34 protein-coding genes and 1 pseudogene (1 of these 35 running past the window's edge) are annotated in these 57,671 nt (G+C 41.1%); 15 read left to right on the forward strand and 20 right to left on the reverse strand.

Annotated elements, in window-relative coordinates:
- On the reverse strand, window positions 1-436 hold a 436-nt coding region (locus BSHG_RS14495), incomplete at its 3' end, for a carboxypeptidase-like regulatory domain-containing protein (RefSeq protein ID WP_008658426.1).
- 453 nt (window positions 437-889) lie between these two features.
- Here BSHG_RS14495 and BSHG_RS14490 point away from each other — a divergent pair.
- The 13 genes and pseudogenes from BSHG_RS14490 to BSHG_RS14430 all read left to right on the forward strand — a co-directional run bounded on the left by BSHG_RS14490 (window position 890) and on the right by BSHG_RS14430 (window position 28,249).
- The gene (locus tag BSHG_RS14490) at window positions 890-2,071 is read left to right on the forward strand and encodes a Tsr0667 family tyrosine-type DNA invertase (RefSeq protein WP_008658427.1); all 1,182 of its coding nucleotides are present in this window, start codon (window positions 890-892) and stop codon (window positions 2,069-2,071) included.
- Between the two features lie 596 nt (window positions 2,072-2,667).
- Window positions 2,668-5,526: pseudogene (locus BSHG_RS14485) on the forward strand (SusC/RagA family TonB-linked outer membrane protein); the annotation flags it as partial.
- Window positions 5,527-5,547: 21 nt separating this feature from the next.
- Complete coding sequence (locus BSHG_RS14480) at window positions 5,548-7,050, forward strand: RagB/SusD family nutrient uptake outer membrane protein (protein ID WP_008658429.1); 1,503 nt, start codon at window positions 5,548-5,550, stop codon at window positions 7,048-7,050.
- Between the two features lie 495 nt (window positions 7,051-7,545).
- Window positions 7,546-10,365, forward strand: coding sequence for a SusC/RagA family TonB-linked outer membrane protein (locus BSHG_RS14475; protein WP_005801480.1), 2,820 nt, complete (start codon window positions 7,546-7,548; stop codon window positions 10,363-10,365).
- Between the two features lie 32 nt (window positions 10,366-10,397).
- The gene (locus BSHG_RS14470) at window positions 10,398-11,897 is read left to right on the forward strand and encodes a RagB/SusD family nutrient uptake outer membrane protein (protein WP_008658433.1); all 1,500 of its coding nucleotides are present in this window, start codon (window positions 10,398-10,400) and stop codon (window positions 11,895-11,897) included.
- A gap of 540 nt (window positions 11,898-12,437) precedes the next feature.
- Window positions 12,438-15,362: a SusC/RagA family TonB-linked outer membrane protein gene (locus BSHG_RS14465; protein ID WP_005813409.1), complete on the forward strand. Its 2,925-nt coding sequence runs from the start codon at window positions 12,438-12,440 to the stop codon at window positions 15,360-15,362.
- 34 nt (window positions 15,363-15,396) lie between these two features.
- Window positions 15,397-16,791, forward strand: a complete 1,395-nt coding sequence (locus BSHG_RS14460; RefSeq protein ID WP_005813408.1) for a RagB/SusD family nutrient uptake outer membrane protein — start codon at window positions 15,397-15,399, stop codon at window positions 16,789-16,791.
- Window positions 16,792-16,907: 116 nt separating this feature from the next.
- Window positions 16,908-18,161, forward strand: a complete 1,254-nt coding sequence (gene hflX / locus BSHG_RS14455; protein WP_005796343.1) for a GTPase HflX — start codon at window positions 16,908-16,910, stop codon at window positions 18,159-18,161.
- A gap of 24 nt (window positions 18,162-18,185) precedes the next feature.
- Complete coding sequence (locus BSHG_RS14450; RefSeq protein WP_008658440.1) at window positions 18,186-20,177, forward strand: DUF4954 family protein; 1,992 nt, start codon at window positions 18,186-18,188, stop codon at window positions 20,175-20,177.
- Between the two features lie 29 nt (window positions 20,178-20,206).
- Window positions 20,207-22,720, forward strand: a complete 2,514-nt coding sequence (locus BSHG_RS14445; RefSeq protein ID WP_008658442.1) for a M1 family metallopeptidase — start codon at window positions 20,207-20,209, stop codon at window positions 22,718-22,720.
- A gap of 423 nt (window positions 22,721-23,143) precedes the next feature.
- Window positions 23,144-24,790 carry a fumarate hydratase gene (locus tag BSHG_RS14440; RefSeq protein WP_005813403.1) on the forward strand — a complete coding sequence of 549 codons (1,647 nt, stop codon included), beginning with the start codon at window positions 23,144-23,146 and terminating at the stop codon, window positions 24,788-24,790.
- 132 nt (window positions 24,791-24,922) lie between these two features.
- A complete protein-coding gene (locus BSHG_RS14435) occupies window positions 24,923-26,068 on the forward strand; it encodes an acyltransferase (RefSeq protein WP_005784696.1) in 1,146 nt (381 codons plus the stop codon).
- 24 nt (window positions 26,069-26,092) lie between these two features.
- Window positions 26,093-28,249, forward strand: coding sequence for an alpha-N-acetylglucosaminidase (locus BSHG_RS14430; protein ID WP_008658446.1), 2,157 nt, complete (start codon window positions 26,093-26,095; stop codon window positions 28,247-28,249).
- 92 nt (window positions 28,250-28,341) lie between these two features.
- Here the strand turns inward: BSHG_RS14430 and BSHG_RS14425 are convergent, their stop codons facing one another.
- The 10 genes from BSHG_RS14425 to BSHG_RS14380 all read right to left on the reverse strand — a co-directional run bounded on the left by BSHG_RS14425 (window position 28,342) and on the right by BSHG_RS14380 (window position 44,019).
- Complete coding sequence (locus BSHG_RS14425) at window positions 28,342-30,009, reverse strand: amino acid permease (RefSeq protein ID WP_008658448.1); 1,668 nt, start codon at window positions 30,007-30,009, stop codon at window positions 28,342-28,344.
- A 527-nt stretch (window positions 30,010-30,536) separates the two neighbouring features.
- Window positions 30,537-31,862: a TolC family protein gene (locus BSHG_RS14420; protein WP_005784703.1), complete on the reverse strand. Its 1,326-nt coding sequence runs from the start codon at window positions 31,860-31,862 to the stop codon at window positions 30,537-30,539.
- On the reverse strand, window positions 31,859-34,894 hold the full coding sequence (locus BSHG_RS14415; RefSeq protein ID WP_008658450.1) for an efflux RND transporter permease subunit: 3,036 nt from the start codon (window positions 34,892-34,894) through the stop codon (window positions 31,859-31,861). Before BSHG_RS14415 ends, BSHG_RS14420 begins: the two co-directional genes overlap by 4 nt.
- Window positions 34,895-34,908: 14 nt before the next feature.
- The gene (locus BSHG_RS14410) at window positions 34,909-35,991 is read right to left on the reverse strand and encodes an efflux RND transporter periplasmic adaptor subunit (protein ID WP_005784707.1); all 1,083 of its coding nucleotides are present in this window, start codon (window positions 35,989-35,991) and stop codon (window positions 34,909-34,911) included.
- Between the two features lie 103 nt (window positions 35,992-36,094).
- Window positions 36,095-37,408 (reverse strand): HlyD family secretion protein, encoded by a 1,314-nt coding sequence (locus tag BSHG_RS14405; RefSeq protein ID WP_008658452.1) that lies wholly within the window; start codon window positions 37,406-37,408, stop codon window positions 36,095-36,097.
- 11 nt (window positions 37,409-37,419) lie between these two features.
- Window positions 37,420-39,591: a peptidase domain-containing ABC transporter gene (locus tag BSHG_RS14400; protein WP_005810559.1), complete on the reverse strand. Its 2,172-nt coding sequence runs from the start codon at window positions 39,589-39,591 to the stop codon at window positions 37,420-37,422.
- 244 nt (window positions 39,592-39,835) lie between these two features.
- Window positions 39,836-40,555: a CPBP family intramembrane glutamic endopeptidase gene (locus BSHG_RS14395; protein ID WP_005810558.1), complete on the reverse strand. Its 720-nt coding sequence runs from the start codon at window positions 40,553-40,555 to the stop codon at window positions 39,836-39,838.
- Window positions 40,556-40,633: 78 nt separating this feature from the next.
- Complete coding sequence (locus BSHG_RS14390; RefSeq protein WP_005810557.1) at window positions 40,634-40,978, reverse strand: hypothetical protein; 345 nt, start codon at window positions 40,976-40,978, stop codon at window positions 40,634-40,636.
- Window positions 40,979-41,206: 228 nt separating this feature from the next.
- Window positions 41,207-42,769: a glycosyltransferase family 2 protein gene (locus BSHG_RS14385; RefSeq protein ID WP_008658455.1), complete on the reverse strand. Its 1,563-nt coding sequence runs from the start codon at window positions 42,767-42,769 to the stop codon at window positions 41,207-41,209.
- Window positions 42,766-44,019: a hypothetical protein gene (locus BSHG_RS14380; RefSeq protein WP_008658457.1), complete on the reverse strand. Its 1,254-nt coding sequence runs from the start codon at window positions 44,017-44,019 to the stop codon at window positions 42,766-42,768. Before BSHG_RS14380 ends, BSHG_RS14385 begins: the two co-directional genes overlap by 4 nt.
- A gap of 748 nt (window positions 44,020-44,767) precedes the next feature.
- On the opposite strand from BSHG_RS14380, the gene BSHG_RS23230 reads away from it, so the two are divergent.
- Complete coding sequence (locus tag BSHG_RS23230) at window positions 44,768-44,956, forward strand: hypothetical protein (protein ID WP_008658459.1); 189 nt, start codon at window positions 44,768-44,770, stop codon at window positions 44,954-44,956.
- 33 nt (window positions 44,957-44,989) lie between these two features.
- Here the strand turns inward: BSHG_RS23230 and rsgA are convergent, their stop codons facing one another.
- From rsgA to grpE, 7 genes are all read right to left on the reverse strand, one after another.
- Window positions 44,990-45,922, reverse strand: coding sequence for a ribosome small subunit-dependent GTPase A (rsgA, locus tag BSHG_RS14370; RefSeq protein ID WP_005796320.1), 933 nt, complete (start codon window positions 45,920-45,922; stop codon window positions 44,990-44,992).
- Window positions 45,923-46,017: 95 nt separating this feature from the next.
- A complete protein-coding gene (gene frr, locus BSHG_RS14365) occupies window positions 46,018-46,578 on the reverse strand; it encodes a ribosome recycling factor (RefSeq protein ID WP_005775374.1) in 561 nt (186 codons plus the stop codon).
- Between the two features lie 126 nt (window positions 46,579-46,704).
- The gene (locus BSHG_RS14360; RefSeq protein ID WP_014298229.1) at window positions 46,705-47,763 is read right to left on the reverse strand and encodes an SH3 domain-containing protein; all 1,059 of its coding nucleotides are present in this window, start codon (window positions 47,761-47,763) and stop codon (window positions 46,705-46,707) included.
- An 11-nt stretch (window positions 47,764-47,774) separates the two neighbouring features.
- On the reverse strand, window positions 47,775-48,326 hold the full coding sequence (locus BSHG_RS0220185) for a L,D-transpeptidase (RefSeq protein ID WP_005801468.1): 552 nt from the start codon (window positions 48,324-48,326) through the stop codon (window positions 47,775-47,777).
- Between the two features lie 10 nt (window positions 48,327-48,336).
- Entirely contained in the window at window positions 48,337-51,132 is a 2,796-nt protein-coding gene (locus tag BSHG_RS14355; RefSeq protein WP_008658462.1) for an SH3 domain-containing protein, read from the reverse strand.
- A gap of 27 nt (window positions 51,133-51,159) precedes the next feature.
- The gene (locus BSHG_RS14350; RefSeq protein ID WP_005775379.1) at window positions 51,160-52,749 is read right to left on the reverse strand and encodes an Hsp70 family protein; all 1,590 of its coding nucleotides are present in this window, start codon (window positions 52,747-52,749) and stop codon (window positions 51,160-51,162) included.
- Window positions 52,750-52,788: 39 nt separating this feature from the next.
- The gene (grpE, locus tag BSHG_RS14345) at window positions 52,789-53,637 is read right to left on the reverse strand and encodes a nucleotide exchange factor GrpE (protein ID WP_008658465.1); all 849 of its coding nucleotides are present in this window, start codon (window positions 53,635-53,637) and stop codon (window positions 52,789-52,791) included.
- A gap of 1,056 nt (window positions 53,638-54,693) precedes the next feature.
- On the opposite strand from grpE, the gene BSHG_RS14340 reads away from it, so the two are divergent.
- Window positions 54,694-55,854 (forward strand): 6-bladed beta-propeller, encoded by a 1,161-nt coding sequence (locus BSHG_RS14340; RefSeq protein ID WP_008658467.1) that lies wholly within the window; start codon window positions 54,694-54,696, stop codon window positions 55,852-55,854.
- Window positions 55,855-56,100: 246 nt separating this feature from the next.
- Here the strand turns inward: BSHG_RS14340 and pyrH are convergent, their stop codons facing one another.
- Complete coding sequence (pyrH, locus tag BSHG_RS14335) at window positions 56,101-56,811, reverse strand: UMP kinase (RefSeq protein ID WP_005784714.1); 711 nt, start codon at window positions 56,809-56,811, stop codon at window positions 56,101-56,103.
- Between the two features lie 48 nt (window positions 56,812-56,859).
- Window positions 56,860-57,671: the 3' portion of an MATE family efflux transporter gene (locus tag BSHG_RS14330; RefSeq protein ID WP_008658470.1), read on the reverse strand. It continues 502 nt past the right edge of the window; 812 of the gene's 1,314 nt are visible here — the last part of the coding sequence; its start codon lies off the right edge, out of view; its stop codon occupies window positions 56,860-56,862.

Here is a 57,671-nt window from a genome sequence, read left to right on the forward strand (position 1 = left end):
CCGAACCCGCAAGTTTATCCTGTACACTCAAAGAAGGAACGTCTTGAAGTTTTTCCGTTGTAATACTCGATGCTGCTCCCGTGAAAGATGACTTTTTAAAGTTACCATATCCTGTTACAACTACTTCGTCTAATACTTCAGTATCAGGCTTCAGCGTAATCTTCACAACAGGCTTAATTGCTACTTCAACAGTCTGCATACCAATATATGAAATCTGCAAAGTCTTTGCAGAACTTGGTATACCAGATAATGTAAATTTACCATCTACATCAGTAATAACACCTACAGTGGTGCCTTTAGCCAATACAGAGGCTCCAACAACTGGTTGCCCGTCTTCTTCAGAAATAACAACACCTGTTACCTTCTGAGTTTGGGCAGTTACTAGACCTATACCCATAAAAAGGCAAGTCAATAACAGCATTAATTTTCTTTTCATAAATTCTCTCTTAAAGTTTAACTTTACATTAATTGTTTCTTTACTCTAACAAAATGCAAATATATTAAGAAATATGAAACGGACAATCATTTTTATAAAAAAACCTTGCAAATATAACAAATCGTTATCTAAAAGCTCGATTTTATGTCTAATAACATAGAATTCCGCCTTAAAAAACGTAAACGGAGTTTATATTGCTAACATGTTGCAGGCACTATTCATATATATTTTTGCATATTTTTGTGTGTTTAAGCCTTAATAAGAGCTAAAATAATGCTTGTTTTTCTGTTAAGGAAGTTTTTATAAATATAAATTAGCCACTTTTTCAAAAGTCGAATTAGTTATTTCTATATAAAAAATAGCAGGTTTTAGCAGATATTAAATCTTATTCAATTCTAATATAGTACCCAAGCACGTCTTATTTGTCCATAGTATTAATTAAAAATAAAGGAAATGGATAAAATTATTTACAGTTTGGTGTATAATAGGAAAAAGAGCCTGAATAAAAAGGGTATGGCATTAGTACAGGTTGAGGCCTATTTAAACAGAAAAAAGAAATATTTCTCTACCAAAGTTTACTTGAGTCCCGATCAATGGGATTTTAAGAAGAGAATGGTTAAGAACCATCCTAATGCAGATGCTATCAATCACATGCTTTACGAGTTTATGGCAGAAATAGAGAAGAAAGAGTTGGGATTGTGGCAACAGGGGAAACAGATTTCATTGGATTCATTAAAGAATTCTATGGAAAATCAAGACGACAGTACTTCATTTATTGCATTTTTCCGCAACGAAATAGCAAAATCGTCATTGAAGGAAAGTACAAAACGCAATCATCTCTCAACATTAGAATTATTAAGGAGTTATAAGAAGGATGTGTCATTTTCTGAATTGACTTTTGAATTTATATCCTCATTTGATCACTATCTTCAGCAAAAAGGATATCATACTAACACAATTGCGAAACACATGAAACATCTAAAGCGTCATATTAATGTAGCCATAAATAAAGAATATATGGAAATACAGAAATATGCCTTTCGGAAATATAAGATCAAGAGTGTTGAGAATAATCATACTCACCTCTCTCCGGAGGAATTAGGAAAGATTGAAAGTCTGGAATTGGGGGGACGGTTCACTAAACTGGAAAAGACCAAAGATGCTTTCCTCTTTTGTTGTTATGCGGGATTACGATATTCTGACTTCACCAACTTATCCCCTGAAAACATAGTGAAAATGCATCAAGAAACTTGGCTTATTTATAAATCTGTGAAAACGAACACGGAAGTACGTCTTCCGCTTTATCTTTTATTTGAGGGGAAAGGAATAGAAGTCTTGAATAAATATCAAGATGATCTTGCCGATTTTTTTAAGCTTAGAGATAATTCAAATGTGAATAAGGAACTATTGATCATAGCAAAATTATCAGGGCTAAATAAACGTATTTCGTTCCATACCGCTCGCCATACCAATGCCACATTATTAATATACAGTGGAGTCAATATTACTACTGTACAAAAGCTATTGGGACATAAAAGTGTGAAAACAACACAGGTTTATACTAATATAATGGACATAACTATTGTAAGAGACTTAGAAAAGTCTAAAAATAATCACAAAGTATCTTATATGTAACAAAGATTTAAGCCTTACGTAAATGTATTGACTATTAACATTGTTAACACGAATCACAGTTCTCAAATATCGCTTCTAGAAAGAACTTGTTTTCTAATTGAAAATCACTAATTCTTTGCATGTAGGAAGTTAGTTTTAACTCAATGTTAAAACTAACTTCCTACATGCAAAATGTAAATGATTTAATTGGCTGTTTATTAAACACATAAGCTTATTAATCCCATTATGGAGAAATTTAGGTTTGTATTCTCTGTCTTTTATATAAATATCAAATTAGTAATTATCTTTTTTCATCTCTAAGCCATTTATGTGAGATAATAATAATAGACTGCTTTATGACTTCTTTTTCGTTTGGAACTATTAAGTATAACATTCTTTTTTCAGTCGTATACTTTTTAATCTATATTTCATTCACAATAAGCGGATTACATTTACAATAGTGGGAGATCGATATAGGGATTATTTGATTTTTATTACTAGCGCTCTTATAATATGTGATTGATATTCAGATATATAATCATTAATATTGTATTATAGGTAAAAGTTCTCGGTATTGCTATAAAACTCTTATAATAAAGAAGTTATGATATAATTGTAGTTCTGCAAAGACTTTGCAGATTTCGTACATCGGAATGCAGACTGCTGAGGTAGCAATTAGGCCTGTTGTGAAAATTATATTAAAACCAGACACTGAAGTCCTTGATGAAGTAGTAGTAACAGGATATGGTACTTTTAAAAAATCAACTTTTACGGGTGCGGCATCTACTATGGCTACAGAAAAGTTACAAGATATACCGACTATGGCCATTGAGGATAAACTTGCAGGTTCTATTCCGGGAGTACAAATCAGTTCATTTTCAGGAGCACCGGGAGCTACTACATCTGTACGTATTCGTGGAATGGGCTCCATGAATGCAGGAAATGATCCTTTATATGTGATTGATGGTACTCCAGTACAGTCAGGGAATATCAGTGCTTTTAATACTCCGAATACGGGGGAAGGATATAATAGTACCGGTACCAATGTATTGGCAACTTTAAACAGTAACGATATAGAATCGATAACAGTTATCAAAGACGCTGCTGCAGCGTCTTTATATGGTTCACGTGCTGCTAATGGCGTTATTGTGATCACCACTAAAAGGGGAGCTACAGGAAAGACTCAGTTCAACTTCCGTAGCGACTGGGGATTTTCCAATATAGCAGTTAATTACCGTCCGACCTTAAATGGAGATGATCGGCGTGAACTGATTAAGTTTGGTTTGAAAAACTATTATATGGATGAAGAAGGCATGACTGCAGCTCAGGCTGAAATTGCCTTGGAAGATGATATTGATGCTTTTGCTGCAAAACCAGTTAATGGTTGGACTAATTGGAAAGAGATCTTATTCAAGAATGGCAGTCACCAAAATTACGAAATCAGTGCCCAGGGAGGAACAGAAAAAACCAAATTCTATACATCTTTGGCTTATGCAAAGCAAGAAGGAATCACTGCACGATCCGGCTTAGAGCGCATGACAGGTAATGCAAATCTTTCTCACGAAACAGGACGTGTAAAAGTGGAAGCTTCTACTTTATTTTCACGTATTCTTCAAAATATGACTAATGAAGGTACTTCTTTTGCCAGTCCTATCATGAATGCTTTTTGGACTGCATCACCTTCCACTGTACCTTATAATGAGGATGGAACATTTAGTTCTAATTTTCCTTTAACGAATGGTGCAAATCCTGTGCAAACTCGGACATATAATTATGATCGTAATGCAATTACTCGTTCTTTCAATACTTTGGCAGCCACTGTTACTCTTTGGGATGAGTTGAAACTACGTGAAAAAATAGCCTTTGATTATACTTCCTCAATAGAGTCTGTATGGTGGGATCCACGTAGTAATGACGGACGTTCCTCCAATGGCGTATTCCAACGTTATAACCGAACATTGGAAACATTGACAACCCAAACCCAGTTGACTTATATTAAAACATTTGCTCAAAAGCATAATTTAGATGCTTTACTTGGTTTTGAAACTGAAGACTTCACAGACTCGTGGGTATATACTCATGGTTCTCAGTATCCTGGCTATAAAAATGAAATAGCAAATGCAGGAGAAACATCTTCTAATAGTAACCGTGATAAATCTCGTTTAACTTCTTTCTTAGGACGTGTAAATTATAATTTTGATAATACATACTATGCAGGCGTTAGTTATCGCCGTGATGGAAGTTCTCGTTTGTCAAGGGATAATCGTTGGGGAAATTTTTGGTCAATATCCGGATCTTGGAGATTTATGCAAGAATCATTTTTAGAGTCTATAAAAAATGTAATAACAGATGGTAAACTCCGTTTGTCATATGGCGTAAATGGGACACAACCAAGTACTTTTTATAGTTATATGATCAATATGTATAGAGCCGGACAAATTTATAACGGCCAGTCAGGTATGGGAGTTATCGGTATTGGTAGTCCTGATTTGAAATGGGAAAAGAATAAAGCTTTTAATCTTGGGTTGGATTTAACCTTTTGGGATCGTTTAAGCCTTACTTTGGATTATTATACGCGTAAAACAAATGATTTGTTAATGAATAAACGGATTTCGTATGTTCCGGGCTATTATGATCCAATAAGTTTCGCCCCTACTACTTTGCAGAATGTAGGTTCATTAGAGAATAAAGGTGTTGAAATTAGTCTGTCATCAACAAATATGCAGACTCAGGACTTGATCTGGACAACTACTTTTAACATTGGACATAATAAGAATAAGCTGGTCAAACTGGATGGTATTCAGACAGATGAGATTGATGGCGCATTAATACATCGAGTAGGTGAACCATATTATTCTTACTACATGTTTGAATATGCAGGAGTTGATCCGAAAACCGGTAATGAGATGTATTATAAAAATGATGGAACCAATGAGACTACAACATTGACTTTTGAAGCGCAGAAAGTAATAGTCGGGCATCATGATCCGAAAGTAGAGGGAGGATTGACCAATTTCGTAAAATGGAAATTTATTGACCTTAATCTGACACTGACTTATTCATTAGGAGGGAAGGCAGTAGATTATGCAACTTGGCTACACGATAATGGCGGTACTTATACGTCTTATGGCGCAGTTCCTTCATACTATAAATTGGAAGATATGTGGAAACAGGAAGGTGACAATGCTAAATTACCGAAATTTAAATACGGTAATTCACGTGTACTGTCGTCACGTTGGTTGATGCCCACTGACTATCTCCGTCTGAAAAACCTGTCATTGGGTTTCTCTGCCCCCAAAGGCTTATTGTCTAAGATGGGTATCTCCAAAGCAAGGGTTTACTTCTCTGCTAACAATCTGCTGACTTGGAAATCAAAAGATTTGCTGGTTGATCCCGAAATGCCGGTAGATGGTTTATGTACTTTCGAAATGCCTGCATTAAGAACATATACATTTGGTCTCGAAATTGGTTTTTAATAATCTAAAAAGAAAATAAGTATGAAGAGTACAATATATAAAGCATTGATAGGTGCTACTTTAATCATCGGCCTATCTTCGTGTGTAAACAATTGGTTGGATGTAGAACCAGGCGATCAAGTCGAAGCAGATGAGGCTGTCACTACAAGTGCTGACCTTTCTTCTGTGCGCGCCGGTATGTATCAGATAATTAAAGGAACATCCGACTTTAAGGACTATTATGCTGCCCGTATGTTTTATTACGGTGAGGTACGAGGTGAAGATATGCAAACGGAAAAGTCCGGCAGCCGTTCTCAGCTATGTTATGATATGACCTATTCAACAGCTGATAATGCACCCAGTATCTGGCAAACACCTTATATTGTGATTGGACGCGCAAACCGAATTATTGAAGCTGCAAAAAGTGGAAAACTGACTGATAAAGAAGAGGCTGCGGATATTATTGCCCAATATGCAGCAGAAGCAAAAGTTGCTCGGGCTATGGCTCATTTTGATTTGGTACGTGTATACGGTAAAACATATACAGCCCCTGATGCTCCCAACTCTTTGGGTATTCCTTTGGTTACCACAGTATTAGGTTCAGATAGTAAGTTAATCAGAAATACAGTTTCTGAGGTCTACACACAAGTGATTAAAGATTTGAATGAAGCTATAAATTCTAAGGCGCTATCAGAATCTTCTACCCCGGGATATATTAATTTATGGGCAGCAAAGGCTTTATTATCAAGAGTATACTTAACTCAAGGTGATAATCAAAAATCATTGGATGTTGCTGAAGATATCATTAAAAATTCTCCTTATAAACTTTGGAAGAATGAAGAATATGTGGGTGCATGGAGTAAAATAAGTGGAGTTCATTCTAACGAGATGCTTTTTGAAATAGCTATCACCGGTTCCACAGACTGGACAGATCGTGAAGGTATTGCTTACTTATATAATGAAGATGGGTATGCAGACATAATTGCCACTAAAAAATTTCTCGATCTACTTAATGAAGATCCGGATGACGTACGTTTGGGTGTGTTTTTAGCTCCAACCACTAAAGATTTCAAGAAATTATATGGGACAAATACTGTATTTCTGAACAAATATCCAGCAGATGGACTGAGCGATTTACGTTATAATAATGTTCCGTTAGTCCGTTTGTCTGAGGTATATTTAAATGCAGCAGAGGCTGCTGCCAAGCTAGGGAATCAGAATGATAAAGCTGTAGAATATTTGGATGCAATTGTTAAACGGGCTAATCCGAATAAAACAGTAAAGGGTACAACCGTTACAGTAGATAGAGTTTTATTAGAGAGAAGGAAAGAATTAATAGGTGAAGGACATCGCTTTTTTGATGCAATGCGTAATAATGAAACCGTTATTCGTTATACATCGAAAGAAGACCAAGGCTGGCAACAAGCATTGAAAGAGGAAGCACGTAGCTTTAATCGTGATTTCTACAAGACTTTATTACCAATTCCTCAAGATGAAATTGATGCAAATCCGTCAATGAAAGATCAGCAGAATACAGGATATTAATCAAGGGAAATATAATCTGTATTTACCATTTAATAATAAGACTACTATATCCAGTTTCAGATATAGTAGTCTTATTATTTATATCTATATGATTATGCTGGACAAAGTAAGAACAGAGCCTCTCAAATTAGAAGATATTTAAGAGAATATTCAACATGTATTTTGTGCAAAAATTGAAGAAAGGTAAAATTCTCTACAATTAGAAATTTTATCAGAAATATATACATGTAAAATTGAGATATTATCTGAAGAATAAAAATGGTAGATTTATTATTGAAATGAACAAACATTATAGCATTGAGCTTTAGACTGTTATCAAGGTATTGTGAGTACTATATAATGTATCATATGAAGTCTTTTAAAATTTTAGATTATATTATTTAATTGATTATCAGAATACTAACGCAAGATTTGTATATTTCTACCAAGTTCAATTATCGTTGATAACAATCACATTATAAAGAAGTTAGATCGTGTTACAGTTCTGCAAAGACTTTGCAGATTTCATATATTGGTATGCAGACTGTTGAAGTAGCAATTAAGCCTGTTGTGAAGATTACGCTGAAGCCTGATACTGAAGTATTAGACGAAGTAGTTGTAACAGGATATGGTAACTTTAAAAAGTCATCTTTCACGGGAGCAGCATCGAGTATTACAACGGAAAAACTTCAAGACGTTCCTTCTTTGAGTGTACAGGATAAACTTGCGGGTTCGGTTGCCGGTGTACAGATTACATCTACTTCCGGACAACCGGGTGCTGTGGAATCTGTGCGTATCCGTGGAATGGGATCAATCAATGCCGGTAATGATCCGTTGTATGTTATTGACGGAGTACCTGTAATGACCGGTGACGCCAGTGAATTTACTTACTCTCAGTCTGGTAACAGCTTACTGTCTACTATTAACAGTAATGATATCGAGTCAATGACAGTAATTAAAGATGCAGCGGCTGCTTCGCTTTACGGTTCGCGTGCTGCAAATGGTGTTATTGTAATTACTACGAAAAAAGGGGCTTCAGGAAAATTAAAACTCAATGTAAGGGCTGACTGGGGATTCTCTAACAAGGCTATTGATTATCGTCCTATTCTGAATGGTGAAGACAGACGTGACATTTTGTATATGGGTTTAAAGAACTATGCTCTAAATTCAGGTAAGGATGAAACTTATGCCGTGAACTATGCAGATAATAATATTGATAAATATGCTGCAAAACCTTGGAGTGGATATACTGATTGGGAAGATGTTCTTTTCAGAAATGGTTCTCATCAGAATTATGAAGTGAATGCCCAAGGAGGAAATGAGCGGACTAAATTTTATACTTCATTCGGATATACCAAACAGGAAGGTATTACACTTCAGTCCGGTTACGAGCGTATTACGGGACGTGCAAATATGAGCCATAAGGCGGATCGCGTTACAATCGAGGCAAGTACGATGTTTACGAATTCAACTCAGAATGTAAACTCGGAAGGAACAAGTTTCTCAAGCCCTATCATGTGTCTGGCCATGACAGCTTCTCCTTCTACATTCCCATATAACGAAGACGGTACATTCAGCACGAGTTTCCCTGCTTTGAATGGTGCCAATCCCCTTCAAACTGCAACATATAATTATGATCGCAGTACAATTGTACGTACCCTGAATACACTGTCTGCAACGTGGAATATTTGGGATAACTTGAATATTAAAGAAACTTTAGGTTATGATTTTAACCAAACAAATAATCGTGTGTGGTGGGATCCGCGTTCTAATGATGGACGTTCTTCAAAAGGAGTATTTCAGCGCTATATGATGAACAGAAGCAAATTGAATACTCAAACTCAGCTAACTTATAACAAGACATTTGCGGAACACCACAATATCGATGTATTGTTAGGTTTCGAAACTGAAGATTATAAGTACGATTATACCTATACTAATGGTAATACTTATCCATCTTACTTACCGGAAATTACGAATGCAGGTGTTTCTAGAGGTGCCAGTAACATTAACAGTTATCGAATGACCTCCTACTTGGGACGTTTAAATTATGATTATGCCGGCAAATATTATGTAAGTGGTAGTTTCCGTCGTGATGGTAGCTCACGTTTATCGAGAGACAGCCGTTGGGGTAATTTCTGGTCAGTATCAGGTTCGTGGAGACTTTCACAAGAAGCATTTATGGAGTCATTATCTAATGTTATTACTGATGCTAAAATACGTGCTTCTTACGGTGTAAATGGTACACAACCCAAAGACTACTATGGATATATGGGGGTATATGAGTTTGGATATAATTATAATGGGAATGGTGGTTCGTCAGAGGCACGTTTCTATAATCCCAGTCTGAAATGGGAAAAGAACTATGCTACAAACATTGGTATTGACCTTACATTATTCAATAGATTGACTGTTTCTGCAGAGTGGTATAATCGTGAAACAAAAGACTTGTTAATGGATAAACCGATTTCTGCAGCAGTAGGTGTTATCAATAGTTCGGGTGTTGCTAATATGCTCGTTAACGTTGGTTCAATGAGAAACCGTGGTTTTGAATTGGAATTGAAGTCCACTAACATTCAAAACAAAGACCTTCTTTGGACTACTTCTTTGAACATAGGACACAACAAGAATAAACTGACCAAACTGGATGGTGAACAACAGGAAATTATCAGTGGAGTTTCTATCCATCGTGTAGGTCAACCATATTACTCAATCTATGCGTATGAGTATGCAGGTGTCGATCCTCAGACAGGTAAAGAACTGTATTATATAAATGGTGAAGATGGCAGTCGTGAAACAACAACAAATTCTGCTGCCGCTAATAAAACAATCATTGGTTCTATCGAACCTAAAGTACAAGGCGGATTGACCAATTATGTTAGTTGGAAATTTATTGATTTCAACTTGACCCTGACTTATTCACTGGGTGGACATGCTTATGATTACGCCACTTGGCTGCAATCTAATGGAGGTACCTATCATTATTTAGGTAATGTTCCGGCTTATTATAAAATGGAAGATACTTGGCAGAAAACAGGTGATAATGCCAAACTGCCGCAATTTGCATACGGTAATGCCAATAAAGCTTCTTCTCGCTGGTTGATGTCTACCGATCATTTACGTGTAAAGAATATGACCTTGGGATTCACTTTACCTCAAAGTTGGTCGTCTAAAGCCGGTATAAGTAAGTTAAGAGCTTATGTTTCAGGAAACAACCTGTTGACTTGGAAGAAAAAGAGCTTGTACGTTGATCCGGAAGTTCCTGTTGACGGATTGTGTACATTCGAAACTCCGGCTCTCCGGACTGTTACATTTGGTCTTGAAATCGGTTTTTAATCAAGTAGAAACAATTTATGAAAAAAGAATTTATGAAAAAGATATATAAATCAATAACACTGGTTGCTGCTATTTTAAGTTTGTCTTCCTGCGGGAATGATTGGCTGGATAGAAAACCTGCCGACGGGATTCCATCAGAAGATGCTATCACTAACTATAATGACGCTCTGACTGCACGTACAGGTATGTATGATGGCATTCAGGGAAACTCCAATGCTACCAGCTATTATGGTGCCCGTATGTTTTATTACGGCGATGTTCGTGCTGACGATATGCAGGCAAGAACTCAAGGTATGCGTTCATCATCGTGCTATGAGATGCTCTACACTGTAGATGACGCTCCTAACATGTGGAATATACCTTATAATGTAATCCGTCGTGCCAACCGTTTGATCGAAGCGATCAATGAAAAAAAGGTAACCGATGCAACGGAAGCACAAATCGGTAAAATATATTCAGAAGCATTGGTTGTCAGGGCATTGGTTCATTTTGACTTGGTAAGAATCTATGGTATGCCTTATACGGCTGACAACGGAGCTTCTTTGGGGGTCCCGGTTATCGTGAAACCTTTGGAAAGAAATGATTTGCCCTCCAGAAATACAGTGGCAGAAGTTTATACACAAGTTATCACAGACCTGACTGATGCTATTAACTCAGGTTATCTTGCTAAAGATCAGACTCCGGGATATATTAATGAATGGGCAGCAAAAGCCTTGCTTACCAGGGTTTATCTGACTAAAGGTGATAATGAGAATGCACTCAAAGTTGCTGAAGATATTATAACCAATTCTCCATATAAGCTTTGGGCTAACGAGGAATATGTAAATGCATGGTATAAAAGCAATGGAGCGCATACAAACGAAATGATTTTTGAAGTTGTAAATGCAAGTAATGATGACTGGACTGACCGTAATGGTATTGCTTATTTGCTGAATGAGAACGGATATGCGGATGCAATAGTGACAAAGAGCTTTATGAATATGTTGAGTCAGGATCCTAAAGATGTTCGTATAGGTATGGTACTGCCTGCTCAATATGATAAGGATCTTCAAGAAGAATATGGCGATGCGAAAATCTTCATTAATAAATTTCCGGCGGATAAAGACGATGTAGGTGAAATGCGTTTAAATAATCTGCCATTACTTCGTCTTTCGGAAGTTTATCTGAGTGCTGCAGAAGCGGCAGCTAAACTTGGAGGGCATCAGGATAAAGCAGCCAAATATCTGAATGAAATTGTTCAGAGAGCAAATCCGGAGGCCAAAGCCATTTCGGAAGCAGATGCTACAGTAGAAAGAATTATTCTTGAAAGGAGAAAAGAAATGATTGGTGAAGGGCAACGTTACTTTGATGCATTGCGCAATAATGAAACAATCGTTCGCTATAAAGATGAAGGTGATAAGGGATATCATTATTCATTGATTAAAGAATCGCAAAGCTTTGACCGTACCTACTTCAGAGCTATACTTCCGATACCTGTTGATGAAACCAATGTGAATCCTAATTTGAGAGCTCAACAAAATCCCGGATATTAATTGTGGTTTAATAACATAATCAAAAGGCTGCTTTCTAAAAAGGAAGCAGCCTTTTTTATTACACATGAATTGAATTTCTTATTAGGTTCCATTATGATATTTGTTGTATATTAATCAAGGATGTCATTAATCATTTTACAATCGAAAGTTATTATCTGTTTTGAGATATCTATGGGAAGTGTTTTGAAAAATACTTATCTCATAAACTATCTGTAATTGTGATACTACCATAAATTTCTACCATTGGGAAAGGAATAAAATATCTATATAAAGCTAGTCGTTACTTGCTGCCGCGGGAAAAAACAGTAGAATAATAAATGGGATAAATGGTCTTATTACTTCTGATAATTAGATTATTACGTAACTTTTATAAGATATATAAAGTGCAACTAATTGAGGTTTTCAGAAAAACAGATCATCTGTAATATGCAGATAATAAGATATTTATTAAATACAGTTTCTTTCTACACTAAGTTCAATCTGAATTTGTAATAATCATATTATAAGATAGTTAGCACATACTACAGTTCTGCAAAGACTTTGCAGATTTCATATATTGGTATGCAGACCGCTGAGGTAGCAATTGCACCTAATATTAGAGTAATATTAAAAACAGACTCAAAAGCACTTGACGAGGTTGTGGTAGTTGCTTACGGAACACAAAGTGCTCGTACGGTGACCGCATCTGTATCTACTGTAAGAGCGGATGCTTTGAAAGATGTGCCAAGTGTAAGTTTTGATCAGATGCTTCAGGGACGTGCGTCAGGTGTTAGTATCACCACTCCGTCAGCAGGTGTAGGGCAGGCCCCGATTGTGCGGGTACGTGGTGTGAACTCGATTACTTCCGGTACTTCTCCTCTGTATGTTGTCGATGGAGTTCCTATCGAATCAGGTAATCTCTCTTATTTGGCTAATGCCAACGCACTGGCTGATATTAATCCGGCCGATATTGTATCTATGGATGTATTGAAGGATGCGGCGGCAGCTGCGTTGTATGGTTCGCGTGCTGCGAATGGAGTTATCTTGATTACCACTAAGCAAGGGCAAAGTGGTAAAGTCAAAGTAAGCTATGATGGTTTTGTCGGTTTCTCAAATGCAACCGATTTCTATGAAATGATGAATGCACAGGAATATGTCGACTTCAAGAATTTGGCCGTAAAGAACCGTTATGGGACAGATGAATTGTCACTGACTACCGGCTATGTTTCTCCTTATGGTAACAAAGCGTTTAACATGATGAAAGATGCCAATGGTAACTATGTAGATACTGACTGGAAAGATGCTGCCTTCCAAAACGGATTGTCACAGAGTCACTCTGTTGCTGTAAGTGGCGGATCGGATAAAGTGCGGTATTATCTGTCCGGTAACTATACAACGCAAGAAGGTATTGTGAAAGGTGATAAATATGACCGTTTGGGAGTAAAGGCTAATATTAACGTGCAGGCAACCGACTGGTTGAAGGTTGGAATGAATACCAACGTGACAACCGGAACGACATCTTACGTAGATGCTGCCCGTAGAGGTTCCAACTTTGCGGTAGGAGGATTTCCGCGTCTGGCATTGATCAATGCGCCTAACTTGCCGATGTATAATGAAGATGGTACTCCCTACTATCTGGCTCAAGGTTTGGGTTATGGAGGGAATACGGTATTCAGTACATTCTCTAATCCGGCTGCCATTTTGTCTTTGGGCAATGGATTGAGTTCTGACGTAACCCGTTTCATCGGAGTATTTTATGCCGAAGCAACTCCGTTGAAGGGGCTGTCATTGAAGACTCAGTATGGTGTGGACTATGCACGTATTGAGGAACAGCGTTTCTGGTCTCCGCTGCATGGTGATGGAGTAAATAGCAAAGGTCTGGCAAATGCCTATAATACCAAGAACAACAGATGGACTTGGACTAATACGGCAACTTATAATTTCTCTTTAGGACAGAATAACTTTAATTTGCTGGCCGGTACGGAAGCGTCTGAAAGAAATAACTCTCGTTGGACCGCACAGCGTAAAGATTTACAGGATGATAAATTTGTTGTATTCCAAGGTCCTTTTGGTTCGGCAACTGCCGGTGGTAGCTTGTCCAACAATACCATGGTCTCTTATTTCGGACGTATCAACTATGATTATGCTTCTAAATACATTGTATCTCTTAACTACCGTCGCGATGGTTATTCCGCTTTGAGTGAGAAGAATCGTTGGGGTAATTTCGGAGGTGTTTCCGCTGCATGGCGCGTATCCGAGGAAGGGTTCTTCAAACCCCTGCGTAATGTAGTCGACGACTTGAAGATAAAGGGAAGCTATGGTGTGGTTGGTAACACTGATATTTACGATTATGCTTCGAAATCATTCTATTCAAGCTACAACTATGGTATAAACGGTACTTATGGCCTGGCTCAGATTGCCGATCCGAACCTGAAATGGGAATCTTCGGAAAAATATAGTATTGGTTTCAATGCACGATTGCTGGATAGAATCAGTGTGGACTTTGACTACTATTATACGAAGTCTTCCGATTTGATTCTGGATGTACCTCAATCACCGTCCAAAGGTATTCCGGGCAATATCATTACTACCAATGCCGGAAAGATGAAGAATAGCGGTATTGAACTGACCGTCTCGGCCGATGTGATAAGAAACAGTCAGTTTACATGGGAAACCAGCTTTAACATTACGACTAACAAGAACAAGGTGATCTCACTGGCTGACGGTGTAGAGAATATTCTGAAAGGGGATAATGGCGGTTTAGAGATTACGAATATCACTGTACCGGGAAAATCTATCGGACGTCTGTATCTCTACCCAACTGCCGGAGTAGATCCCAAGTCGGGGCGTAGGGTATTTATTACTCCAGAAGGTGACAGAACCTTACTGATGTTCGAAAAAGGGGGATGGTTCTATGAAGATGGAACAGAATATGCCGGTGAATTTGAACCTGTTGATTGTGGAAATACACTTCCTACCTGGTACGGTGGCTGGACCAATAACTTCAAGTATAAAGGTTTCGACCTTTCTCTGTTTTTCCAATTCTCGGGAGGTAATAAGATTTATAACGGAACTAAAGCCAGTGTGAGCGATATGCGTTACTGGAACAACTCTAAAGATGTATATAAGAAGTACTGGACTCCGGAACGCACACATGCAGAGTATCCTATGCCGATATACGGTGATAATTACTCTAATGGTTCGGCATTGCCTATCAGCGACTTAGTGGAAAGAGGAGATTATTTACGTTTGAAGAATGTGTCACTGGGCTATACATTCAATACAAAGAACTGGTCGAAAGCTGTGGGAATCTCTGCACTTCGTCTTTACGTCCAGGCTCAGAACCTGTTCGTGATTACAGGTTATAGCGGTATGGATCCGGAGACACTAACCAACGTAGAGAGTGCGACTTTGTCAGGTGGTACGGATAAGAATACGTTGCCTCAGGCACGTACGTATACAATCGGTGTGAATCTGACATTCTAATATGGTTTTATAGTAACAGATAAAAGAAACTACAATGAAAAAGATAATTTTATTTTCGACATTATGTGCTTCTCTCTTTTTAGGTAGTTGCAGCAGCAGCTTCCTCGATCAGGAGCCTCCATTATATGTAAACGAGAACGATATTTTCACAAGTCCTACCCGAATCGAGGCAACTCTGAACGGCTTGTATGCTGCAATCAAGAACACGGGGACTAAGTCCTTGATGGGAGGTAAGTCCTATCTGGTGTTTGACAACAGGGGAGATGATGTTATTAATATCTCGAACAACCTGGTGACTTTGTTCAATACCTACAACATGAATGTAGGCATTACGGATGCCGAGAATGCCGACACTTGGACATACGCTTATCTGGCCATTAATAAAGTAAATACTTTCCTTCAGTCTCTTGAAGGTGCCAGGGAAGTTGCCGGTGAGAATTATGACCGCTATGTGCAGGAAGCTAAGTTTGTCAGGGCTTTGGCATACTACTATTTGAATAATTTGTATCCGACTCCGTATTCTGTGAATCCCGATGCAAAATCTGTTCCGTTGCGTCTTACTGCCGAAGCCGGAACTGAAAACAACAATATGCCCCGCTCTACGGTAAAGCAGATTTATGAACACATTCTGTCTGACTTGGAGAACATTTCGGCATTGGATACCGAAGTGAATACTTATACAGGGGTCACACATGCTACTCAGGCTGCTGCCAACATGCTTAAGATGAGAGTTTATATGGCAATGAACGAATGGGACAAAGCCATTGCAGCCGGAGAATTGGTGACCGGATATAGTTTGCCGGAAGACGTAACATTGATTTATAAGGCTCCGTACTTCAGTCAGGAGAGTATCTTCTCTTTGCCAATGGCAGACACTAATATCCCGAACACTCAGCAGTCATTGGCAGAATATTATTATGATGGCAAGATTATGCTGATCGATACAAAGAGCGGGATTATGTCAAAACCTGATTATTCGTTGGCTACCGATAAGCGTATCATAGCCTTTAAGGGAGAGAAAGACTTGTTGATGAAGTTTACGGATGCAAAAACTAAATTACAGTGGGTACCCATCTTCCGTTATGCCGAAACATTGCTGGATCTTGCCGAGTGTTATGCAAACAAAGCCGGGGGCGAAGCTACAGCCAAAAGCCTGTTGAAACAAGTCAGAGGCCGCTCGGTGGATGCGGCTACCGATCCGTTGAACATCGATAATCTGTCGGGTGATGCACTGAAAGAGGCAATTTACAATGAGAAGCGCCTTGAATTCATTGGTGAGGGTATTCGTGGTATCGACATTATGAGACGTGGTGAACACTTCATTAAAGTGGGCGAGAATGAGACGATCAATGTCGGTCCGTCCGATGAAAAATATACTTGGCCCATACCTCAGGTTGAGTTGTTGCTCAATAAAGATATTAATAAATAAATAGTCAATAAATAATAAAGAATCGCTCAGGTAGAAACACTTGGGCGATTTTTTCTTTTAGTATGTTACGAAAATAGCTATATTTGTCGCCATATTATAATAAGATATAAAGTAGAATGAAAGAATTTGTAATATCCGAAGCCAAAGTCGAAACAGCTGTTCTGGTGGGTCTCATTACGCAGACGCAAGATGAACGCAAGACTAACGAGTATCTCGACGAACTGGCATTTCTGGCTGAGACAGCCGGGGCGGAAGTAGTGAAAAGGTTTACGCAGAAGTTGCCGACGGCTAACTCAGTGACTTATGTAGGGAAAGGAAAACTGGAAGAAATAAAAGAATATATAAGGATAGAGGCTGAAGAAGACCGGGAAGTGGGAATGGTCATTTTTGATGACGAACTTTCAGCCAAGCAGATACGTAACATCGAAGCGGAACTGAAGGTGAAGATACTGGACCGTACTTCGCTGATTCTCGATATATTTGCCATGCGTGCCCAGACTGCCAACGCTAAAACTCAGGTGGAGCTGGCCCAGTATAAATACATGTTGCCCCGTCTGCAACGCCTTTGGACTCATCTTGAGCGTCAGGGTGGTGGTTCCGGAAGTGGTAAAGGCGGTTCGGTAGGACTTCGCGGTCCGGGTGAGACCCAGTTGGAGATGGACCGCCGTATCATCCTGAACCGTATGTCGCTGCTTAAAGAACGCCTTGCTGAAATAGATAAACAGAAGTCTACCCAGCGCAAGAACCGCGGGCGTATGATCCGTGTGGCCTTGGTGGGTTACACCAACGTTGGCAAATCGACCATGATGAACCTGTTGGCCAAGAGTGAAGTCTTTGCGGAGAACAAGCTGTTTGCCACACTCGATACGACGGTGCGCAAGGTGATTATCGATAATCTGCCTTTCTTGCTCTCCGATACCGTCGGGTTTATCCGTAAGTTACCTACTGACTTGGTAGATTCCTTTAAGTCGACCCTCGACGAAGTACGTGAGGCCGACTTGTTGGTTCATGTAGTAGATATTTCGCATCCCGGATTTGAAGAACAGATTGAGGTGGTGAACAAAACGCTGGCCGATATCGGAGGAGGCGGGAAACCGATGATTTTAATATTCAATAAGATAGACGCCTATACTTATGTAGAAAAGGCACCGGACGACCTTACCCCCAAAACAAAGGAAAACTTGACACTCGAAGAACTGATGAAAACGTGGATGGCCAAGATGGAGGACAATTGCCTGTTCATCTCCGCCCGTGAGAAAATCAATATAGACGAACTGAAGAGTGTGGTTTATCAGCGAGTGAAAGAATTGCACGTACAGAAGTATCCCTATAATGACTTTCTTTATCAGACCTACGAAGAAGAAGAGTAATTTGTAGTTTGTAACAAGAGGAGTATGGGAAAGACTTACCGTAGACTGACTGAAGATGAAGTGCTTCAGTTGAAGAGCCAGTCGTGTCTGGCCGATGACTGGAATAAGGTTGCAGTAGCCGAAGAGTTCACAACCGAATTTGTACATCACACCCGTTTCTCGGGTGAGGTGAAACTGGGAGTGTTCCATTCGGATTTTATCCTGCCGGGTGGAATCAAAAAACATTCCGGCCTGAGACATGTCACCCTGCATAATGTGACTGTTGGTGATAATTGCTGTATCGAGAACATCCAGAACTACATTGCCAACTATGAGATAGGAAACAATACTTTCATTGAGAATGTAGATATCATCCTGGTGGACGGCTTGACTCAGTTTGGCAACGGAGTAGAAACTGCCGTACTGAACGAGACGGGAGGTCGTGAAGTGCTGATTAACGACAAACTCTCTGCCCATCAAGCCTATATCCTGGCTCTTTACCGGCATCGTCCGGAACTGATCAGCCGGATGAAAGAGATTACAGACTATTATTCCAATAAACACGCTTCCGCGGTGGGAACCATCGGCAACCATGTGATGATTCTCAATACCGGTTCTATCAAGAATGTGCGTATCGGGGATTTCTGCCGGATCTGCGGGACGTGCCGTCTGTACAATGGGAGCATCAACAGTAACGAGTCTGCCCCGGTGCATATCGGACACGGCGTTATTTGCGATGATTTTATAATTTCCTCCGGTTCCCATGTCGACGACGGGGCCATGCTGACCCGTTGTTTTGTGGGACAAGCCTGTCAGTTGGGGCACAATTATTCCGCTTCCGACTCGCTGTTCTTTAGCAACTGCCAAGGAGAGAACGGTGAAGCATGTGCTATTTTTGCCGGGCCGTACACCGTCACCCATCATAAATCGACCTTACTGATAGCCGGTATGTTCTCGTTTATGAACGCCGGTTCAGGATCGAATCAGAGCAATCACATGTATAAACTGGGACCGATTCATCAAGGAACGTTGGAAAGGGGAGCTAAGACTACTTCCGATTCATACATCTTATGGCCGGCCCGTGTAGGCGCTTTTTCGCTGGTGATGGGGCGTCATGTGAACCATGCCGATACATCGAACCTGCCTTTCTCCTACCTGATTGAGCAACAGAATACCACGTATCTGGTTCCGGGAGTCAACCTGCGTAGTGTGGGTACCATCCGTGATGCCCAAAAGTGGCCGAAACGTGACAAACGTACAGACCCGAACCGGCTGGATTATATCAACTATAACCTTCTCAGTCCGTATACCATTCAGAAGATGTTTAAGGGACGCTCTATCCTGAAAGAGTTGAAGAGGGTGTCGGGCGAGACTTCGGAAATCTACTCTTATCAGAGTGCCAAAATTAAAAACTCCTCGTTGAATAGCGGTATACGCTATTACGAGATAGCCATCCATAAGTTTCTTGGCAACTCCATCATCAAGCGTTTTGAAGGGATCAACTTTAAAGATAATGAAGAGATACGCCGGCGTCTGAAGCCGGATACGGAAATCGGGGTAGGCGAATGGGTGGATATTGCCGGTTTGATTGCTCCCAAAAGTGAAGTGGAGAAGCTGATAGACGGCATTGAAAGCGGTGAGATTAACCGTCTGAAGAGTATGAATGCCTGTTTTGCCGCCATGCACGATAATTACTATACTTACGAATGGACATGGGCTTACCATAAGATACAGGAATTTTATGGCTTGAATCCCGAAACCATTACAGCAAAAGATATCATCGCCATCGTTCGCGCCTGGCGTGAAGCGGTGGTAGGACTTGACCGCATGGTATACGATGATGCGCGCAAGGAGTTCTCACTTTCGTCTATGACGGGCTTTGGTGCCGATGGTTCACGTGACGAAATGAAGCTCGACTTCGGTCAGGTTCGCGGCGATTTTGAGAGTAATCCGTTTGTTACCGCCGTGCTGAAGCATATTGATGATAAGACCGCTTTGGGAGAAGAACTGATTAACCGCATCGGGCAATTGGCGTGAGAGAGGGTACGAGTTATATAATATTTACTATGAAAATACATATCTTATTTGGAATGATCGGGTTCATTCTGCTGTCCGGTTGTAACCGGGCAGCAGAAAAGAACCCTCGTTTTTATGATGCCGGCGTTTCCAGGGAACTAGCCGGGCACCGCAAGGCCCAGATTAAGAATCTGAAGTATGAACTTAGTTTCAATATCCCGCGACAGAAAGAGGTTGCCATTGAGGGCGATATTACCTTGCGCTTTGATTTGGCTTCCCGACAGGAAGTCCTGATAGACTTTCGGGAAGAGCGTGAGAAGATCAAAGAGGTTATAGCCAACGGAGTGCCGGTGGACAAGGTGCGTTTTGAGAATGAGCACATCATTCTGCCTGCTTCGTCGACAGTGGAAGGAGCGAATGGAATACGGATTCGTTTCACCGCCGGCAATCAGTCACTGAACCGGAACGACGAATACCTCTACACATTGCTGGTTCCCGACCGTGCCCGTACCGTATTCCCCTGTTTTGAGCAGCCCAATTTGAAGGCGGAGTTCACTTTACAGCTTGAACTTCCCGCAGACTGGAAAGCTGTTTCTAATACATACATCCGGAGTGAGACGGTAACCGACGATCGTAAGACCGTCTGTTTTGCACCGACCGAACCTCTTAGTACGTACCTGTTCTCGTTTGTAGCCGGAAAGTTGGAGCGTCGGGAGTATACTCGGGACGGACGTACCATCGCTGCTTATTACCGGGAGACCGATCCTAAGAAAGTAGCTCAGTTGGATATTGTCTTCGGGCAGGTGATGGCATCGCTCCATTGGCTTGAAGAGTATACCGGCATTGCATATCCGTTTGCCAAGTACGATTTTATTGTTCTACCCGGTTTTCAGTTTGGCGGGATGGAACATACAGGGGCTACCTTATATAATGATAACGGGATTTTCCTGAGTGAACACCCTACACCGGACGAGGAGTTGAATCGGGCTGAGCTGATTGCCCATGAAACGTCGCACATGTGGTTTGGCGATTTGGTTACCATGGATTGGTTTGACGACGTATGGACTAAAGAAGTTTTTGCCAACTATTTTGCAGCCCGGATTGTCGAACCCCTATTTCCGGAGATCAATCACACCCAGAATAAACTCAAGACCTTTACGGCAGCTTCACTTTCCGAGGATCGTACTATGGGGACGAATGCCATCCGCCAACCGCTTGATAACTTGCGTAATGCCGGATTGATCTATGGGCAGATCATCTATAACAAGGCTCCCGTGATGATGGAAAAACTGGTCGACAAGATGGGGGAAGCCAATTTCCGGAGTGGTATACAGGAGTACCTGAAGACCTACTCGTACGGTAATGCCACCTGGGACGACCTGATCCGTATTCTGGACAGTAAGACGACCGAGGACCTGGCCGCCTTCAGTGATGTATGGGTGAACCGGAAAGGGATGCCCACGTTAACTTTCCGGACAGACGGGCAAGAACTGGAAATTCGCCAGCACGATCCCTACAACCGGGGATTGCTCTGGCCGCAACGTTTTGCCGTCACTCTTTGCGGAGAGCGCGATTCGGTGATCCGGGTGAATATGACAGATACCCTGTTCCGGATGCAACTTCCGTTTGTGCCTTCGCGCGTATTGCCCAATACCGATGGCAGAGGCTATGGGGTATTTGTGCCCGACGAGCCTGCTCTGCATTGGCTGGCGGCACATTGGTGGGAGATAGAAGATGATACGGCCCGCCAATCGCTGCTGATGGTGCTCTATGAAAATTATCTGGCCAAACACATCTCGGCGGACGACTGGGTCAACAGCCTGATAACAGGGCTTCCGGCCGAGAAGAACGCTTTGGTGGCTTCTACAGCCAGTGGTTATCTGGCGAATGTCATGCGGGAGATAGCTCCGGCAAACCGGGCAGAAGTAGAAGCCCGCATTTATACGATGACACAGAATCATCCGTTGCCTTCGTGCCGGATACAACTGATACGCCTTTTCATGCAGAATGCCATTTCCGAACCGATGGTGAAGAAGCTCTACATTTTGTGGCAACAGCAGTCCGACAAACATCTGAACCGACAGGATTATACAACTTTAGCCTACGAACTGGCTATTCGCATGCCTTTGGAGAGCGAACAGATACTCCGCACACAGCGGGCACGTATTGACGATCCGGATCGTTTGCGGCAGTTCGACTTTATCTCACGGGCAGCCGTATCCGATACTGCGCGGCTCGATACTCTGTTCAACAGCCTGCTGGCGGCAGAAAACCGCCGGATAGAGCCTTGGACGACTGCTGTCATTCGATACCTGAACCATCCGTTGCGTGAGGATCAGTCGGTGAAGTACATTCGTCCGGGACTGGAGGTGCTGGAAGAGGTACAACGCACCGGAGATATTTTCTTTCCCAAAAATTGGGCGGCAGCTTTGCTGGGCAATCATCTCAGTTCATCGGCTTACGAAGAAGTGGTACGCTTCCTGAACGAGCGTCCCGATTATTCACCGCTTTTGAAGAACAAGATATTGCAGGCAGCCTATCCGTTGTACCGGGCAAACAATTAAAATAATCACCGGAATGCTTGGCTTTGGCACTCCGATGTGGTATCTTTGTCAACAGATTCATTTTTAGATCCAAATTAGAATGCGATAGAAGAGGAGGCTTGCAAAGCTTCCTCTTTTTTTCGTATCCCTGCCTTTCGGTGTCTCCAACCCTGTGGCTTTCCAACCCTTCAAGACGGTTGCTTCGTGCTCCGGAGAGCCTTGCTTCGCCCAAAACAGACACTGGCATTTGCCCGAACAGACACCGGCATCTTGCAGAAGAGAGGCTCTCTTCCGGAATGGCTCCCGCTTTTCTGTGGAAACGCCTTCCGAACGTTAATAATAAGTAAATCCGCTCTTGACAAAATCTGCCACTTTATTCATACTTTGGAAAACTATTCTTACCTTTGCCTCACTAACTAACATTACGTAATAAAATTAAGAGATATGGCAACACCTCCGTTTAAGTATCAACCTATGTTCGAACATGGGGAAGATAAAACCGAGTATTATCTGCTTACCAAAGACTATGTGTCAGTAAGCGAGTTCGAAGGAACACCTGTGCTGAAAGTACAGAAAGAAGGTCTGACAGCGATGGCTAATACTGCTTTCCGCGACGTATCTTTCATGCTTCGCCGTGCGCACAACGAGCAGGTAGCGAAGATTCTGAGCGACCCGGAAGCAAGTGAAAACGACAAATACGTGGCATTGACTTTCCTGCGCAACGCTGAAGTGGCTGCCAAAGGTATACTTCCTTTCTGCCAGGATACCGGTACGGCTATCATCCACGGTGAAAAAGGACAGCAGGTATGGACAGGCTATTGCGATGAAGAAGCTTTGTCATTGGGTGTTTACAAGACATATACGGAAGAAAACCTGCGTTATTCACAGAATGCTCCGCTCAACATGTACGACGAGGTGAACACGAAGTGCAATCTACCGGCCCAGATCGATATCGAGGCTACGGAAGGCATGGAGTACAAATTCCTGTGTGTGACCAAGGGTGGTGGTTCTGCCAATAAGACTTATCTGTATCAGGAGACAAAAGCGATCCTGAATCCGGGCACTCTGGTTCCGTTCCTGGTTGAGAAGATGAAGACACTAGGTACAGCGGCTTGTCCTCCTTATCATATTGCATTCGTTATCGGCGGTACTTCGGCTGAGAAGAATCTGCTGACTGTGAAACTGGCTTCTACCCACTATTACGACGAGTTGCCGACTACCGGTAATGAGTATGGTCGTGCTTTCCGCGACGTAGAACTGGAGAAAGAGGTACTTGCCGAAGCCCAAAAGATCGGTTTGGGAGCACAGTTTGGCGGTAAATATCTGGCACACGATGTACGTATCATCCGTCTGCCCCGTCACGGAGCTTCTTGTCCGGTGGGCTTGGGTGTATCTTGTTCTGCCGACCGTAACATCAAATGTAAGATCAATAAAGACGGTATCTGGATTGAAAAACTCGATTCTAATCCGGGCAGTCTGATTCCCGCAGAACTGCGTGGCGCAGGTGAAGGCGATGTAGTGAAGATCGACCTGAACCAGCCGATGGCGGATATCCTGAAGGAACTGACTAAATATCCGGTAGCTACACGTCTGTCACTCAACGGTACGATCATCGTAGGCCGTGATATCGCTCACGCTAAACTGAAAGAACGTCTGGATCGCGGCGAAGATCTGCCCCAATATATCAAAGACCATCCGATTTATTATGCCGGTCCGGCTAAAACTCCTGCCGGCATGGCTTGCGGTTCGATGGGACCGACTACTGCCGGACGTATGGACCCCTATGTGGACTTGTTCCAGAGCCATGGCGGCAGCATGATTATGTTGGCAAAAGGTAACCGTAGCCAGCAGGTGACCGATGCTTGTAAGAAGTATGGCGGTTTCTACCTCGGTTCAATCGGTGGTCCGGCTGCTATCCTTGCCCAGAACAATATCAAGAGCATCGAATGCGTAGAATATCCGGAATTGGGTATGGAAGCTATCTGGAAGATCGAAGTAGAGGACTTCCCCGCATTTATTCTTGTAGATGACAAGGGTAACGACTTCTTTAAGCAGATAAAACCCCGTTGCGGTTCTTGCAGCAACAAATAAGAAATGGGTAAGTGACTATTAATAATAGTTGTTTATCATTTTAACTCGAGTGAGAGGCGTCTGTATGCTGTGTTATACAGATGCCTTTCTCATTATAAATACCTTGATCATTATCAGTAAAACGAATCACCGATGGAACTACAAAAGAATCCTCAACACATTGTCTGGCTGGACGTTGTCCGCTTCGTAGCCATGTTTACCGTTGTCTGTTGTCACTGCACAGACCCTTTTAACTTTTATCCGGGCACAGCGCCCAATATTGGCGAAATAAAACTCTGGGGTGCCATCTACGGAGCCTTGCTTCGTCCCTGCGTCCCCCTGTTCGTGATGATTACCGGAGCACTGCTTCTTCCGGTGCGCGGCGAGATCTCTGTCTTTTATAAGAAACGCATTCCGCGCGTCCTGTGGCCGTTTCTGATCTGGTCCGTTATCTACAATCTGTTTCCCTGGATCACCGGAGTGTTGGGCATCAAGCCGGAAGTCATTCTAGACTTTTTCCCTTATTCGGGCGAGGAAGTGATGCGTCAGTCGCTGCCTGTCTCTTTGGACTACATTGCTCAGATTCCTTTTAATTTCTCCATAGTAGATGTACACATGTGGTATATTTACCTGCTGATCGGTCTGTATCTTTACCTCCCCGTCTTTTCTGCCTGGGTGGAGAAAGCATCCGATAAGGCGAAGCTGTGGTTTCTCGGTGCATGGGCTGTCACTCTGTTGTTGCCATACTACAACCAGTTTGTGGCACAATACCTTTGGGGAACCTGTTCATGGAATGCGTTCGGCATGCTTTATTACTTTGCCGGTTTCAATGGCTATCTGTTGTTGGGACACTATCTGCGCAACCTTGACTGGTCTTTGGGTAAGATCCTGGCAATCGGTCTGCCGATGTTTGTAATAGGATATGCCGTTACCTTCTTCGGCTTCCGCTACGTCACGGCTTTGCCGGAGTTTAGCGACGAGATGCTCGAACTCTTCTTCACTTATTGTTCCCTGAATGTAGTGATGATGACCATTCCCGTGTTTATGCTTTGCAAGAAGGTGAATTTCCGTTCGGAGGGGATCAGGAAGGCACTTGCCAACCTCACTTTGTGTGGTTTCGGCATCTATATGATACACTATTTCTTTACCGGCCCTTCCGTACTGTTGGTACGTGCGTTAGGTGTACCTCTGGGCATTCAGATACCAGTGGCGTCTGTTTTTGCCTTCGGTGCTTCGTGGCTGATTGTGTGGACTGTCTATCGTGTGCTGGGCAAGAAGGCGAAATGGATTATGGGATAAAACTGTAATTAAAGCATATTATTTATGAATCGTAAATCAATACTATTAACAATTTTACTTTGTGTCGCTTCTTGGGCAATGGCTTCTCCGGTAACCGGATTGTTGGAGCGCATTGACAAAGGAGCTTCGAAGAAGTTTATTATCGAGCAGGTGAAGTCCGATGCCGACTTCTTTGAACTCGACCAGAAAGGTGATAAAGTCGTTATTCGTGGAAATAACTATGTAAGCATTGCCACCGGGCTGAATTGGTATCTGAAGTATTACGCAGGTATTCATCTCTCATGGAACGGAATGCAGGCGAAACTGCCGGCTGTACTTCCGCCGGTGACAAAGAAAGAACGCAGGGAAACAACATTGCCCTACCGCTACGACCTGAATTATTGTACTTTCTCTTACTCTATGGCTTTCTGGGATTGGAACCGATGGGAGAAAGAGATTGACTGGATGGCTCTACACGGCATCAATATTCCTTTGGCGGTGACCGGAGCTGAGGCTGTGTGGCACAATGTGCTTGATAAGTTGGGATATACCAAGACAGAGATCAATGAATTCATTTCGGGTCCGGGATTTTTTGCCTGGTGGCTGATGAATAACTTGGAAGGTTGGGGTGGTCCCAATCCCGACAGCTGGTATACCCGGCAGATTGCTTTGCAAAAAAAAATCCTGAAGCGTATGCGCGAATACGGTATAGAGCCGGTGCTTCCGGGGTATTGCGGCATGGTACCCCATAATGCGAAAGAGAAACTCGGCCTGAACGTATCCGACCCAGGAACATGGTGCGGCTACCGTCGTCCGGCGTTCCTGCAACCGAGTGATCCGCGTTTCGAGGAGATTTCTTCTCTTTACTACAAAGAACTTGAGAAACTGTACGGCAAAGCTAACTTTTACTCCATGGACCCCTTTCACGAAGGGGGAAACACTGCAGGTGTCGACCTCGATGCAGCCGGTAAGGCAGTGATGAAAGCTATGAAGAAGGCCAATCCGAAGGCTGTCTGGGTGGCTCAGGCCTGGCAGGCAAATCCGCGTCCCAAGATGATTGAGAACCTGAAAGCTGGAGATTTGCTGATACTTGACCTGACCAGTGAGTGCCGTCCGCAGTGGGGAGATTCTACTTCCGAGTGGTATCGCAAGAACGGATACGGGCAGCACGATTGGATCTATTGTATGCTTTTGAATTATGGTGGCAATGTGGGATTGCACGGAAAGATGGACAATGTGATCGATAACTTCTATCTTGCCAAAGCCGATCCGCATGCAAGCGCTACGCTGAAAGGGGTGGGAATGACTCCTGAAGGGATTGAAAACAATCCGGTGATGTACGAGCTGGTGATGGAGCTGCCTTGGCGTCCCGACCGGTTCACGAAGGAAGAGTGGCTGAAGGAGTATGTAAAAGCCCGTTATGGCGTTGATGATCCGGTGGTACAGGCTGCCTGGACCAATCTGGCGAACTCTATTTATAACTCGCCGAAGAACCTGACCCAGCAGGGGACACACGAATCAGTATTTTGTGCCCGTCCGGCGGAAGATGTGTACCAGGTGTCCAGCTGGTCGGAAATGAAAGATTACTACCGTCCGCAGGAGGTGATAGAAGCTGCCCGCCTGATGGTTTCCGTAGCCGATCGCTTTAAAGGTAACAATAATTTTGAATACGATTTGGTAGATATTGTCCGCCAGGCACTGGCAGAGAAGGGACGTCTGATGCAGAAAGCTGTGACTGCCGCTTATCGTGCAGGTGATAAACAACTCTTTGCACTGGCATCGGGAAAGTTCCTCGACTTGATTTTGTTGCAGGATAAACTGTTGGGAACCCGTCCGGAGTTTCGAGTAGGAAAGTGGATTGAAGAGGCGCGTGCGTTGGGTGATACACCCGAAGAAAAGGAATTGTACGAATGGAATGCCCGTGTACAGATTACGACCTGGGGTAACCGGAACGCGGCCGATTACGGTGGTCTCCGAGACTATGCTCACAAAGAGTGGAACGGCTTGCTGAAAGATTTCTATTACATGCGTTGGAAACTATATTTCGACTTTCTTTCTCAGCGGATAGAGGGAAAGACCCCTGCGGAAATTGATTTCTATGCCATAGAGGAACCTTGGACGAAAGCTGCCAATCCCTATTCTGCCGAGGCGGAAGGAGACTGCATTGAAGTAGCGAAGCAGGTGATGCAAGCGGTTGAATAAGACTTTTCTACCACAGATAACACAGGTCATTGTTTTTGATAATCTGTGTAATCTGTGGTGAAAACAGTTTTATATACCTCCTTTCCTCAGAGTTAACCGTTGTCATTCGTTTGTTTTGTTGTCCCTTTCCATATCCGCATCATATAATATGCACAATGCGTAAATGCGAAAACAAACGAGATGATCAGCAATACTTTACTTTCATTCCAACCTACAGTCTGCTGATGCCATAAGCCGGTAATGACACAAAGCAGAGACAGTGCAATGCCGATCATGTTCAATGCCGATTGTCCCCGGCGATTTTTCACACCATGTTCCAGTTTACTGTGTTTCATGCCGTAGCCGACATAGATGTCCAGTCCGATCAGCATCCACAGTACTAATCGTATCCAGGTATCGGCTGGAAGGAAAAGCATCATGCACAGACAAGTGAGTATTCCCAGAATGGGGACGAGAGGCACAAACGGAGTTTTAAATGAACGGGGTATGTTCGGCATGGTCTTTCGCACTACGAGGACGGCTGCGCATACCAGTGTGAAAGCCATCAGTGTACCGATGCTGGTCATCTCTCCCGCCAGGCGTGCCGGAACAAATGCGGCTAGCAGGCCCACTATCAGCATAAACAGGAGGTTGCTGCGCGCCGGTGTACGGAACTTCTCGTTGATGTGTGAAAAGAAGGGGGGAAGTAGTCCGTCATGGCTCATGCTCAGGAAAACACGGCTTTGCCCCAATAAAGTAACCATAATGACCGAACAATAGCCGAACAGGATGGCAAGAACGATGGCACGGTTCAGCCACGGATAATCCGGGTGAATGATGCCTGTTGCATCGGCATGTCCCATGTGTTCGATGGCAATGGCTACCGGTGCGATGCCCTGCTGGCCGCTAAATTCGGTATAATGGGCTACTCCTGTCATTACGTGGGCAAACAGCATATAAAGTACGGTACATACCAAAAGTGATACCAGGATACCGATCGGCATATTCCGTTTCGGATTTTTTGTTTCCTGTGCAGCCGTACTGACGGCATCGAATCCCAGGAAAGCAAAGAAAACGATGGCGGCTCCACGCAGGACACCTGAGAGACCGTATTCGCCAAGTGTACCTGTATTGGCGGGGATGTATGGAGTATAGTTGTCGGCATTGATATATTTCCAGCCTAGGACAACGAATATGGCGATCACCGATACTTTGAGAAATACAACGATGCCGTTGAAGATGGAGCTGCCTTCTGTTCCGCGAATCAGGAAGATGCTCATCAACACTACGATCATGAACGCCGGGATATTGACGATTCCCCCATCCCATGGGCAGGCGGTCAGGGCTTGCGGCAGATGTATATTGAGTCCTTCAAGAAAGACGACGAGATATCGGCTCCAACTGATACTGACGGTAGTGGCTGCTACGGTATATTCGAGAACGAGATCCCAGCCGATGATCCAGGCTATCAGTTCGCCCATGGTGGCGTATGAATACGTATAAGCACTGCCTGCCACCGGAATCATAGAAGCGAACTCAGCGTAGCAGAGTCCTGCGAAGCAGCATCCGAGTGCAGCTATGGCGAATGAAAGGGTGATGGCCGGTCCGGTGTAGCCCGCTGCTACGGTGCCGGTGATTGAGAAGAGTCCTGCTCCGATGATAACACCGACGCCCAGTGCTACCAGACTCCAGGGGCCTAATACTCGTTTTAATGATTTACTGCCCGACGCATTGGCCTCTGCCAATAGGGCTTCAAAGGGTTTCTTTATGAATAATCCCATCTTCTTGTTTTTTCTTTACTGGTTATGGTTGTATTTGGAATAGGTAATTCTTTTCCAGACTTAGCTATTTATTTGAAGTTGCAAAGATAATTAATTCATAACACATACGGTCATAGGATGTTCACTTTTAGGGATTGAGGAGGTGTCAAAACCCACCACAGAAGACGTAGAGTAACACTGAGCCGATTCTAAGTTGTTGATTATTCATAAAAAGATTCTGTGCTACTCTGTGGTGAAAAGAGTTTCGACACATCTCTCGGAAGTGGGTTTGTAGTTCTTTTTGTCAGTAATTAAGATGCGAACCGAGGAGCCTGCTTTGGCGAATGTCTCACTCACAATGTGCTGATAGATAGTATTGTACCAACGTGAAAATACCTTTAAAACCAAAGTCCCGTTGGTTTCAAAGGAAAGGGGTCTTGGTTTTAAACCGATAGACCTTAGGCTTTAAACCAACGGGGCGTATGTTTGTATGGGGAGGAGTGTAAACTTTTGTGGCTTATCCCACCCATTCTTCGGATATTCCCATTCTATTCCAGGTATTTCGTGATCTTTCCACTGATTTGTAAAAGTGAAATCTCACATAACTTGGTATCGTATTCAGCCGAAAGTATGCGTTCTTCGGCATCCAGCAAACTTTTCTGCGCTTCCCGCATTTCGATACCCGAAAGATTGCCTAGCATGTAGCGTTCCATAGCTATCTCGTGATTCTCTTTGGCGGCTACCAGATTCTGTCGTTCCAGTTTCAGCATTTGCAGATTATTCTGGTAGGCCTGCCACAGATTGCTAAGGTCTGCTTTCAGCCCTTGTTCCAGTTGTTCACGTTGAAGGCGGGCGTTTTTTATGGCAATGCGTGCATTGTTCTTTTCGCGTCGGCGATTTCCATCGAAGATGTTGAAGCCTACCGTTACTCCAAAATTGGCTCCCAGATTACCTCTTTGGCTATTAGCGGCAATATCGTACTTATTGAAGGTATATCCGTATCCGGTATTCATCTTCAGGTAAGGGTAGTTGCGCGAGTTTACTTTCTTATAGTCCAGCATGGCGAGCGTGTTGTTTTGTTCAGCTTTCAACAGTGACGCGTTCGTCAGTAAGGTAGCATTCCACAACTCTTCGAATCGAAGCCCGGCATTCACTTTTATAATGCTGTCTTCTATCACGAGCGGTTGATCCACATCTTCGTTGGCCATCAGTTCGTTTAACTGGATGCGCGAGGTATGCAGCAATTCCTGTTGCTTCATGTATTTGGCGCTGTCGGCGTTGAAGTCCACTTTTGCCTGTTGATAGTCCAGACGGGAGAAGTTACCGATGTGGTAACGTTCTTCTACGATTCGCAGGCGCTCTTTCGACAAAGATACCGCATAACGGAAATTCTGCAAGCGGATTTTTTGCTGAACATAGTTGTAATATTCGGCTGCCAGATTGGCTATCAGGTCCTCGATGGCGATACGGGTATTGGTTTCTCCCTGTAGTTGCAACTCTTTCAGTTTCTGGTAATTGGCTGTAATGTTAAAGCCATCGAAGATGGTCCAGTTCAAGTTCAGACCCACATTCAAGGTTTGGTCGAAGACACCGTTTTCTTTTACTGATTCTCCGGTGGCCCGGACCTTGGTATTAGTGTTGTCCACTGTCCCCTTGTATCCTGCCGTAAAATCGAGTGTCGGCAGATAGCCTGCGTTGCCCGGGGTGGCGTTGTTCCTGCTCACTTGCTCTTCATTGCGGACTATTTGCAGGGAGTAGTTATTCTGAAGTCCATACTCCAGGCAGGATTTCAGGGTATATATTTGTGGCTGCTGTGCCTGCATGGCAAAAGGAGCACAGCACAATGCTATGATAGATAAGACGATCTGTTTCATTCTTGCTTTAATTTATTACTTCGGTTCGTCGAAATATAACTGTAAATGGCAGGTACGATGTACATGGTCAGCAGGGTAGATACCAACATACCTCCTACTACAGCCGTACCCATTGCGATACGTTGGTTGCAACCTTCACCCGAGGCGAAAGCCAGCGGGATTAATCCCAGGATGGTAGAAGCACTTGTCATCAGGATAGGACGCAGGCGTTGTAACGCCGCATCTTTGATGGCTGTCATCTTATCCTCACCCGTTTCTTGTTTCAGGTTGGCAAACTCTACGATCAGGATACCGTTTTTAGCCACCAGTCCAATCAGCATAATAATGCCGATCTGGCTGAAGATGTTCATTGTGATACCTCCAAAATACATGAATACCAATGCGCCTGCAATAGCCAGGGGGACGGTCAGCATAATGATCAGTGGGTCTTTGAAACTCTCGAACTGTGCTGCCAGGATCAGGTAAATCAGTACAATGGCCAGAATAAAAGCAAACATCAGACTTGAAGAACTCTCGCGATATTCTTTCGAATCACCGGTCAATGCTGTGCGGAACGTGTCGTCCAGCGTCTCTTTGGCTATCTTGTCCATTTCGTCCAATCCTTGTCCGATGGTTTTTCCTTCGGCCAGTCCGGCGGAAACAGTGGCCGAAACGAAACGATTGTAACGATACAGTTTCGGAGGCGCGATGCCACCGGTCAGTTCAATCAGGTTGTCCAATTGCACCATATCGCCTTTGTCACTACGAATGTAGATGGATTTCAGATTGGCAGGTGTGTTACGTTGCTGGCGGTTGATTTCTCCTAAGATCTCATATTGCTTGCCGTTCATATAGAAGTAGCCCATTCGCTGTCCGCTCAGACCGTATTGCAGGGTCTGTGCGATGTTACGTGTACTTACCCCCATGATGCTGGCTTTGTCGCGATTGATATTGATACGTGCCTCCGGCTTGCTGAACTTCAGGTCTACGTCTGCCATCTGGAATACCGGGTTCTCGTAAACCTTCGCCATGAATTTGGGCAGTACTTCCTGTAGCTTTTCGATATTAGTGGCCTGCAATACGTATTGGACGGGCATACCGCCACGCCGTCCGCCAAAAGAAGATGACTGCTGGACGAATGAACGAGCCATCGTCTTTTTCTGTACTGCTGCCGACAGTTTTTCAGCCACATCCATCTGGGTGTAGTCACGGTCTTTCATGTCTTTCAGCGTGATGCGCACATTACCGCTACCACTCGATACACGGGCGGTTACCGATTCGGCATCCGGTATAATCGAGTCTACGAGGTCATTGATGTCTTCCGTATAGTCCCGGATGTATTCATAGGTCACACCTTCGGCTCCACGGGTATTGATACTGATTTGCGAACGGTCTTCCAACGGAGCCATTTCTGCCGGGATGTAATTCCACAAGAAGGCAATGATGCCAATGGTAATTGCTACAAAGGGCAGGGCAATCCAACGTTTATGGAGGAAAACAGCCAGTGAACGACTGTAGAGGCGGTTCATTCCTTCGAAGAAAGGTTCTGTTTTCAGATAGAACCAGTTCTGTTTCTCCCGTTTTACCAGTAACTTGGTGGCTAGCATCGGAGTAAAGGTCAGAGCCGCAAAAGAGGAGATGATAACCGAACCGGAAATAACAATACTAAATTCACGGAACAGTCGTCCTGTCATCCCCTCCATAAAGACGATGGGGAAGAATACGGCAACCAGCGTAATGGTGGTAGAGATGACAGCGAAGAAAATTTCTTTAGCCCCTTCGATGCCGGCCTCTTTCGGGGGCATTCCTTTCTCAATGCGGACATAGATGTTTTCCGTCATTACGATAGCGTCGTCCACCACCAGACCCACTGCCAACACGACCGCCAGCATGGAGAGCACGTTGATGGAGAAGTCCGCCAGATACATGACGAAGAAGGCACCGATCAACGATACCGGAATCACGATACAGGGAACCAGCGTCACCCGCCAGTCGCGCAGAAAAAGGAAGATAATAATGATAACCAGGATGAAAGCTACGTAAACGGTTTCTTTTACTTCGCTGATAGAGGCACGGATGAATTTGGTATTATCGAATCCGTAAGAATACTTCACGTCTTCCGGGAGGTCCTTCTGCATCTTCTCCATGCGTTCATATACCGCATCGGCTATCTTTATATGGTTGGCACCCGGCTGGGGGATTACAACGATTCCCACCATGGGAACACCATTCATCTTCATGTAGCTTTTGATGTCGGCAGGGCCCAGTTCGGCTCGTCCGATATCACTGAAACGGATGATGCGGTCGTTCTCTTCTTTGACGATCAGGTTGTTGAACTCTTCTGCAGTGTGCATCAGTCCCAAAGTACGGATGGTAAGTTCTGTTGTATTTCCTTCGATACTACCTGAAGGGAGTTCCACGTTCTCTTTGTCTACCGCATTCTTCACATCGATGGGAGTGATCCCGTAACCGGACATCTTGATGGGGTCGAGCCATAAACGCATGGAGTATCGTTTCTCTCCCCAAATGGAGACACTACTTACGTCAGAGATTGTTTGCAACTGTTCTTTTACAGTCAGGTCGGCAATTTCACTGAGTTCCAGCAAAGAACGTTTGTCGCTTTGCAAAGCCACCATAAGGATAGGGGTGGCATCGGCGTCGGCTTTCGATACGGTAGGAGGGTCACAGTCGCGCGGGAGATAACGTTGGGCGCGTGATACCTTGTCACGCACGTCATTGGCAGCTGTTTCCAGGTCGACGGAAAGCTCAAACTCTACCGTGATACGGCTTTGTCCCTGCTGACTGACACTGGAGAGTGAGCGGATGCCCGGAATACCATTGATGTTCTGTTCCAGGGGTTCGGTGATCTGATTCTCGATGACATCGGCATTTGCACCCGGATAGGAGCAGGATACTGAAATAATAGGGTTATCTACGGATGGATACTCCCGGACACCCAGGTAGTTGTACCCGATCAGTCCAAAGAGCAAAATGATGATGGTCAGTACCGTTGAGAGTACTGGCCGTCGTATACTTAATTCGGATATATTCATAAGGCGGTCGGGAGTTAATTGATATTATCCAGTGTGACAGGTAATCCTGTACGGAGTTGAAGGGTTCCCGAAGTGATGATGGTATCACCCATTTGTAGGCCCTTTATGACTTGTACTTCAGCTTCGGTACGGATACCTGCGGTTATTTCTACCGGTTCGGCTTTACCCGATTTATAGAGGAATACTTTATCCTTACCCATCTCAGGTACGATGGACTCCGATGGGATGGCGATGGCATTCGGGATTTCTTCTTTTTTCAGTTGGATGCTGGCGTAACGTCCCGGTAGTATTGCCCCGTTACTGTTAGCATACAGTGCACGAACGGTCAGTGTACGAGTAGACTGATCGATTCGTGATTCGGTGGCATATACCTTTGCGGGGAAAGAGCTTAACTTTCCTTCCAGTTCGAAGTTGAGGTTAGTTCCCTTTTTTACCTGACTGGCATAACGCTCGGGTACGGAAAACTCTATTTTCAGAGGAATGATTTTTGTCAGTTTGGCTACGATGGTAGTAGGTGAAGCATAAGAGCCAACGCTGACCTGCCGGAGTCCGATCACCCCGTCGAAGGGTGCGCGAAGTTCGGTCATGGCAATATTCGCTTTTACCAAATCAATATCTGCATTCAGGGTGGCCAGTTCCGTTTTTACCTGCTCGTAAGCTTCCTTACTGACGGCATCCCGTTCGAGCAAAGCATTTTGGCGGAACACACGGTCTTCGGCAAGTTTTAGTTGAGCTACAAGACGTTGCAACTGGGCCTGTAATTGCCGGTCGTTCACTTTTGCCAGTAGTTGTCCTTTCTTTACGGTTGTTCCTTCGTCAAAGTTGATCTCAACAATTTTTCCCGAAGTCTCAAAAGAAAGATCCACCTCCTCGTCAGGCATCAAGCTACCGCTGATTTGAATCTGGTCTGTCAGCAATTGTGGTTTTATGATTTTGGCGTTTACGTTCAGAACCCTTTTATTGATCTGTTTGCCTGTCATCACTTTGTCGGCTGCTGCCAACTCTTCATTTGCTTTAGGAAGTCGGGAGTAAATTCCCCAACCTATCAGTCCGGCACCAACCAAGATGACGATGCCCCATTTTACCTTTTTATCCATGTCTTAGTATTAGTATATGTCTGTTCAAAGGTTAGACTAAGACGATAGGGAAAGGTTTAATCGAGAAATTAAAATATAGATTTATTTTTTGTGTTAAGGTATCTTATCGATTATGTTTTCTTAATCTGTGATCAAAAATGGCCCGTAATGGATTGAAAAAACGCATTAATAAACTCAAATCGTCTGTTAGGATTTCAGCATCTCCTTTCAGTTGTTGCACTTTAGGAAGTCTTTTCCCGTAAGACGTAATAAGTCCTTTATCTAAAACTACGTCTGCACTATATAATAGTTCATTAGGAACTTCTGATATTTTGGATAGATGACCCACTAACATTCCGAACTCTTGATATGGATAATTTTGTAACTTGATGTTGACTTGTTGTCCTTCTTTTATCTTTCCCGAATTTTGTATGGGAAATTGTAGTCTGGCTTTTGTTGTCATAGAATCAATGGGAACAACAGAAAAAATAAGCTCACCTGATTTGACGTTTTGATTCTTACTCCAATATGTAGTAAAACTTACTTTACCATCTATAGGGGTAGTAATTAAATAATTTTGTTTCCAAGTTTCCGTTTGCGCTTTTAATAAGTGCGTGCTTTGTAGAAGTTTATTTGTTAGCTCCTGCCTGTCGGTGTTATGCTTTAATTCTATTTTTTTTAGATCAGAGCGTAGTTGTTTTAATGAGGATTTAATGTTCAATATGTTGACTTCCATATCTACAAGTGAAGATTGGAACTGAAGCCTGTTTTGGTGTCTTTGTTCTATTTCACTTTCAGAAATGACTTCCTTTACAAACAGAATGGAATCTCGTTGATATTCTTTGTCTGCAAGTCTGATTTGTGTTTTTAAAAGTTCTCTCTTTCTATTCTCTTGTACTAATAATTGCTTTTGTGCCTGCTTTTTTTCTTGTAATGACAATACTTCTTCTTCAAATAGTCCGGAATGTAGAAAATTGTATAGCTCAGTATAATTGAGCTTAAGATCAGCATAGCGTCCCTGTACTTCTCCTAATTCAAGATCATTGCGCAAAAAATCGGGTTCGGGAATTACTGAAAGGCTATCTTTTCCAATTGTGTTTTCTAGGACTGTAATGTAATGATCTAAAATTTTCATGTCTTTCCATTGTGCTGGTGACTCTAATATGGCAAGGACTTGTCCTTTTGTTATACTTTCTCCTTCTTCTGTGAATATGATTTCTATTTTTCCATTTACTTTGGAAATTAGATTTGCTGGCGGATTTATGGTTGTAATTTCAACTGTAGCAGGTACAATATCTGGATATCTTATAAATCCAGAAACGGAAATAACCAGTAAAAGAAAAACGAAGAAAATGGTTATTCCCCATCTTAATATCCACGTAGGACGATAGTTGTACAACTGGTCTCTATAGACTTGGCGTAACTGAATTTTTGACATGATGTATTATTTTATCCAATCTCTAATTGACTAGAAATTAGGTCGTAATATATTCCTTTTAAATTTATAAGTTCTTGATGAGTCCCTTGTTCCACAATTTTTCCCTTTTCCATGACCACTATATTATGGGCGTTTTTTACAGTACTTAATCGGTGCGCTATTACAATGGCGGTTTTTCCTTCTAAGATGGTTTCCAAATTTTTGGAAATCTGTTTTTCATTATTCGTGTCAAGAGAGTTTGTCGCTTCATCCAGGAATATGAAGTCTGGGTTTTTGTATATCGCCCTAGCTATTAGTATACGTTGCTTTTGCCCTTGACTTAATCCTGAACCATTAGTTCCAAGTGGAGTGTATAGCTTTAAAGGGCGAGCATTAATGAAATTTTCTGCGTTTGCCAGTTGAATCGCTTTCACTAGTTGTTTTTGATTTACGTTCATTTCTTCATCTTCCAATGTGATATTATATAAGATAGTGTCATTAAAAAGTTTACCATCTTGTAATACGGCACCGCAACTATTACGCCAACGATATAAATCGATATTATCTAATGGCACTCCTCCGACTTCAATTTCACCATTTGTTGGTTTATAAAACCTGAGTAACAATTTTAGTAAAGTGGTTTTACCGCTTCCGCTTTCCCCTACGATAGCTGTAATCTTTCCCTCCGGTATCTCTAAATTTATATTGTCTAATACTTTGTTTAAATTAGGGTTGTAGTAAAAATCTAAATCTTTCACCTTAATGCCTTTTTCTATAGGAATGGAAACTTTTGATTCAGATATTTCTGGTTCTTCTTCCCAAATGACCTCGTTTACACGTTTAAGGCTGATGCGGGCAAATTGTAGGGAATGTACATAACCAATCATACTTTTTATGGGGGCATTCAGTTGCCCTAATATGTACTGAGCTGCCATCATCATACCTAGCGTCATTGTTCCTTCTATTACATTTAGAGCCGCAATATAAGTAATAAAAAGCCCTTGTAAATGGATGATAAAAGAGGCTCCGGTCGCTTCTATCTGGTCGAGATTCATGTTTTTTACCCGCAAACCATAAATTTTAAAGCGGCTGAGTTCCCATTTCCATCTTCGTTTGTTCGCGATATTATTTATCTTTATTTCGTTCACATTTTCTAATAATTCCAATAGATCGTTCTGATTAGTGGCCCTGCATCCGAATAGTTGATTATCTAGTTTCTTTCGTTGCTTTAGAAAAAGAAATATCCATCCGGTATAAACTGTGTTACCGATCATAAATACAAGAAACATATTACTTTCGTAATAGAGCATAAGCAGGCTGTAGATGACAAAGAGTAGGATATTGATGAAGATTCCCAGAAAAGTGGACATGATAAATGACTGTATACGTCCGTGGTCATCTATTCGGGTTAGTAAGTCGCTAACCATTTTACGCTCAAAAAAAGTAATGGGTAAACTCATGGTTTTGCGGAGGAAATCACTGACCATTCCCATGTTAATCCGCTCTGACACATACAGCATAAGGCGGCTTTGGATAAAGTCAGATGCCATTGAACTAAATGCCAAAATCATACCTGCTATCAGCATGGTGTTCACAAATTGGATATTACCGGACCCAATGCCGAAATCTACAATGGATTGGGATATGAAAGGGGAAAGTAGCCCGATCAATATCCCTGCAACCATACCTACTATAACTTGTCCTAAATATCGGTGATGAGGTTTCAGATATTTCATAAAATGGCTGAAAGAGGCTCGGGTTTCCATTTCGTTCATGTTGTGAAATTCGGGAGTCGTTTCTAATATCATGATGGTTCCAAGTCCGTTGCACATCTCCCACGCTTCCCTAAATTCTTTATGGTTGTAATGGGTAAGTCCTTGTGCAGGATCTGATATATAAACTTTTCTATTCGTGATTTTATGGACTACTACGAAATGACTTTGTTTCCAGTGTACAATTAATGGCAATGGCATCTTCTCTATTAAATCTTCGAATGTAACTTTGATAGCCAGTGTTCGGAAACCAATCTCTTCTGCTGCCCGGCCAATGTCGAACAATGATACGCCTTCGCGAGTTGCATAACAGCGATCCCTCAAATATTTCAATGAAAATCTCTTGCCATAATTTTGGGCTATAATCTTCAGACAGGCTGGTCCACAATCCATTTGGTCATGTTGAATGTAAGATGGAAAGTTTATTCTCATAGTTGTTCTTTGGATTTTCTTTTTCGAGATTTGCAGATGGTTTTTCCTTTTTTATAAATATTCCTTCTGATTATTTTCTCGGTAAAGTTTGGAACTGGGTTATATAATTTTCTTATACCTAAATATAAGTATGGATATAATAATTTATATAATGATCTTTGTAATTTATATTGTCTCCTATTAAATAGAAAGTAGTTAATATACAGTTAAATTTGTTCTTGGCTTATGTGTATTTGTTCTTTCTTTAAACGTATTTCTTTTTAAGAAAAAAATAAATAATATACATGATTGAAATAGCAACTATAATGTAATGTATAGGATTGTATATATAATTTGAGGCTTTTGATGTAACAGACCAAAAAATACTATATGAACAGAAATTAATAGTATTGTAAAAGAAATGACATAGTATAAGAAGAAGCCCATTTCCTGATTTGATATATAAATATGCTAATACAAATCCAAAGCATGATAAACCAATAACCGTATATATACTGCCTGCATGTAGCATACCAAAATACAATGCGGTCATTATAATTATAATCCATTGATTTAATTTATCTTTGAATTTATTGATAATAATAATTCTGCAACTTATCTCCTCCAAAACAGGAATTAAAACTAAACCGTATATCAATCTTGGAAACGTGAAAAATTCTTTTTTTATTAATGATATATCTTTGGAAATGAAATCTATAAATCCTATAACTATATACATGGATATACTTAAGATAAAAATTGAAATAATTGTTTTTATGGAAATTTTGATGTTAAAAGATTGGCGAAACTGAATGCTCTTTCTGAATAATAAAATAAATATAACGAGGGATAATAGAGTGATGGGATGTGACCAAAGGGTTGGATTCTGCACTAAGTTTCCAATAATTAATACTATTAAAAGACTAATTAAGGGATACGTAAGAATAACAACCATCAAAGATAAAAAGAGATGTACTTTTTTCATGGGATTTAAAAATTTTGCTTGCAGATAATCTTAACTTTAAGGTCATAGAATAACTGCAAGCTGTTGCTATATTAATGATTACTTGTCTCCGTAATAAGCGTGCTTATGGAAAAAGAAGTGAGTTAATCTTGTTACTAGATTGTCCTCAGCGGCAGTTTGATTTGTGTTCCATCCTTGTCTTGATCCGTTACCGCAGGCCGGGCATCCGTCTATATCCCATCTCCCGGTTTCGTTCCAAGAAGTTCCATAGATTGTTACAGCCGGGGCTGCATAACCATAACCATCAACATAACCGCCTTGCCAAGTGTTATTCTCTAACATTCTAAAAAACTCATCTTGGCTAACTCCTCCTTTAAGAGAAGTCTGCTCTTCTATATTCACTACAGGATATTCACTCAATTTATTTATATTCAGTTTTTTCATATTGTTAAAATATTAGTAAGACGTTAATTGTTTCTTGACTTTTTCGTGAAGCAGTATTTTTTGCTTTTCGACCTGTTGGGCGGCATGGTATGTCAGGGAAACCATGGCAGATATAAACATAATTTTTGTCTTAATCTGCATTGCAATGTTCTGTTTTTATTAGCAGTATTTACATGTTTAGTTATTCTTATTTTATTATTTATTTCCTTATGACGGGAAACCGTATTTTTAATATTCTTCAATTTTATCCAGTTGATATAGATTTTCGCTATTCAATAAGTAATCATACCCTGACGACATGTCCTTTTGTTGGTCTTCTTGTATATACCTTTCATATTTTCTAATTCGATCATTTTCTTTCATGGATCCATAGTCTTTAAATAATATATTGCTTTGCCATGTGTTCGTGAAATACGGAGTCGCTATGAAGTGTAATTTCTTATGGGTGTTTATGTGAGTATGCCCTATAGGTCTGAACATTCGGTAAACTGTGAGGATACCTTTGTTAGAATTCGGAATATCACCTTTATAACTTTGTTCATCGTTCCATAAATACACACCCCTAAAACTTACCACATGTATCTCTTTATTATTCTCAAATTCTGAAAAATTGGTAAATCTCTCATCAAATCTTTCGTCAATATCCATAAAACAAAACCATTCGGATTGGAAGAAGGCACTTAAATCGAGTAATATATTTCTATTCTCTAAATCGTTGAACCCACTTCTTTTCTTTTTCACTTTTAATATAATTTTGTCATGGATTGCTAGATCCCAAGTTCGATCCGTACTTTCATCATCCAGCAAAATGATACCGTCAAAATAGTTTGCCATATTTGTTAGAAAACCTTCTATCAGTTTTTCTTCGTTGTACGCTTGGCAGAGGACTATCTTTTTATGCCTTTTCCGAAATGCGGCGGGGTGTCTGATTTCGAAACCGATAAATTGCTGTAGATATGTATAGCACAAGTCTTTTGCATATTGATTGTCTTGCCAGTCGTAAATGACTTTGTTAAATTCACTTCCCCAAATATCTTTGTTAGCAATTGCTTCCGAAGGATAATTCATTTTTCTCCAATCCGAGATGCTATGTTTATTGATACGTTTAGAGCGTTCGTTGGGATCATAATTTTTTTCCCGATGAATAGTCTTTGCCTCTGGGAGGATGAATTTTTTGATACCAGACATATCCAACCGTGCACGCATATTATTATCTTCTCCACCCCATGTGATGAATGTTTCATCATAACCATGTAATTTGTATAGATGGTTACGTTCTACCATCAAATTGCCCCACGGGATAAAATCCAACTCTTTTATATTATTTTCTGTAAGTTCCTGCTCATAGGGTACATATGCCATCATTGCGAGGATATAGTGCATGGGATATTTCTCTATGGCATCTCTCATTTGCCATATAATATCAGTGAGGAATTCTACTTCAGGATCTATTTGTAGGATATACTTTTTGGTAGCATGCTTGAGTCCTACATTTAGTACGGAAGCATGGTTGCGAGGAGCATGTTTTCGTTCATTAATAATTAGCTTCCAATTTATGAATGGATAATTTTGAAGCAGCATTAGAAGTTCTGACTTTTCATCGGGGTCATCTAGGACAATGATTACCTCAATACCGTTTCGTTGTAAATAGGGTGCATTATGTGGTAATACTTTTTTGAACTCTGTATATCTTTTATAGAAAGACATAACGATACTTACATCGAAGTTATGAATAATATCATTATTTAAATCGATGAGTTTCTTTTCTGTTGTGGGTTTATTTACGTTCATGCTATCAGTATTTTTTCATTAAACAGCATTTGGATAAACTCCACAAATATTTTAGGTTCCTTTTTATATGGACTCATATTTATAGCATCTTTTATTAAGCAACTTCTTTTAAAAAGGGCTATAATTTCAGCTTCTTCTTTACCAAAACTTGAATGGACTTTGTTGTTGGCTGTATAAGCTAATACAAATTTGGTATCAGAAAATTTAATAAGGTGAAAAGCATCCGATAACCTAAGGTGAATTTCCATAGGGAACGTATATAATTGTTTGTGGTTAGCTGCTACTTCTAAAATTAAGTCGTTAAGCAATTGCTGGGTTTGGCGATACTCATTGTCCAACAATTCTTTGTTTTTAATAATAATGCAGTCTATGTTTTTGCTCTTTTCTGTATTTTGTACATATTGAATATCGTTCATGATCAAATTCAAAGGGATGTATTCGTTTAAGCTTCCCCCTATCCGTCCCTGAAACTTATTAGCGAATTGTTGGCTGAGGTTTTGGGGTGTGATAAGTCCTCCATATCCTTGCTCTCCAATCACGATACATGGTTTACCTAACATTATTCCTGTGTAAATAGAAATACCATCCCCGATGATTATATCATTTGATAGAATCACTTTTTCGATATTCGATTCTTTTACATTGATAAGTGTAATATTAGAATTGAATATAGGGATAAGAGGATCTCCATTATAAAGTATTGTGATTCTATAGTCTGATAAAATATTTAATAAGTTACTGATATAATAGACCGGTGAATTTTTAAGGTTAGGGTGTGCGATAGCTATTAATAGTTTGGGGCTATTTTTATTTCTTATTTCTACATTTTTAGTAACGACTGGTTTAGAAAAATATGGTAAGACAAACATTTTGTCTTTTTGAAAGAAACTCTCCAAGAGCTGATTGAAGCAATCACAAAGTATTATTTTTTCTACTTGTTGGTCTTCACTTAAATATTCGTCTTTTAAATACTCTGTATTTATGAAGTGTATGATTGGGATATTTGATTTTCTTGCAAATTGACTAATGTGGCTCAAACCTGTTTTGCCATAAGTAAGAATGATCTCTGCTTCTTCTGTTTTATATGACTTGATGGGGGGAATATACAGATAATCATTGAGATGATTTTGAGATTTACATATAAGGGTAATATCATTGTTATAGTCTTTATTATCCAGAATCTTTAGTATTCTATTACAAAAATCAACTTGTCGCTGGTTGGAGACGTCTAGGGAAAAAAGTATTTTCATAATTAGTAAGGTTTCTTGGTTTTCAGTAATAATAAAATTATTATTTTGTTAATATATGACTTTTTTTATATGAACATCCTCCAAAAAGATTTTTTTTATTTTTAATTAACTAATTAGAAAAGGTGGTATGCAATGCCATTCTTGCTGTTATTGAATAGTGAGACGAATAGTATGCACTCTGTTGATACCTGAGTAGTTACGCTTTCTCTTGCTGTATCCCTTCTATTATAAATCAATGCTGTATTTTCGCGTTTGATGAAGGTGTCGGTCACTGACGGGCCTGTTATACTTTCGGAGATAAACGATAAACTCTCTCCGATGGAGCGAACCATATCCGGGGTAATCTGTATACATATGAAAGCCTCATTATCTTTTTAGTAAAAGGGTCAGGACTTATTGTAACAGCCATCGAATCATCCTCCTGATAAAGTGCGACGGTTCTTTTCTTCTTCTTCTTCGCGGATTACGAACTAACCAACGGTATTTGTTTTTGATATTAAACGATTGTATACAAAATTATTATAATGAATCTCCGTTTGTTTATTCCGCCCCTGGTATGCGGGCTCATGGGCCTTGGTATGCGGGCTTATAAGCCCGAGTATACGGGCTCATGGGCCCGGGTAGCGGGGATGGGATGAAGAGTGGATCATTTTCGACTAAACAGTAAAGGAAAGCACAATGCTTTAAACAATGTATTCAGTTAATAAATACGTTCCTTAGTGTTGCCTATCAGTGTCTTAACGATTGGATGGCGCTCAAGTTAACGGGTGGAAGATGGAAGATGCGGGTGGAAGATAAACAGGCTGAAAATGCGATCTTCCACCGCGTCATTGCATTGATTATTAATGGAGTAAGTGGAAAAAGGTGGAAGACGGAAGATCGAAACGTATTTTTTGTAGGAGAAGCAGTTGCTCTGCCAAGTGAAGCATTAAAATAGAATAAAGAATATTCTCTGAAAAATAGCAGAGATTCAGTATGCCGCACGGTATTTTCCTTCCTCCTTATCCTCAAGCATACTCAGATAGGAAGTGTAGCGTGATTCGCTGATGTAGTGCTCTTCTACTGCTTTCCGAACAGCACAACCGGGTTCTTGGCGGTGTGTGCAGTTTCCATATTTACAGTTTGCCGAAGTTTTGAATATTTCGGGGAAGTAGTGACCTATCTCTTCCTCTTCCATATCGAAAGTACCAAAACCTTTGATTCCCGGAGTATCGATAATGTATCCGTCTCCCGGTACAGGGAACATTTCGGAGAAAGTGGTGGTGTGCATTCCCTTGTTGTGATAAGCTGATATTTCCGCAGTCTTGACTTCCAGCCCCGGAACAAGGGCATTGATGAGGGTTGATTTACCCACTCCCGAATGTCCGGAGAAGAGGGTTACCCGGCCTTTCAGTTCCTCGCGTATGGCATCGACTCCTTCACCGGTCAGTGCGGATATTTTAAAACAAGGGTAACCTATTTGGGTATAGAGCGTGATGAGGCTGTCCAGATAATGCAATTCGTCTTCATCATAAGCATCCACTTTGTTGAAAAGAATCTTCACCGGTACCCGATAGGCTTCTGCCGATGCTAAAAAGCGGTCGATAAAAGTGGTTGAAGTTTCGGGATAGTTAACAGTCACCACCAGCATACATTGGTCGAGGTTGGCTGCAAGAATATGTGATTGTTTGGAGAGGTTCGATGAACGGCGGATGATGTAATTTTTCCGATCTTCTATCTCACTGATAAAGGCTGTTCCTTCCTGATTGAGTATGATTTGTACACGGTCACCTACGGCAACGGGATTTGTACTCCGTATGCCTTTCAGCCGAAAATTACCTTTGATCTTACATTCAACCAACTGCCCGTCATCAGTTTTCACCTGATACCAGCTACCTGTATTCTTTATTACTAATCCCTTCATGTTTTATAAGCAGCTAGTTACAAGTTACGGGCTATTAAGAAAACTTTGAGGCGTTATACACAGATGTGTATGGTAGCCCGTAACTTGTATTTCAATTATACGGTCATAATTTCTTTGTCCTTTTCAGCCAGCATTTCTTCAATTTTGGCAATGTATTTGTCATGAACCTTCTGCAGTTTAGCTTCTGCGTTCTTTTGTTCATCTTCAGCCAAACCGTCTTTTACAGCTTTCTTCAGTGCATCGATGCCGTCACGCCGTGCGTTACGGATACTGACTTTGGCTGTTTCACCCTCAGCTTTACATTGTTTGGCGAGTTGCTTACGGCGTTCCTCGGTAAGAGGTGGAATACCGATGCGGATAATTTCACCGTTATTCTCCGGCATAATGCCGAGATCGGAGTCGATAATGGCTTTTTCAATAACCCGGAACATGCTTTTATCCCAAGGTTTAATCGTGATGCTGCGTGCATCGGGAGTGGTTACGGCAGCTACGTTGCTGATGGGTACCATGCTTCCGTAAGAGTCTACACGGATACCATCCAGCAAGCGTGTGCTTGCTTTTCCGGCGCGGATGTGTGCCAGTGCTTCTTCCAGATACATCACTGCCATATCCATCTTCTCTTGTGATTCTTCGATAATCGTTTTTACGTCTACCATCTTATTAAGTATTTATAAAATTGGCACTTTGATTCATTTTGAAAACAAAAGTAGATTATTTTTTGATTATCTGCAACTATCTATAGAGAGAAATGCGTTGCCTGACGTTTCTCTTTCTAAATAGTATTATTGGTAATTATCGCAATAGGTGGTAGACGGGCTGCTGATATAACGTCCGCTTAAGTTACAACTGGAACCACTGAGGTGACTACAATTGGAGCATCTTTTACCGCCGGATGAAGAAGATGATTTTCCTAAAAGTGAAAGCAGAAAGAGAGCGATTAGTACAATTAGTAAAAGGATGAGGAAATGAGCTACAATTAAGACAGTGGCTGTTGAACCAATTAAATAAGTTAATGTACAGATACACGCATGTTTCCATCCACCTTTGGGAAGTACTTTATTGAAAATAATACCTGTTTGCACAGATTGTCCGACAAGAAATCCAATTCCTACCACAGGCAAAAAGCCTACAAAGAAAAAGCCACAAATGATAGCGCCTATGATACAGATGCCCCAAGTATATATTCCCCATGTCCAATTGAAAGTTGCGTAGGAATTGTATTGCACATCATTCAAGGTATTGAAAAAACACATCCATTGATTAAATACAACTGCACCGAATATAAAGAAATTAATGATGGTCCATAGCCATCCTATTTTATCGGGAGTGCAAAACCAAATACTATTTGCGCCCATTGAAAACACATAAAATAGTTCTAACAAACAGACGGTAATGAATAAACTGAGGTTTATCGTATGTTCGCTGTCTTCTAGCGGAGTACTTTCTCCACGACGCATTCTAAGGATGAATAGCACAATAGAAAGTCCTAATATGATATAAACTAAAGGGCGGCAATCATAATTTGTTTGTCGAAACCAGTCGCTGAGTGTATTTGTTGGAGCTTTTGCGGGAGGTGTTGGAGTAACAGGTCGTATGTAGGTCGTACTTACGTATCCATATCCGCCATTGAAGGATACCTTTGCCCATTCTCCATCTATTGATTCTACATTTACGATTCCTCCATGATTTATTGTTCCGATGATAGGAGCATTTGTGCTTCCATGACTACGTATGTTTAGAAAAGTATTGGCGGTCACTTCATACTTTTCCAAAGCTTGGGTAGAGAGGACTATAATGAATAGTCCGATACAAATGAACAGGAATCGTTTGAATGTTTTCATCGGTTTGTTATTTACTGGGTTTTTATGTCTTTTACAGAGGGCGTGATGATAACAGTTGTTGGCACTCGGATTAAAGATACTAATTGCTCTAATTCTGAATTTTTGATTCGAATGCATCCTTCGGTCGCTCGGGTCCCAATAGATAATGGGTCGTGGGTGCCATGAATCCCAATTCCTTTATGTCCGGGTGTTTCTAACCGGATGAAATGATTACCGTATGCACCCTCTATTTCACCTTTCCCATCTCCAAAATCGTGTTTCCATTTAGAAGCATCTTGGATATCGATTATTTTAAAAGTTCCTTCAGGAGTTTTTAAATCTCCTTGTTTTTCCTTATTGCCATAATTCTTCCCACAAGCTATGTCGGCAGTGAATAATTCTTGACCCTTATAGTCTATTAAGCGTAATTTCATTTCATCTTTTGAGATGAGAAGAATGTTCGCATTCTTAATTTGTGCCATTTGGGCAGTATGGTAGTAGTAGAAAGCTACTGCCATACCACCTATAGAAAGGATAAATGTTAGATGCGATATAATTAGATACCGTATAATTTTCTTTTTCATTGTATTATGCTTAGTGTACAATTACTTGGCAGGAGAAGATTTTACTTCCCTCGTACCATATCTCGTACTGATAAGTACCTGGAGAATACACGTCACACTCTGGACTTCCCCAGCTTGTTAAATAAGAAACATTGTTATCAGCTCCGACAGCAGGTGTATACATACCATGTTTGTAAGTGTATCCGTTCGGCGAGTTCTTGTTGGCAATGAGTACACCATTGGGACGATAGATTTTGGCATACAATGTAATATTTCTGGCCCCGTTTAGACTTGAATAAATAATCTTTGGTTTCAGGTATTGTAATTTATTTCCGTAAAGCGGCTTCCCATAATCTTCTAAAATAGTCCCTTTATCGTTTGAGTTGGCAAATAACATTGTTCGGATTTTGATGGGACACTCAACTGGTTTTGAAGAAACAGTTACAGCCTTTTCTGAATTGCCCTGAATTTGCACTCCGGTTGAATACAATAATTGTCCTTCGGACCAGAATTCTATTCGGTAAGTTCCAGAAGTGTACGCATCTCCGGTTGTATTTCCCCAACCGGCTAAATTAATATATCCGGATCTGTTTAGAGTTACTTTTTGTTCATTAGTATATCCGGAGGGTGATCCTGTTCCAGTCATTAAGTTCCCCTGTGGAGTGATAATTTTATATTTGATGACCACTGAACTCTTCCCCGCAGGATTTTCATAGAAAATACGTGGAGACAAGTACTGAGTGGTGGTGGGGAGCTGTGTCCCAAATTGAGTAAGAATATTGTAACTTTTATCAGTATTTCCAAAAAGTGCCTTCGTTATTTTTAGTCCGTTCTCACTCTTTGCTTTTGACGGTTGCTGGTTGGTTGGGAGTTGAGGCGAGCGGCTAACCATAGCATTTGGGGTAGCATAGATAACTTTATATTTATCTGTTTTCCATGGATAATATCTAACATCTTTTATTTTGGCATTTTCTGTTGTTTGCTCTTGATATATAAAAACGGGAGTTTCGTCATCTGCAAACGAATAAATAGCCAATACACCTTCATGTGTGGAGCTGTTGGATAAGACAAATGCAAATTCTGTAAACTTCGTATATCCGTTAGCCAGTCGAGGGTAAAGTACTGCATTAGGTTTGACTTCTATAGGTTGTGCAAACAACTGCCATTGCCCCGTCCCTGTTTTATAGTTGTTTTTCTTTATAAAGTCTACGAGTGCCAGCCGACATTTTGCTGTCGGTGCTCCTTCCATAGCTTCTTTGCTTCCCCATAAGTTATCCAACAATTCAAAATCAGTTTTACTTAGGGTATAATTGGTAGATACATATCCCTTTTTCTGATTAGCTTTAATGTATGACCATCCATCTCCTTCTTTTTGGTAAGTGATGAGCTCCGAACCATAGGGCAGAGATTGGATACGATTATATTCTACATTTGCATTTTTATCGGAACGTTGCAACAAGCTGGATACGTATACATAGGTACGCTCTGCATCCCGATCAATGGTCATAGGTTTATACCAATATTGATAGCCGCAAAAGCCTATAATAGCGGCGATAATCAAGAACGACCACAAACCTCCGTGCCCCTTTTTAGGCGAAACTGTAGATGTTCGTCGGTTAGATGGAGTTCTTGGAGGAGGTGGCGGCGTTACCCGTGATTGTGGGGGGGGAGTAGAGGTCCGGTGTTGTTTGATAGCGAATGTGTACGTTGCAATTTGCAGATCATTCTCAAAGAATTCAATAATCCATTGGCCAGCGGAGAATACATTTCCAGACATACTTCCGAAGCCATTCAAGGGATATGCAGATCGGGAACCTGTGAGAGGGACATTACCATACCACGTATAACCGGACTTGCTGTTGCTGGCTGTCATGAGTGTCCTGTCGGGAGCGTATAATTTGTACCATATATCTACACTGCTCCCTCCTCTTAATACTCGATAATCAATTCGAGGCTGTAAATAGCAGCTACGAGTATCGAGCTCGGCCTGATTCGAAGGAATGGGATCACCTTTTTCGTCAGTATTGGCAATTACCAATCCGGTTATTTCAATGGAAGGGGATGTTTGCCGGGGAGGAGTTTGTGGTATTCTTTCCTGAGGGGCCCTTTCTTGTATCGGGTTTTCGCGGGTATATTTCGTCATGAACTTTTTGAAGTCCTCAAAAGTTTTAGAATCTTTTGTATAATATGTTTTGGCTATTCCACGAAAATCTTTGCTCCAGGTAATGATGTTTTTGTTATTGCTATGCAATTTGTCTGATGCGATTAGAATGGAGATATACTGCTCACATTCTTTTCGGGACGTTTCGTTAAATGTACCGTTTTTCCAGAAATTGGCTAAGAAACGGACAGCATTCCATTCATCTCGGTCCAGTTCATTCTGATTCTCGTATAACTGCGAATAAGTGCTTACCCATTTTTTTGCATTTTGTTTTAATATGATATTTTGAGATTCACTGTTGACAGGTGTCTGAAGAGGAGCCGAAGAGCGGGGTGCAGAACTCTGATATAATTCCTTTAATGCATTTTGGAATACTAAAAATGTAGTTTCGTCTTTAGTGTAATACTTCCTGGCGATGGTACGAAACTCTTTACTCCATACAATAATTTCTTTATTATTGCTGTGTAATTTATCCGATTGTTCAAGAGTGCTTATCAGGTCCATGCATTCGCTGGTAGCATCCGGATCAAATTTTTTTCGCCAATAGTCGGCCAGTGTCTCTATAGCAGTCCATTCTGCTGTAGAGAGTTCTGTTTGTTTGCTTTTAAGAAATCGACAAGCTTCGTTCCACTTGCCGATTTCCAGTTTTAATAAAGTCTTATCCATTTATAGGGTTCTGCTTTGTTCTGTTTTTTACTCTACTGATGCTTTGTCGATGATTGCTTTTGATTTTCTGAGTTCTTCTTCACATTTTACACCGGTGATTTTGAGATCGAATTCAAGTTTATCATTTTCTACATAAGCTAATCCGTGCAAGATACCTTCCTGGTCAATCTGATATGTAACTGAAATCTGGGTACCTTGAGGCCAGTCTTTGCTCAGTTTAAGCGTATGGTCGTCAATTAGTGTGCAGAATCTTTCTTCCACGATACTTTCTGTTTCCATATTTGTGAAATCACTTTCAAATACTTTCACAGATACACCTCGTTGGTTAGGAATAGAAGTAGTAAAGGTTTCAATTCGTTTTGTGGGTAACGAACTATTTGCAAAAATGAGGTTTTGCACCATGCTTTGTCCTTCAATGATTACGTCGGTACCATATGTTTTACTGGTGACATTGACCACTGTGGTGCGATCTCCACGGAGAGGAGCCGGTTTATCATCACTTTCTCCTTCTTCATAGTCGCGAACTGCTTGTGAATAGGCGGCATTCATAGCATAAATTGCCGCTCCTTTGGCTACACATTCATCCGGGTCGGTTAGTTTGGCATCACAATTGAATTCTTTATCTACCCGTTCCTTTATTTGTGGCATGCGGCTACTGCCTCCCACCAACAGTATTTCATCAATATTATTGTAACCTTTTTCTTTGGCAATAGCAATAACCTTCTTGGTGGCATCAATCGTTTCGTCCAGTTTCCTTTCTGTCAGTGAATTGAATAACTCACGGCTAATCTCTATACGTGCGGAATTGCCTTCATATTGGTAAGTTGCTTTCGCTGTCTGCTTGGCTGTCAATACTTTTTTCTTGTCTTCTGCAAGTAATAACAACTCATATTTTAGGTCTAATCGGTCTTCGAACGAATAAGAAGTGTTATTTTGTTCGTTAAAAGCTGCCAGCATATATTCAGCTAATGCGGTATCCCAGTCTACTCCTCCTAAATGATGGTCTCCACCTGTGGCTATTACTTTAATGGCACCACCGTTCACGTTAATCAAGGTAACGTCAAATGTTCCGCCTCCGAGGTCGTATACTAAAACCGTTTTTTTCTGATCAGTCTTTACACCGTAAGAGATCGCGGCAGCCGTAGGCTCATTGATGATAGAAAGTACATTTAAGCCGGCTATTTCTCCGGCCTGCTTGGTTTGCATACGCTCTTTGGTTCCAAAATAGGCCGGACAAGTGATAACGACATCTTTGATCGGTTCCGGATTATCTCCCAAATCGTTGGCATCTTTAACCAGCTTTTTTAAGATGAAAGCCGAAATTTCTGTTGGGTCGTAATGATAGGGAAATTCGTTTGTATTTTTATCGAAACTGTCATCTACACCTATATGGCGTTTTATGAATACTGCCGTTTTGGTAGGTTCAGTGGCCAACATACCTTTGGCTTCTTTTCCCACGACAACATGGTCCATATCCTCAAAATATACAGCGGATGGAGTAGTGGCATCTCCTTCGAAATTGCGGAGAACAATGGCTTGGTCGAATTTATCTACTTGTGCAATGCAACTGTAGGTGGTACCCAAATCGATACCATATACACTTCTGGTATTGTCCATAGTTATTTATCTTTTTAGAATTTTTTTTAGATGAGTTGATTATTCTGATTTTTTATATACAGTGACTGTTGAGGGTTGAAATATTTTGTTTGTGGTAGTATTTCGGAAGCCTCCGTAATGAAATTCTTTAATAGTGCCGGCTTGTTCCGGGGTATCAGTGATCACTGTTCGGATGGCTGTTTGCTCTTTAGGTGAATATGCGCTGCCTATTGTCGGTTCAAAATACTCTAAGTCGTATTCGTCTTCTAGAATATCTTGAATATGCAGTTTACAATTTTCCACTTCTCTCAATAATCTCGTATAAGTTTCAGGGGAACTTTTAGCTTCCGTATTTTCATAAAACTTATAAGTTTTCGTGAGTCGCTCATGCATTTTTATCATGTTTTTCAGAAGAGGTTTTACGATTTCCGCATGAAGATCCCGGTTATGACTTTGCAGTTCTTCATGAAGATCCTTAATGATTTTATCTTTGTAAGAAGAATCTTCCAATAGTTTTTTTAATGCATTTATTTGATCTCCGATTTGAGAAGGGAACGAGTGATCGGGATGCGTCGCAGGCTCTATGGAGCGTTCATCGTTTGGATTCCTATTCTCCAGGTTCTGCTGCCGTTCTTCAAGTTCTTTTGCTAATTTATCCAACTTTTCAGCACGTAGATTCAACTCTTCTTCTTTTTGTTGAAGCTCTTGGATTTTTAATTTCATTTCTTCTTCTTGTTCGGGAGAAAGTTGTTCCTGTTCATTGGGGGAGGATGTCGCCTCATCGGTAGCTGGAGAGGGAGTGTGATTGGGTATTCCGGTTGAGATTAATTGAGCAAGATTAGCTTCAAATTGGCTCATTCTTTCCAATAGCTCTTCCATTTTGTTATTTTTACTTTTGGGCCATTCCATGTTGTGTGTGTTTATAGATTAATATATAGATTTTTATTTCTGGTTTTACATAAAGTATGAATACTTTTTATTAGATCAAATAACGAATAATTGTGTGCTTTTTAATCTTGTCTCGCAAATATATAGTTTGTAGTTGTGAAAATCAAACATATTGCTTTATAAAATTGTTGTAAAATGATTTTGTACCGGATATCCGGTACAAAATTGAAATCAGTAAAGACTTCTTTAATTTATATTGATGGTTGGTACTGCTTTTAGTGCATTAATTTAATATGAGCTTGATACAATATTAGAATAATTGTAGTTGTCCATCATAGACTAATTTAAAGTTAATGGTGGATCTTTTTTCAAAGAAGGGTAACTATAGCAGTCAATATCTTCATAATATAATAGTTAAATAACTATTGACTAGAGTGTTTCTATTTTAGTGATGTTCTTTATTGGTTTATTGTTTATCATCGGTCTTTTCTAGGTTTATTTAATCGGTTGTGCTTATCATAAAATATTTTCTTTACCGTTAATAATCAGATACAGCTTGAATTTGAGAAACGACTTAGTTTAACACTCTCCATGAGTTATAACCTTTTAAAGTCTTATGAATCAATGTTTTTTAGTTAGGTATATACTTGGGGAGTGGAATCCACAAGTTAATGTTTGTATATTCACCCAGTAACACTTATTTGATGAAAATTGTCGGAGGATTCAAAAAAATAATAAAAATACGTATGAGAAACAGATATGTCAGGTATTTGTATGTATATTATGGGTAATAATATTTGAAATAAAGAGAATTGTCTAAATAGAATAGAAAGAGGATAACTATAGTTTCCCAATTATTTATTTAGTTGGGAGCATTACGATGATGATGTACTTTTTCTTGCTACCATTCAGATTCTTAGTAGAAATCATTTGTTAAACAATAGATTTTAGTAACTTTAGCCTCTGAGAGCATAGCGGTAATTGCTATTGTTAGATACTATAGATTCAGTACTCATAATTATTTCTCTTGATTATTATATTATTCATAATATTGAACTCACGTTAAATATAGATAAAATGAAAAAGATCAATGCGGCTTTGGTAATATCTCTGTTTGTAATGACAGGATGTGGAGGAAATAAACAACTGACAGATGATTGCATCACGGTTGATGTTAGTGCGGATTATCCTAAAAAGGAACTGATCCTTCAAGATTTTATGGATGTGGAATACGTTCCGTTGGAAACTACTGACGATTTTATAACTCAAGGTATTGTGAAAGCTACCGGCAAGAAAATTCTGTTGGTTGCAAACAGGATTATGGATGGTAATATTTTTGTGTTTGACAGGGCTACTGGTAAAGGGGTACGGAAGATTAACCGTTTGGGACAAAGTGGTGAAGAATATTCGCATATTGCGTCTATTGTTCTGGATGAAGATAATAACGAAATGTTTGTTGTAGATTATCCTGCAAGGAAAATATTGGTATATGACTTATATGGAGAGTTCAATAGAAGTCTCCCATTTCCAGATACCTGCTATTATGAGTTTTTATCGGACTATGACCGGGATCATCTGATTGGTTATAAAAGTTATTTGCCATTGATAGAAACCGACGAATCATGCCATGTACTTATTTCCAAGAAAGACGGAAGTGTTACACGAAAAATTCAAATTCCTTTCAAAGAACTCGAGACACCGGTTGTGACGAAAGATGAGGCGATAGTGACTCCAGGTTTTTTTCTGATAACCCCGCATGATGGTAATTGTCTGCTGACGAAAACATCATCTGACACAGTATACAATTACTTACCGGATGGCACTCTCAGTCCATTTATTGTACGGACTCCTTCCATTCATTCTATGGATCCTAAAGTATTTCTTTTTCCGACCATTATCACTGATCGGTATTATTTTATGCAAACTCTTGATAAGAAGTTTAATTTTGAAAAGGGGAGAGGTTTCCCGACCAATGATTTAGTGTATGATAAACAGGAAAAAGCAATATTTCAATATACCGTATATAATGATGACTTTTCTAATAAACACCGGGTTGCATTGGGACAGCAACCCGAAAAATCTGTAGATGAAGAAATTGTAACCTGTCGTGCTTTAAATGCTTCAGACCTTGTCGAGGCAAACGAAAAAGGAGAACTGAAAGGTAAGCTAAAAGAAATTGCTGCGGGACTGAATGAAGAATCGAATTCGGTGATTATGTTGATAAAACGCAAGAAATAAAGATAGTAAAGGCTAGAGGATAGGTAGGTATTATATCCATGCTCATACGCCGTTCGAGGGAAAGTCCATTTCCATATCTGAGAGTAGTAATACCGATTATCGGGGCTATTGATGATAAAAGGTCTGCTGTAAGAAAAAGAAGGCGAACAAAGTAGAACGCGAAAGATGAAGAATGAAGAACGGGTTAACAGGTAGAAGTATTCCATCTACTTGTTAACCCGTTCATAATAAGTGTAGTTTATGAAGTTAATTGTGTACCAATGTACCGATTTCTTCTCCGGTAATCACTTTTTTCAGGTTGCCTACTGTATCCATATCGAATACTACGATCGGCAGATTATTCTCCTTACACATACAAGTAGCTGTCAAGTCCATCACTTTCAGTCCTCGTTTCAGCACTTCATCGTAAGTGATGTCGTGGAACTTGGTTGCCGTAGGATCTTTCTCCGGGTCGGCAGTATAGATACCGTCTACGCGAGTACCTTTCAACATGACGTCTGCTTCTATTTCGATACCGCGAAGCGATGAGCCGGTGTCGGTAGTGAAGAACGGATTCCCGGTTCCTGCCGACATGATGACGATTTCGCCATTTTCCATGCATTCAATAGCTTTCCATTTACTGTAGAATTCACCGATAGGTTCCATGCGTACGGCTGTAAGTACACGTGCTTTCACACCGGCCGCAACTAATGCCGAACTTAAGGCAAGGCTGTTAATTACTGTGGCCAGCATACCCATTTGGTCACCTTTTACCCGATCGAAACCTTTATTGGCTCCACTCAGTCCACGGAAGATGTTACCACCACCGATAACGATGCCGATTTGTACGCCTTGTTCATGAATCTCTTTGATTTGTGCGGCATATTCGGCCAATCGCTTTTCATCGATGCCGTATTGCTTTTCTCCCATCAGGCTCTCACCGCTGAGCTTCAACAGGACTCTTTTGTATTTTGCCATACGATTCTGATTGTTGGTTTACTTTTTTGCAAAGATACGCGATTCCTTTTAATGGACTATCTTTTTTGCTAAAAAAGCTTGTACAAGTCCGCGAAGCGACAGGTAGATAATAAAAGCCATCCACAAGGCATGATTTCCCATTACTTCTTGGAAGATGTAATAGGTAAGAAAAAAACTGGCAGAAGCGATGAACATGGAGAAAAGCATCTGGCGGGTAGCGGTGGCACCTATGAAAATGCCATCCCATAAAAAGGCGGAAAATCCGGCAAGGGGAATGGCTAATACCCAATAAAAGTAAGTGTCGGCTTCCTGGATAACGGATGATTCGTTTGTCAGTAATCCCAGAAATGATTGTCCACCAATACCGTAAAGAAGGGTGAACCCGGCTGATAATCCGACACCCCATCCGAATAACTGTCGGACGGTACGGTGAAGCTCCATACGATTACCGGCGCCAATATAACGACCGGCAAGTGCCTCGCCTGCATAGGCAAATCCATCCATAATATATGAAAAGAGGGTAAACAGCTGCATTAATAAAGTGTTTACAGCCAGTACTACTTCGCCTTGGGCGGCTCCGGCAGAGGTGAAGAACATCGTTACAGCTACCAGGCACAAAGTACGGAGAAAAATATCGCGATTTACCTGAAAGAACCGATACATGGCTTGTTTTTGCCAAATGCCTCTCCAATGGACTCGTTTCCGCAATTGTTTATAATAACGTAGCCATAAAAGCAGCGCCATCAGGAAACCTGCATATTGGGCTATAAGCGTTCCGAGAGCTACTCCTTCTACTTTCATTCCGAAAAGGAATACAAAACAAAGACTTGCCAGGATATTCACAATATTCTGCGTAATAG

It is taken from the genome of Bacteroides sp. 3_2_5 (assembly GCF_000159855.2).
GTDB lineage: Bacteria > Bacteroidota > Bacteroidia > Bacteroidales > Bacteroidaceae > Bacteroides > Bacteroides fragilis.

Coding starts and splice junctions, on each gene's coding strand:
- BSHG_RS14490 (WP_008658427.1), top strand. CDS start 890: ATGGATAAAATTATTTACAGTTTGGTGTATAATAGGAAAAAGAGCCTG.
- BSHG_RS14480 (WP_008658429.1), top strand. CDS start 5,548: ATGAAGAGTACAATATATAAAGCATTGATAGGTGCTACTTTAATCATC.
- BSHG_RS14470 (WP_008658433.1), top strand. CDS start 10,398: ATGAAAAAGATATATAAATCAATAACACTGGTTGCTGCTATTTTAAGT.
- BSHG_RS14460 (WP_005813408.1), top strand. CDS start 15,397: ATGAAAAAGATAATTTTATTTTCGACATTATGTGCTTCTCTCTTTTTA.
- hflX (WP_005796343.1), top strand. CDS start 16,908: ATGAAAGAATTTGTAATATCCGAAGCCAAAGTCGAAACAGCTGTTCTG.
- BSHG_RS14450 (WP_008658440.1), top strand. CDS start 18,186: ATGGGAAAGACTTACCGTAGACTGACTGAAGATGAAGTGCTTCAGTTG.
- BSHG_RS14445 (WP_008658442.1), top strand. CDS start 20,207: ATGAAAATACATATCTTATTTGGAATGATCGGGTTCATTCTGCTGTCC.
- BSHG_RS14440 (WP_005813403.1), top strand. CDS start 23,144: ATGGCAACACCTCCGTTTAAGTATCAACCTATGTTCGAACATGGGGAA.
- BSHG_RS14435 (WP_005784696.1), top strand. CDS start 24,923: ATGGAACTACAAAAGAATCCTCAACACATTGTCTGGCTGGACGTTGTC.
- BSHG_RS14430 (WP_008658446.1), top strand. CDS start 26,093: ATGAATCGTAAATCAATACTATTAACAATTTTACTTTGTGTCGCTTCT.
- BSHG_RS14425 (WP_008658448.1), bottom strand. CDS start 30,009: ATGGGATTATTCATAAAGAAACCCTTTGAAGCCCTATTGGCAGAGGCC.
- BSHG_RS14420 (WP_005784703.1), bottom strand. CDS start 31,862: ATGAAACAGATCGTCTTATCTATCATAGCATTGTGCTGTGCTCCTTTT.
- BSHG_RS14415 (WP_008658450.1), bottom strand. CDS start 34,894: ATGAATATATCCGAATTAAGTATACGACGGCCAGTACTCTCAACGGTA.
- BSHG_RS14410 (WP_005784707.1), bottom strand. CDS start 35,991: ATGGATAAAAAGGTAAAATGGGGCATCGTCATCTTGGTTGGTGCCGGA.
- BSHG_RS14405 (WP_008658452.1), bottom strand. CDS start 37,408: ATGTCAAAAATTCAGTTACGCCAAGTCTATAGAGACCAGTTGTACAAC.
- BSHG_RS14400 (WP_005810559.1), bottom strand. CDS start 39,591: ATGAGAATAAACTTTCCATCTTACATTCAACATGACCAAATGGATTGT.
- BSHG_RS14395 (WP_005810558.1), bottom strand. CDS start 40,555: ATGAAAAAAGTACATCTCTTTTTATCTTTGATGGTTGTTATTCTTACG.
- BSHG_RS14390 (WP_005810557.1), bottom strand. CDS start 40,978: ATGAAAAAACTGAATATAAATAAATTGAGTGAATATCCTGTAGTGAAT.
- BSHG_RS14385 (WP_008658455.1), bottom strand. CDS start 42,769: ATGAACGTAAATAAACCCACAACAGAAAAGAAACTCATCGATTTAAAT.
- BSHG_RS14380 (WP_008658457.1), bottom strand. CDS start 44,019: ATGAAAATACTTTTTTCCCTAGACGTCTCCAACCAGCGACAAGTTGAT.
- BSHG_RS23230 (WP_008658459.1), top strand. CDS start 44,768: ATGGCGCTCAAGTTAACGGGTGGAAGATGGAAGATGCGGGTGGAAGAT.
- rsgA (WP_005796320.1), bottom strand. CDS start 45,922: ATGAAGGGATTAGTAATAAAGAATACAGGTAGCTGGTATCAGGTGAAA.
- frr (WP_005775374.1), bottom strand. CDS start 46,578: ATGGTAGACGTAAAAACGATTATCGAAGAATCACAAGAGAAGATGGAT.
- BSHG_RS14360 (WP_014298229.1), bottom strand. CDS start 47,763: ATGAAAACATTCAAACGATTCCTGTTCATTTGTATCGGACTATTCATT.
- BSHG_RS0220185 (WP_005801468.1), bottom strand. CDS start 48,326: ATGAAAAAGAAAATTATACGGTATCTAATTATATCGCATCTAACATTT.
- BSHG_RS14355 (WP_008658462.1), bottom strand. CDS start 51,132: ATGGATAAGACTTTATTAAAACTGGAAATCGGCAAGTGGAACGAAGCT.
- BSHG_RS14350 (WP_005775379.1), bottom strand. CDS start 52,749: ATGGACAATACCAGAAGTGTATATGGTATCGATTTGGGTACCACCTAC.
- grpE (WP_008658465.1), bottom strand. CDS start 53,637: ATGGAATGGCCCAAAAGTAAAAATAACAAAATGGAAGAGCTATTGGAA.
- BSHG_RS14340 (WP_008658467.1), top strand. CDS start 54,694: ATGAAAAAGATCAATGCGGCTTTGGTAATATCTCTGTTTGTAATGACA.
- pyrH (WP_005784714.1), bottom strand. CDS start 56,811: ATGGCAAAATACAAAAGAGTCCTGTTGAAGCTCAGCGGTGAGAGCCTG.